43 protein-coding genes and 1 pseudogene (1 of these 44 cut by a window edge) are annotated in these 57,671 nt (G+C 69.8%); 16 read left to right on the top strand and 28 right to left on the bottom strand.

The genetic code is table 11. The features are described from left to right. On the top strand, positions 1–954 hold the 3' portion of the coding sequence (locus tag LZ198_RS16655; RefSeq protein ID WP_253972959.1) for an SCO family protein. Its footprint begins 183 nt before the window's first position; only the last 954 of its 1,137 coding nucleotides appear in the window; the start codon falls outside the window, past its left edge; its stop codon occupies positions 952–954. Further along, positions 941–2,701, top strand: a complete 1,761-nt coding sequence (locus LZ198_RS16650; protein WP_253972958.1) for an ABC transporter substrate-binding protein — start codon at positions 941–943, stop codon at positions 2,699–2,701. Before LZ198_RS16655 ends, LZ198_RS16650 begins: the two co-directional genes overlap by 14 nt. On the opposite strand, the gene LZ198_RS16645 is transcribed toward LZ198_RS16650, so the two are convergent. The 3 genes from LZ198_RS16645 to LZ198_RS16635 form a co-directional block, all read right to left on the bottom strand. After that, positions 2,693–4,099 (bottom strand): sensor histidine kinase, encoded by a 1,407-nt coding sequence (locus tag LZ198_RS16645; RefSeq protein WP_253972957.1) that lies wholly within the window; start codon positions 4,097–4,099, stop codon positions 2,693–2,695. The genes LZ198_RS16650 and LZ198_RS16645 overlap by 9 nt on opposite strands. Continuing rightward, the gene (locus LZ198_RS16640) at positions 4,096–4,782 is read right to left on the bottom strand and encodes a response regulator transcription factor (protein ID WP_253972956.1); all 687 of its coding nucleotides are present in this window, start codon (positions 4,780–4,782) and stop codon (positions 4,096–4,098) included. The genes LZ198_RS16645 and LZ198_RS16640 overlap by 4 nt, the downstream gene beginning before the upstream one ends. A gap of 78 nt (positions 4,783–4,860) precedes the next feature. Further along, positions 4,861–5,835, bottom strand: a complete 975-nt coding sequence (locus tag LZ198_RS16635) for an alpha/beta fold hydrolase (RefSeq protein ID WP_253972955.1) — start codon at positions 5,833–5,835, stop codon at positions 4,861–4,863. A gap of 119 nt (positions 5,836–5,954) precedes the next feature. Between LZ198_RS16635 and LZ198_RS16630 the strand changes: the two genes are divergently transcribed. Continuing rightward, entirely contained in the window at positions 5,955–6,737 is a 783-nt protein-coding gene (locus tag LZ198_RS16630; protein WP_253972954.1) for a phytanoyl-CoA dioxygenase family protein, read from the top strand. An 11-nt stretch (positions 6,738–6,748) separates the two neighbouring features. On the opposite strand, the gene LZ198_RS16625 is transcribed toward LZ198_RS16630, so the two are convergent. After that, positions 6,749–8,728: an ATP-binding protein gene (locus LZ198_RS16625; RefSeq protein ID WP_407667435.1), complete on the bottom strand. Its 1,980-nt coding sequence runs from the start codon at positions 8,726–8,728 to the stop codon at positions 6,749–6,751. 222 nt (positions 8,729–8,950) lie between these two features. Between LZ198_RS16625 and LZ198_RS16620 the strand changes: the two genes are divergently transcribed. Continuing rightward, positions 8,951–9,763 (top strand): WbqC family protein, encoded by an 813-nt coding sequence (locus tag LZ198_RS16620; protein ID WP_253972952.1) that lies wholly within the window; start codon positions 8,951–8,953, stop codon positions 9,761–9,763. Positions 9,764–9,767: 4 nt separating this feature from the next. Here the strand turns inward: LZ198_RS16620 and LZ198_RS16615 are convergent, their stop codons facing one another. Further along, positions 9,768–11,579 carry an ATPase gene (locus tag LZ198_RS16615; protein WP_253972951.1) on the bottom strand — a complete coding sequence of 604 codons (1,812 nt, stop codon included), beginning with the start codon at positions 11,577–11,579 and terminating at the stop codon, positions 9,768–9,770. Between the two features lie 257 nt (positions 11,580–11,836). Here LZ198_RS16615 and LZ198_RS16610 point away from each other — a divergent pair, with 257 nt between their 5' ends. The 3 genes from LZ198_RS16610 to LZ198_RS16600 all read left to right on the top strand — a co-directional run bounded on the left by LZ198_RS16610 (position 11,837) and on the right by LZ198_RS16600 (position 15,991). Next, positions 11,837–13,798 (top strand): hypothetical protein, encoded by a 1,962-nt coding sequence (locus LZ198_RS16610; RefSeq protein WP_253972950.1) that lies wholly within the window; start codon positions 11,837–11,839, stop codon positions 13,796–13,798. A gap of 115 nt (positions 13,799–13,913) precedes the next feature. Then, on the top strand, positions 13,914–15,575 hold the full coding sequence (locus tag LZ198_RS16605; RefSeq protein ID WP_253972949.1) for an acyl-CoA dehydrogenase family protein: 1,662 nt from the start codon (positions 13,914–13,916) through the stop codon (positions 15,573–15,575). A 170-nt stretch (positions 15,576–15,745) separates the two neighbouring features. Continuing rightward, positions 15,746–15,991: a hypothetical protein gene (locus tag LZ198_RS16600; RefSeq protein ID WP_253972948.1), complete on the top strand. Its 246-nt coding sequence runs from the start codon at positions 15,746–15,748 to the stop codon at positions 15,989–15,991. Between the two features lie 106 nt (positions 15,992–16,097). On the opposite strand, the gene LZ198_RS16595 is transcribed toward LZ198_RS16600, so the two are convergent. Further along, complete coding sequence (locus tag LZ198_RS16595) at positions 16,098–18,125, bottom strand: hypothetical protein (RefSeq protein WP_253972947.1); 2,028 nt, start codon at positions 18,123–18,125, stop codon at positions 16,098–16,100. A 155-nt stretch (positions 18,126–18,280) separates the two neighbouring features. Between LZ198_RS16595 and LZ198_RS16590 the strand changes: the two genes are divergently transcribed. Further along, positions 18,281–19,528 (top strand): hypothetical protein, encoded by a 1,248-nt coding sequence (locus tag LZ198_RS16590; protein WP_253972946.1) that lies wholly within the window; start codon positions 18,281–18,283, stop codon positions 19,526–19,528. Positions 19,529–19,555: 27 nt separating this feature from the next. Here the strand turns inward: LZ198_RS16590 and LZ198_RS16585 are convergent, their stop codons facing one another. From LZ198_RS16585 to LZ198_RS16575, 3 genes are all read right to left on the bottom strand, one after another. Beyond that, the gene (locus LZ198_RS16585) at positions 19,556–19,762 is read right to left on the bottom strand and encodes a hypothetical protein (RefSeq protein WP_253972945.1); all 207 of its coding nucleotides are present in this window, start codon (positions 19,760–19,762) and stop codon (positions 19,556–19,558) included. 129 nt (positions 19,763–19,891) lie between these two features. Beyond that, on the bottom strand, positions 19,892–20,725 hold the full coding sequence (locus LZ198_RS16580) for a hypothetical protein (RefSeq protein ID WP_253972944.1): 834 nt from the start codon (positions 20,723–20,725) through the stop codon (positions 19,892–19,894). Continuing rightward, positions 20,722–23,316: an exonuclease/endonuclease/phosphatase family protein gene (locus LZ198_RS16575; RefSeq protein ID WP_253972943.1), complete on the bottom strand. Its 2,595-nt coding sequence runs from the start codon at positions 23,314–23,316 to the stop codon at positions 20,722–20,724. The genes LZ198_RS16580 and LZ198_RS16575 overlap by 4 nt, the downstream gene beginning before the upstream one ends. Before the next feature lie 653 nt (positions 23,317–23,969). Here LZ198_RS16575 and LZ198_RS16570 point away from each other — a divergent pair. The 4 genes and pseudogenes from LZ198_RS16570 to LZ198_RS16555 all read left to right on the top strand — a co-directional run. Beyond that, a pseudogene (locus LZ198_RS16570) lies at positions 23,970–24,251 on the top strand (transposase); the annotation flags it as partial. Positions 24,252–24,441: 190 nt separating this feature from the next. Further along, positions 24,442–25,965 (top strand): pentapeptide repeat-containing protein, encoded by a 1,524-nt coding sequence (locus tag LZ198_RS16565; RefSeq protein WP_253972942.1) that lies wholly within the window; start codon positions 24,442–24,444, stop codon positions 25,963–25,965. A 61-nt stretch (positions 25,966–26,026) separates the two neighbouring features. Then, positions 26,027–28,426 (top strand): ABC transporter permease, encoded by a 2,400-nt coding sequence (locus LZ198_RS16560; protein WP_253972941.1) that lies wholly within the window; start codon positions 26,027–26,029, stop codon positions 28,424–28,426. Between the two features lie 246 nt (positions 28,427–28,672). Continuing rightward, the gene (locus LZ198_RS16555) at positions 28,673–29,146 is read left to right on the top strand and encodes a hypothetical protein (protein WP_253972940.1); all 474 of its coding nucleotides are present in this window, start codon (positions 28,673–28,675) and stop codon (positions 29,144–29,146) included. 7 nt (positions 29,147–29,153) lie between these two features. On the opposite strand, the gene LZ198_RS16550 is transcribed toward LZ198_RS16555, so the two are convergent. Genes LZ198_RS16550 through LZ198_RS16500 form a run of 11 tightly spaced genes read right to left on the bottom strand, consistent with a single transcriptional unit; the run spans position 29,154 to position 40,601 of the window. Next, complete coding sequence (locus LZ198_RS16550; protein ID WP_253972939.1) at positions 29,154–29,525, bottom strand: cytochrome C oxidase subunit IV family protein; 372 nt, start codon at positions 29,523–29,525, stop codon at positions 29,154–29,156. A 14-nt stretch (positions 29,526–29,539) separates the two neighbouring features. Next, a complete protein-coding gene (locus tag LZ198_RS16545) occupies positions 29,540–30,190 on the bottom strand; it encodes a cytochrome c oxidase subunit 3 family protein (RefSeq protein WP_253972938.1) in 651 nt (216 codons plus the stop codon). Continuing rightward, positions 30,180–31,817: a cbb3-type cytochrome c oxidase subunit I gene (locus LZ198_RS16540; RefSeq protein ID WP_407667434.1), complete on the bottom strand. Its 1,638-nt coding sequence runs from the start codon at positions 31,815–31,817 to the stop codon at positions 30,180–30,182. The genes LZ198_RS16545 and LZ198_RS16540 overlap by 11 nt, the downstream gene beginning before the upstream one ends. After that, positions 31,798–32,820: a cytochrome c oxidase subunit II gene (gene coxB, locus LZ198_RS16535; protein ID WP_253972937.1), complete on the bottom strand. Its 1,023-nt coding sequence runs from the start codon at positions 32,818–32,820 to the stop codon at positions 31,798–31,800. Before coxB ends, LZ198_RS16540 begins: the two co-directional genes overlap by 20 nt. Next, positions 32,817–33,176, bottom strand: coding sequence for a hypothetical protein (locus LZ198_RS16530; protein WP_253972936.1), 360 nt, complete (start codon positions 33,174–33,176; stop codon positions 32,817–32,819). The genes coxB and LZ198_RS16530 overlap by 4 nt, the downstream gene beginning before the upstream one ends. After that, a complete protein-coding gene (locus LZ198_RS16525; RefSeq protein WP_253972935.1) occupies positions 33,173–34,378 on the bottom strand; it encodes a hypothetical protein in 1,206 nt (401 codons plus the stop codon). Before LZ198_RS16525 ends, LZ198_RS16530 begins: the two co-directional genes overlap by 4 nt. Next, entirely contained in the window at positions 34,375–35,061 is a 687-nt protein-coding gene (locus LZ198_RS16520) for a c-type cytochrome (protein WP_253972934.1), read from the bottom strand. Before LZ198_RS16520 ends, LZ198_RS16525 begins: the two co-directional genes overlap by 4 nt. After that, on the bottom strand, positions 35,058–35,588 hold the full coding sequence (locus LZ198_RS16515) for a DUF3341 domain-containing protein (RefSeq protein ID WP_253972933.1): 531 nt from the start codon (positions 35,586–35,588) through the stop codon (positions 35,058–35,060). Before LZ198_RS16515 ends, LZ198_RS16520 begins: the two co-directional genes overlap by 4 nt. Beyond that, positions 35,585–37,018 (bottom strand): NrfD/PsrC family molybdoenzyme membrane anchor subunit, encoded by a 1,434-nt coding sequence (gene nrfD, locus LZ198_RS16510; RefSeq protein ID WP_253972932.1) that lies wholly within the window; start codon positions 37,016–37,018, stop codon positions 35,585–35,587. Before nrfD ends, LZ198_RS16515 begins: the two co-directional genes overlap by 4 nt. Beyond that, positions 37,015–39,966: a 4Fe-4S dicluster domain-containing protein gene (locus LZ198_RS16505; protein ID WP_253972931.1), complete on the bottom strand. Its 2,952-nt coding sequence runs from the start codon at positions 39,964–39,966 to the stop codon at positions 37,015–37,017. The genes nrfD and LZ198_RS16505 overlap by 4 nt, the downstream gene beginning before the upstream one ends. After that, positions 39,954–40,601 (bottom strand): cytochrome c3 family protein, encoded by a 648-nt coding sequence (locus tag LZ198_RS16500; protein WP_253972930.1) that lies wholly within the window; start codon positions 40,599–40,601, stop codon positions 39,954–39,956. The genes LZ198_RS16505 and LZ198_RS16500 overlap by 13 nt, the downstream gene beginning before the upstream one ends. Before the next feature lie 310 nt (positions 40,602–40,911). Between LZ198_RS16500 and LZ198_RS16495 the strand changes: the two genes are divergently transcribed. Next, positions 40,912–41,352, top strand: a complete 441-nt coding sequence (locus LZ198_RS16495; RefSeq protein ID WP_253972929.1) for a YciI family protein — start codon at positions 40,912–40,914, stop codon at positions 41,350–41,352. A 125-nt stretch (positions 41,353–41,477) separates the two neighbouring features. Then, entirely contained in the window at positions 41,478–42,968 is a 1,491-nt protein-coding gene (locus tag LZ198_RS16490) for an AGE family epimerase/isomerase (protein ID WP_253972928.1), read from the top strand. 9 nt (positions 42,969–42,977) lie between these two features. Here the strand turns inward: LZ198_RS16490 and LZ198_RS16485 are convergent, their stop codons facing one another. The 3 genes from LZ198_RS16485 to LZ198_RS16475 form a co-directional block, all read right to left on the bottom strand. Next, positions 42,978–45,611, bottom strand: a complete 2,634-nt coding sequence (locus tag LZ198_RS16485) for a hypothetical protein (RefSeq protein WP_253972927.1) — start codon at positions 45,609–45,611, stop codon at positions 42,978–42,980. A 439-nt stretch (positions 45,612–46,050) separates the two neighbouring features. Then, a complete protein-coding gene (locus LZ198_RS16480) occupies positions 46,051–47,028 on the bottom strand; it encodes a hypothetical protein (protein ID WP_253972926.1) in 978 nt (325 codons plus the stop codon). Positions 47,029–47,190: 162 nt separating this feature from the next. Further along, a complete protein-coding gene (locus tag LZ198_RS16475; RefSeq protein WP_253972925.1) occupies positions 47,191–47,340 on the bottom strand; it encodes a hypothetical protein in 150 nt (49 codons plus the stop codon). Between the two features lie 146 nt (positions 47,341–47,486). Between LZ198_RS16475 and LZ198_RS16470 the strand changes: the two genes are divergently transcribed. Next, positions 47,487–47,942 (top strand): hypothetical protein, encoded by a 456-nt coding sequence (locus LZ198_RS16470; protein ID WP_253972924.1) that lies wholly within the window; start codon positions 47,487–47,489, stop codon positions 47,940–47,942. Between the two features lie 10 nt (positions 47,943–47,952). Here the strand turns inward: LZ198_RS16470 and LZ198_RS16465 are convergent, their stop codons facing one another. The 3 genes from LZ198_RS16465 to LZ198_RS16455 form a co-directional block, all read right to left on the bottom strand. Further along, on the bottom strand, positions 47,953–49,152 hold the full coding sequence (locus tag LZ198_RS16465; protein ID WP_253972923.1) for a hypothetical protein: 1,200 nt from the start codon (positions 49,150–49,152) through the stop codon (positions 47,953–47,955). A gap of 258 nt (positions 49,153–49,410) precedes the next feature. Continuing rightward, a complete protein-coding gene (locus tag LZ198_RS16460; protein ID WP_253972922.1) occupies positions 49,411–50,223 on the bottom strand; it encodes an alpha/beta fold hydrolase in 813 nt (270 codons plus the stop codon). Between the two features lie 85 nt (positions 50,224–50,308). Further along, positions 50,309–53,590, bottom strand: coding sequence for a C48 family peptidase (locus LZ198_RS16455; RefSeq protein ID WP_253972921.1), 3,282 nt, complete (start codon positions 53,588–53,590; stop codon positions 50,309–50,311). A 451-nt stretch (positions 53,591–54,041) separates the two neighbouring features. On the opposite strand from LZ198_RS16455, the gene LZ198_RS16450 reads away from it, so the two are divergent. Next, the gene (locus LZ198_RS16450; RefSeq protein WP_253972920.1) at positions 54,042–55,394 is read left to right on the top strand and encodes a hypothetical protein; all 1,353 of its coding nucleotides are present in this window, start codon (positions 54,042–54,044) and stop codon (positions 55,392–55,394) included. 128 nt (positions 55,395–55,522) lie between these two features. Here the strand turns inward: LZ198_RS16450 and LZ198_RS16445 are convergent, their stop codons facing one another. Both LZ198_RS16445 and LZ198_RS16440 read right to left on the bottom strand, forming a co-directional pair. After that, positions 55,523–56,191 (bottom strand): hypothetical protein, encoded by a 669-nt coding sequence (locus LZ198_RS16445; RefSeq protein WP_253972919.1) that lies wholly within the window; start codon positions 56,189–56,191, stop codon positions 55,523–55,525. Between the two features lie 356 nt (positions 56,192–56,547). Further along, positions 56,548–57,270, bottom strand: coding sequence for a hypothetical protein (locus tag LZ198_RS16440; RefSeq protein WP_253972918.1), 723 nt, complete (start codon positions 57,268–57,270; stop codon positions 56,548–56,550). Positions 57,271–57,671 lie beyond the last annotated feature (401 nt).

Here is a 57,671-nt window from a genome sequence, read left to right as displayed (position 1 = left end):
AAGCTGTGGACGGACCTCGTCCGCGGCCACACGGTGGCCATCAACTTCATCTTCACCCGCTGCAAGACCATCTGCTCGCCGATGACGGCGACGATGGCGCGCGTACAGAAGGACCTGGGCGCGAAGAGCGGCGTGCGCTTCATCTCCATCACCCTGGACGTGGCCAACGACACCCCCGACCGCATGGCGAAGTTCGCGGAGCCCTTCAAGCCCGGACCGGACTGGTCCTTCCTCACGGGCGAGCCCGCCCGGGTGAAGGAGGCGCTGGTGGCGCTCGGCGGCTACGTGCCCGACAAGGAGGCCCATCGCCCCACCGTGCTGGTGGGCAACGCCGTGGCGAACCACTGGCAGCGCGTGGACGGGCTCGGCAGCCCCTCCACCATCCTCACCGCCATCCGCGAGGCGCAGGCCGCCTCGAAGGCCCCTTCCGAACTGGGGAGCCTGGAGGGTGACGTGGCGACCCAGGACGCCGCCGCGGCCAAATACTTCACCAACACGGAGCTGGTGGATCAGCACGGCAAGACGCACCGCTTCTACGAGGACCTGGTGCGGGGACGCAAGGTGCTCATCAACTTCGCCTTCACCTCCTGCAAGGGCGCCTGCTCGCCCATCACCAAGCACCTCGCGGAGGTGCAGGCGCAGCTCGGAGAGCGCGTGGGCAAGGACATCACCATGATCACCCTCTCCGTGGACCCCGCCAACGACACGCCCAAGAGCCTGGGCACCTTCACGAAGAAGATGGGCGTCAGGTCCGGCTGGTTCTTCCTCACGGGGGCACGCGAGAACATCACCCTCGTGCTGAAGAAGCTCGGCGGCTACGTGGACGACCCCAACGCCCACAACACCACGCTCCTCATCGGTGACGCGACGACGGGCATGTGGGTGAAGTCTCCGGCGATGGCCCGCGTGGAGAACATCGTCTACGCCGTCGAGCACCTGAATGACCCCAGGTAGCACCGTGCGCACCGCGACGCCGAAGCGAGAGACGGCCGCTCCGGGTCTCCTGCCCCGGTGGGCCTGGAGCGTGCTGTTCGCGATGGTGCTGGGACTCTCCGCCTGCAAGCGGACCGAAGCACCACCCGTGCCGTCCGACCCGGCGGCGGCGCGGCGCGGTCGGAGCCTCTTCCAACGGGGCCTGAGCGTCCGCGACACCCCGCTCCTGGGCTACCTCGCGCCGGAGCGCGTGGAGATGAGCGGCGCGGTGGCGGCGTGCTCCCGTTGCCACGGGCCTTCCGGACGCGGGAGCCGGGAAGGAGGCGTGGAGGTCCCCGACATCACCCCGGGGGCGCTCGGCCACTCGCGGACCCGCGCGGTGGGGGAGCTGGAGGACCGCTCCCGCCCCGCGTACACCCGCGCCACCCTGGTGCGCGCGGTGACGGAAGGCGTGTCCTCCAGCGGCCGCGCGCTGGGCGTCACCATGCCCCGCTACACGCTCACCCCCGTCGAACAGGAGGAGCTGTTCGCGTACCTGGACCAGTTGGGAGAGCACCCCGACCCTGGCGTCTCCTCCACCACGCTCACCGTCGGCGCGGCGTTGCCGCTCACCGGCCGGCTGGGCCCCCTGGGCAAGGACGTCGCCGCCGTCGTGCGCGCGGTGTTCGAGGACGTGAACGCCAGCGGCGGCGTCTTCCGGCGCAAGCTGGCGCTGGTGGTCGAGGACGACGCGGAGCTGCTCGCGCACCCATCCCAGCCGGAGGCCGGACGGACGGACGCCACGGCGCGACTGCTGGACCGAGGCGTGCTCGCGCTCGCCGCCAGCGTCCGTCAGGGCCCCCTCCCCTCCGACGCCTTGCTGAGCCGCGAGGGCGCGCCCCTGGTGCTCCCGCTCGCGCTGCGTGGCGGAACCAGCGCGGAGGACAGCCCCGTGTTCTTCCTCTATCCGGACGAGCCCGCCCTGGCACGGCTCGCCGTGCAGTGGCTGGCCCGTACGCGGGAGACCGAGCTGCGGCGCAACCCGCTGGTGGTCGCGCACGTGGGCCACGACGCCGCGGGCGCGTGGGTGGACGCGGTGCGCGACGAGACCGGGAGGCGGGAGCTCGCCGTGCCCCGCGAGCTGCGCCTCACCGTCGAGGACGCGGCGCCACGGGCGGGGGACACCCGGCCCCCCTCGACGCACCCGGCGCCGGCTCCGCCCCAGCCCGGTGAAGCGCATGCGGCACGAGCCGCATGGGACCTGGAGACCTTCCTCCACCACGCGGCCACGACGGCGCCCCCGGCGGTGTTGTACGCGGGCTCCCCGGAGGGACTGGCCATGCTGCTCCGCGCCCTGGAGGCGAAGGGCCTCGCGGTGCCGGTGCTCGCGCCCGCGAGCCTCGCCATCCCGGAGGTCGTGGGCGCGTCCGCGCACCGCGTCCGGTTCCTCTATCCCGCGGGGTTGGGGCCCCACGCGCCCGACCTGAAGGCGTTCGCGGACTTCATGGAGAAGCATCGGCTGCAGCCGAGCCACATGGGGTTCCAGTTGGGGGCCTATGCCGCGGCGCGCGTGCTCGTCGAAGCGCTCACCCGGACCGGCGCCGAGGTCACCCGCGCGGGGCTCGTCCAGCAGCTCGAGGCCCTGCGGGACTTCGACACCGGCGTCTCCCCTCCCGTCACCTTCGGCGTCAACCGCCGCGTGGGTGTCCAGGGAGGCCAGTTGGCCGCGCTCGACGCCACCACCGGACAGCTCACCGCCGCGTCCGACTGGATTCCACTCTCACCCTGAGCGCTCCGCCGGCTCGGAGGCGGGCACCTCGAGGACGACCTCCGTGCCGGTGCCCTCCGGGCCCGGCGCCACATAGGCCCGACCGCCATGCTGCTCCGCCACCTCGCGGACGATGGCGAGCCCCAGCCCCGTCCCCGGCGTGTGCAGCGTCCCGAGCACCCGGTGGAAGGGCTCGAACACGGCCTCGCGCTCGGGGATGGGGATGCCGGGCCCCGTGTCGGCCACGCGCACCTGATGGCGGCCGCCCTCGCGGGACACGCGCACGACGACCTCGCTGCCCGCGGGCGAGAACTTGAGGGCGTTGGACAGCAGGTTGTCCATGGCCTGCCGGAGGGCGCCCGCGTCGAAGTGCGCCTCCGCGGCCCCGGTCGACTCCAGGCGGATGAGCAGCCCCCGTCGCTCGGCCTCCGCGCGAGCCCCCTCCACCGACTGGGTGACCAGCACCGTGAGGTCGCCCTTCTTCCGGTCCCACGCGCCCCGCCCCGCCACGGCCAGGTCCAGCATGTTGCCCGCGAGCACGGCGAGCCGGTCCACCTCGCCACGCGCCTCCAGCAGGCTCGCGCGCAGCTCCTCCGGGCTCCGGTCCCTCCGCAGCGCCAGGTCCATGCTGGTGCGCATCAGCGTCAACGGCGTGCGCAGCTCGTGCGCCGCGCCCGCGATGAGCCGCTCCTGCGAGGCGCGTGCGCCCCGCAGCCGCTCCGTCGCGTCCGCCAGCACCGCCCGCAACTGGCCAATCTCGTCCGCCTCCGCGTCCTCGACCGGCGCGCGAGAGAAGTCGCCCTCGCGCAGCTGGCCCAGGTGCACGGTGATGGCGCTCAACCGCTTCGCGAGCCGCCGCGCCTGCTGCGTCTGGACCACCAGCAGCGCGCCCCCCAAGAGCGCGGCCAGGGCGAAGGCCATGCGGTGATACGTCAGCACCGACGCGTCCACCTGCCCCAGCGACGCGGCGAGGCGCAGCACGTAGCGCTCCCCATGCGGCGAGCGCACGTTCACCAGCACCTCGCGCCAGCGCCCCCCGCCCGGCAGGTGGTGTGTCATCAGCACGGGCTCACCGCCCGGCTCCCCGGGGACGTGCCGCTCCACGGCCAGCGGGTCGCCCTGCGCGGGGCCGGGTGGATAGCGGACCACGAGCTCGCCGTCCGGGCCGTGCAGGTAGCCGTGCGGCGCGAAGGGCCGGACCTGCTCCACCAGCGGCGACACCGCCATGTGCAAATGGACCTTCTGCCCGGGCCCGTCGAAGAGGCTGACGCTCTCCACCGCGGCCTGCGCGAGCAGCGCGCGATCCAACGAGCGCTCCAGGTCGTAACGGAAGAGCTGCCCCGCCATGGACAGCGCCACGAACGCGGCGAGGGCGGGCACCAGCGCGCCCAGCAACCACAGCCGGCGCGCCAGCGTCACTGGGGCGCGTCCCCGCTCACCGCCAGCTTGTACCCCACGCCCCGCACGGAGCGGATGGAGACGTCCGTCACCTCCAGCCGCTCCAGCTTCGTGCGCAGGTAGCCCACGTAGACGTCCAACACGTTGCCGTTGCCGTCGAAGTCCGGCCCCCACGCCTGGGTGAGGAGGCGCGAGCGCACCTGCGCCTCACCCGGGAAGCGAGCCAGGGCGGAGAAGAGCGCGAACTCGCGCGACGTCAGCGGCTCCTCGCGTCCGCCCCGCCGCAGCACGCGGCGCCGTGGATCCAACACCAGCGCGCCCAGACGCACCGGGCCGTCCTCCGCCTCGCCACGGCGGGCCAGCGCCTCGAGCCGCGCGAGCAGCTCCTCGAAGTCGAAGGGCTTCACGAGGTAGTCGTCCGCGCCCGCCCGCAGGCCGGTGACCTTCTCCGGCGTGGTGCCCCGCGCGGTGAGCATGAGCACGGGCGTGCGGACCCCGCCGGCCCGCCAGTGCTTGAGGAGCGTGACGCCGTCCACGCCGGGCAGCGCCCAGTCGAGGACGATGACGTCATAGCCATCCTGGAGCCCCCGCTCGAGCGCCGCGCCCCCCGTGGCGCAGACGTCGACGGAGTGCCCCTCTTCCGCCAGCCCCCGCTGGAGCAGGCTCACCATCTTCTCCTCGTCCTCGACGAGCAATAGCCTCATGCGCACAGCCCCCCTGCGGGCCGAGCTTTCCATGCCCTTCGCGACCTTGTCAGTGTCAAACAGATGACAAACGCGGACTCAGGGAGGCGCCGAAGGCCGCGCGGTCCGCGCACCCTCGCCCACCCCTTCGAATCCGTGCAGCACCAAGAATGAGCGCACCGCGTCAGCGATCTCCGTGCCCGCCTCCAGCAAGCCCGCATGGCCGGCGTCATCCACCTGGAGCCACTGGGCATGTGGCAGCGCCCGGCGCATGCGCACCATCTCCCCGAGCGGGACGAGGATGTCGTCGCGCGCGGCGATGATGAGGACGGGCACGGCGATCCGGGGCAGCACGTCCCAGGCGTGTCCCTCGGCCAGGCCCCGGAGGGTGAACCAGTAGGCCTGGGGGCTCATCGTCCGCAGCGCGTACAGGAACTCGTCGATGTCGGGCCGGGGCGCGCGGGCGCGCAGGGCCCCCACCGCGCGCGCCATGGGATAGGCGAAGCGGCTGGCCATCACCGCGCGCGCCACGGGCGCGGCCACGGGCAGCGCGGGCGTGGTGAGGCGGAAGACGTTGCGCGCGGTGGACAGCAGGGCCCGGCCCGACAAGGGCGCGCCCTCGCCGGAGCCCGGGGCGCCGGGTGTCCCGGCGATGAGCGTCATCGCGGGCACCAGGTCCGGCCGGCGGCGATACAGCTCCAGCAGCACCCGCACGCCCATGGAGAAGGCGATGTGGTGCGGAGGCCTGCCGTCCCCCTGTGCCATCACCTCCTCCGTGATGCGCTCCAGGTCGTCCACGTGGACGGGGATGCCGTAATGGCCGCTCCGGGAGACCTCGCTGCCGCCGTGGCCCCGGTAGTTCCAGTGCACCACCCGGTGGTCCTGCTCGAGGCTGGCGACGATGTGGCGCCAGAAGTTCTCCGACGTGCCGATGCCGTTGCTCAGGAGCACCGTGGGCCGGGCACGCAGCGTCCCGTCCGCGGACTCCTCCCGCAGGTCTCCGGTGTGCGTATGCCAGGCCACCCGGGTTCCATCCGGGGCGACGACGAAACGCGTGGTGCGACGATAGGGCATGCGACCCTCACCATGAGGCGCACCCGCCGGACGCGCAAGGTGTGCGTTCGGACATTCGGGCCTCCGGGACGAGGTGACGGAGCGCTCCCCGTGACGTGGCGGGCGGGGTATGAGGGGCCATGCTCCGCGAGGAAGCCCGTCACATCGATGTCGCCGCGGTGCTCGCGCATTATGTCGAGCACGGCTATGCCCGCCTGGGCCGGGTCCTGGACGACGCGGGGCTGGAGGCGCTGCGCGAGCGGGCGGATGACCTCATGCTCGGCCGGGTGGTGTATCCCGGCATGTTCTTCCAGCCGGACGCCACCACGGGGCGCTACGAGGACGCGCCGCTGGGGCTCGGGTGGCAGGGGCCCTCGCTCGACTACCGCAAGCTGGAGAAGCTGGAGAAGGACCCACGCTTCCTGGCGTGGATGGAGAACCCGCTGTTCGAGCGCGTCGTGCGCGCGCGCATCCCCGGCGACATCGTGCTCTACCGCGCCATCCTCTTCCACAAGGGCCAGGCGGGAGGCAGCAACCTGCCCTGGCACCAGGACGGGGGCCGGCTGTGGGGCCTCACGCGCGAGCCGGAGCTCCAGTTGTGGACCGCGCTCGACGACGCGCCCATGGACGGCGGTTGCCTGGAGGTCGTCCCCGGCAGCCACTGGGGTGGGCTGGTGACGGAGCTGGGGGGCGTCATCCCCCCGGACGCCGTGGAGGCGGGGGACGCCGAGCGCCGCGCCCTGCCCCTCCCCGCCGTCGCGGGAGAGGTCATCCTGGTCCACAACCACCTGTGGCACCGCTCCGGACGGGGACGCCCCGGGCTGCGTCGCCGGGCCTTCTCCGCCTGCTACATGAGCGCGGACATCCACTGCGTGCGCAAGAAGAAGGCCCCGCGCGTCTTCCCCGCCCTCTTCCGGCGATAAGCCTCGCGGCCTCACCCCACCAGGGGCAGGCGCGGCGGCAACCTGTCCCGCGCGCGGTGGCCCAGCGGCAGCGACACCCGGAAGGTGCTGCCCCGGCCCGGCTCGCTCTCCACCGAAATCTCCCCGCCGAAGCCGGTGACGATGCCGTGGCAGATGGACAGGCCCAGGCCGGTGCCCTCCCCCACGGGCTTCGTGGTGAAGAACGGGTCGAAGATGCGCGCGCGCACCTCCGGCGTCATGCCCACGCCGGTGTCGTGCACCTCGACGAGGACCCGCGCTCCCTCCGGGCGCAGGACGATCCGCACCTCGTTGTGCTCCGGTCGCCCCTCCGGGATGGCGTGCGCGGCGTTGATGAGCAGGTTGAGGAACACCTGGCCGAACCGCCCCTCGCTGCCCTCCACCAGCGGCACGTCCTGGAAGTCGCGGATGATCTGCGCGCGCATCTTCAGCTCGCCGCGCGCCATCGTGATGGCGGACTCCAGCACCGCCTGGAGGTTCACCGCGGTGGCCACGTCCTCGTCGCCCCGCGAGAAGGTCCTCAGGTCCCGGACGATCTGCCGCACCCGGTGCGCGCCATCCACGGCCTCGCGCAGCACCTCCTCCATCTCGGAGATGCGCCCCATCGGCAGCTCGCGGGCCACCGCCTTCAGCTCCACCGCCAGGAAGGACAGGTTGGAGAGCACGAAGGCCAGCGGGTTGTTGATTTCATGCGCCACGCCCGCCGCGAGGGTGCCCACCGCGGCCAGCCGGTCCGACACCACGAGCTGCGCCTGCATCGCCTTGCGGTCGGTGATGTCCAGCGACACGCCACACAGGAGCCGCCGCCCCGTGCGCTCCTGCAGGATGAAGCGGTAGGTGAGCCAGTGGCGCTCCGTCCCGTCCGGCGCCGGAATCATGCCCTCGGTGGCGCTCGGCAGCCCGGTGTCGATCACCGCCTGGTCCTCCCGGCGCACGTGCGCCGCGGAGGTGGTGGGCATCAGCGCCGCGTCGTCGATCCGGGCCACGTCCGCGTCATCCGACAAGCCGAAGAACCGCCGGTAGGGCGTGTTCACCCAGACGCGTCGCCCCTGTGGATCCTTCATGTACGCCACGGCGGGACCGTGGTTCATGAAGGACGCGAACAGCTCCTGGGATTCCTGCAGGGCCGACAGCGCGGCGGTGCGCTCGGCCATCACCGCGTGGCGCGCGTCGACCTCGGCCGCGTTGCCCATGGCCGCGCCCAGCAGCCCCGCCATCAGCTCCAGCGTGCGCACGTCCCGGTCGTCGAACGCGTTGACGTGGCGCGAACCCACGTTGAGCGCCCCCACCGGGCGCGCCTCGCGCCACAGCGGCACGCACACCATGGAGCGCACGCCCACCCGCCGCGCGGCCGCCCCGTTGACGCGCACGTCGACCTCCGTGTCGTCCGTGCGCATGACCTCGCCGCGCAGCAGGCTCTCGCCGGTGAGGGTCCCCACCACGGGCAGGCGGAAGCCCCTGTGCGCGGCCAGGAAGCCCGTGGCCACGCGGTACTCGACGGAGTCGCCGCTCAGCAACGCCACCGCCGCGCCGTCCGCCCCACACAGCCGCCGCGCGCGCTCGCACACCAGGTCCATCACCACGTCCAGGTCGAAGCCCGCGAGCGCCACCTCCGACTGCACCTGGATGATGGCCGCCAGCCGCTCCAGCTCCCCGCGCGCGGTCGCCTCCGAGTGACGCAACTGCTTGCGCGCCGCGCTCCTGCGCTCCAGGAGCACGCGCCGCGCCCGCACCTCCTCCGCGTGGAACGGCGCCAGGAGGAACTCGTCCACCCCCGCCGCCAGCAACGGCGCCAGCGCCGTGTCCGTGCCCGCCTCCGCCAGCCCCAGCACCAACAGCTCCTCGGGGCGCGCGCGGCCTCGCAAGGCGTCCAGCCAGCGGGCATCCCCCCCCAGCGACGCGGCCTCCACGACGAGGACGTCCACCCGCTCGTGCGCCAGCGCCGCGTCCGCCTCCGTGACTCCCGGGACCACGAGGACCTCCTGGCCCTGTCGCCGGAGTTCCTCTGCCACGAGATGACGAAGGTCAGCGCTGAGACACAGATACTTCATCCAACCCCTTCCCACCGGGTGAAGGTCCTGGCCGTCTTCGGGATGTTACAATCTAGCATCCGCGCGGTTCCACCGCGCCGGCCCCGAGTGAGGGGCCACGTCCACCCCCGCGACTCTCGAACGGAGAGAAGCGCCGCGTAGAGAGTGAGCTCGTCCGCCGTGTCCGTGTCGTCGGGTGTCCCGGGAGTCGTGGTCGCCGAGCAGCCGCATTACCTGCCCTGGGTCGACTTCTACGAGCAGGTGGCGCGCGCGGGCACGTTCGTCGTGCTGGACAACGTCCAGTGGCTCCGCAGGGGGTGGCAGCGTCGCACCCGCGTCAGTCTGCCCGCGAACGTGCCCACACCGCCCCCCACCGAACCGGGCTTCCAGTGGCTGTCCATTCCGTTGGAAGACCCACACCGGGACCAGCTCATCTCGGAGCTCGCGGTGGACACGCGCCAGCCGTGGGCACGCCAACACCTGGGCGCGCTGGTGACGCTGTATGGACGCCGGCCCCATTTCGCCACCCAGGTGCTGCCACGGCTGGAGCCCTTCTACGACCAGGCGTCACGCGAGTCGGGGCCGGGCTCGCTCCTGCGCGTGCTGCTCGCCAGCATGGCGCTGTTCCACGAGCCGCTGGGCCTGAAGCCCCACCTCGTGCTGGCCTCCACGCTGGAGCGCCGGGGGGCGGACAAGTCCGCGCGGCTGGTGGAGTACTGCCGCCAGTTGGGCGCGCACACGTACTACTCCGGCCTGGGCTCGTCGCTGTATCTCCAGGTCAGCCTGTTCCGCGACGTGGACGTGCGCGTGCTGTGGCAGCGCTTCCGCCCCCCGGACTACGCCCAGGGGCGCGAGGGGCGCTTCGTGCAGGGGATGTCCATCGTGGACGTGTTGTCCAACGTCCCCGTGGACGAGGTGCGCCGGTGGCTGGAGCCCTCGCCGTGGGGCCCCTTCGCGCCAGGGCCCCGGGCGGGGTGACGACTCAGGCCGCCGAGGCGGCGGTGGGCTCGGCGGGCTTGTCGAAGCGCACGAAGTAGCTGCGCACCGCGGCGTCCAGCAGCGCGGGGTCCAGCCGCGGCTCCTGGCCCAGGTAGTGGGACATGTCGATGACCTGGTCGAGCAGGTCGCGCGGCTGGCAGGCGGCGAACGGCCTGTTGGAGGGCCGGTAGTGCGCGTCGATGAGGTAGTCGACGGCGTTGGCGTTGTAGGCCACGCCGCGCTTGCGACACATCACCTCGAAGATCTGATGGAACTGCTCCTCGTCCGGGCGTCGCACCTCCAGCTTGTAGCGGACGCGGCGCAGGAAGGCGTCGTCCACGAGCGCGCTGGGGTCGAGGTTGGTGGAGAACGCGGCGAACACGTCGAAGGGCACCTGCAGCTTCTTGCCGGTGTGCAGGGTGAGCATGTCGATGTCGCTCTCCAGCGGGACGATCCACCGGTTGAGCAGGTCCTTGGGGGAGACCTTCTGCCGGCCGAAGTCGTCGATGAGGAGCATTCCGTTGCTCGCCTTCATCTGGAACGGCGCCTCGTAGTACTTCACCTCCGGCGAGTAGACGAGGTCGAGCATCTCCAGCGTCAGCTCACCCCCGACGACGACGAGCGGGCGGCGGCAGCGCACCCAGCGCCGGTCGTACGACGGGCTCGAGTCGTCCTCCACCGGCTTGTGGAGGTTGGCGTCGAAGACACGCACCACGAAGTCGTCGATGAGGATGGCGTGGGGGATGAACACGTCCCCCTCGAAGCAGTTCACCATGCCCTGGCAGATGGCCGTCTTGCCGTTGCCCGGCGGGCCGTAGAAGAAGATGGCGCGGCCGGAGTTCATCGCCGGGCCGATGCCGTCGTAGATGTAGTCGCGGATGATGAGGTCGCCGAACTTGTCCTGCATCCGCGCGCGGGTGATGCGGTTGCCGCGCACCGTCTGCCGCTTCACCGCGGCGACGTACTCCTGGAACGGGATGGGCGCCGGGCCGTTGTAGCGGTTGCGGTCGAGGATCTGCCGCAGCACGTCCGTCACGAACGGGGTGAGCTGGTAGATCATCGTCGACTTGCCCACGCCGGACGCGCCGCCGCCGCGGATGTCCACGTACTTCTGGCGACGCAAGCCCTCGATGATGTCGTCGACGACGCTGGTGGGCAGCTGGAGGCGGGACGCCAGGTCCATGCCGCGCATCTCACCGGCGAAGAAGAGGGCCTTGAGGACCAGCTCCTCGACGAACGTCGCGGTGAGGCCGGTTTCATCCAGGGCGCGGGGCTGTGCGGGCCAGAAGCGCTCCAGGTTCGGGTCGAGCGCGCGGCGCGAGCCGGTGGCGCCGGAGACGCCAGCACGGCGCTCGGGACCTCCGTAGGGGGGCTGGGGGTTGGCGCGGCGCTCCGAGCTCGACGGAGGAGGCGCTGCGGCGGCGGCGGGACGGCGCGACTCCTGGCCGCTGACGATGACGGAAGGCAGCGGCCCGGGACCGGCGGCGGGGCGGCGCTCCGGCGCGCCACCGGGGACGGACGGCGGGGGACCGGCGGGGGGCCGCCCGGGCGCGCCAGGACCGGCGGGGCGACGCTCGGTGGGGAACTCGGGACCGTCGGAGTCCGCGGACGCCGACGACCGGGCCGGCGCGCCTGGAGGGGCCGGACGACGCTCGGGCAGCGCTGGAGCGGCGCCGGTGCGGGGGCGAGGGGGCGCGCTGAGCACGGAGCCAGGAGGCTCGGGAACGACCGGCGCCTCCGTGGGGGTCACGCTGCGGCTCGACTCGTCGTTCGAATCGCCCGCCGTCGCGGGGGACGGCCTCCTGAACAGGGTCATTCGGTGCTCGCTCCAGGTTGAAGTCGGGAGCCTACCGCAAATCCTGCACGGTCCACGAGGCAGGTTGGACCCGGTCCACCCGATGACGGACACACCCTCCGTCACGGGACGGTGCCCTCGGGGCGTACGCGCTCCTCGCCGGGCCCGTGGCCACGCCCCGCCCCGGTGGGAGCCCGCGCCTCGAAGACCGGGCGAGTCCTTGTCTGGAAGCGGTCGCCTGGGTTGACTCCCACCGAACCCGCCTATCTCGTGTGCCCATGACGATCCTCCTCGATGACGGCACTGGCCTCCGCGAAATCACGGCCGAAGCAGCGCGCAGGTGGTTCGGCGCGACGGGTGGCGCGCTCCCCGAGCACATCGACGAGACCTGCATCGCCCTGTTCTCTGCCTCCCGCGACAAGGCCTACAGCCGCCACAAGCAGCAGGAGTTCCTGGCGGACATCGAGGGGTTCCACTCCGCGCGCAAGGGCATCAAGATCGCCCTGAAGAACCTGGAGGGCTACGAGGAGCACCTCGACGCCCAGCAGGTGACGGACGACCTGGTCCGCGAGGTGCTCGGAATCGAACGCGGGGGGAAGATCTCGAAGCGGCTGCTGAAGGACGTCCGCGACGCCATCGCGACCACGCTGGGCGAGGAGCGGCTCTACATCGAGGAGTGTCGCGCCTCCCTGAACGACCAGCTCGACTGGCACATGACGGGGCGCGTGGACAAGGGCCAGGTCCTCTCCGAGAAGCGGGAGCGCATCTTCTCGTTCATCCAGTCGGAGCCGGAGGCGTCCAAGGCCAAGGACAAGGCGAAGAACGTCTACTACGAGCCCATCCGCACCCGGCTGATGAGCATGGGGTTCGTCGTGCCGCCCCGAGGCATCGCCATGGGTGGCGTGTTCCCCGAGAAGGACTGGCTCCGGGACATCCCCGAGTCCACGTTCCTGCGGGACGCCAAGGACATCACGGACGGGCTCGTGCAGCGCTATCGCCTGCTCGGCGACGACCCGGACTCACTGACCCGGCTGCTCATCCCCGTGGAGGAGCGCTGGAAGTCCGTGCGCAACGCGCTCTCGTCCGCGGTGGGCTGTCTGTGTGTCTCGTGGACGCGACACAAGGCCTTGGGGAAGACCGTGTACGTCCCCATCCTGGGGCTGTCCGGCGTCGTCGAGCGGGATCCCGCCCCGGCGTTCTTCCAGAAGTACTGCCGACACCTGGCGCTGCCGAGTTGGAAGTCCGACCCCGACATCCCCGACGTCGCCCCGTACCAGGAGAGCGAGCAGCTCAAGACCCAACGGGCGCTGATGGGGAGGGCACAGCAGGGCGCGAGACCGTACCTGCAGCCCAAGAACAAGCCGCAGCCCGACTCGCCGGAAGAGCAGCTCGTGAACACCTACAAGGAGGCTCGGTCCACGACGGAGCGGCTGGTCCGCGAGGAAAGCCAAGCCTATGGCGAGTACAAGAAGGCGAGGCAAATCCAGTACGAGCTCGAGGTCAACTACGAGACGATGCTGGAGCGCACGAACCTCGCGACCCTGGGCTACCACGCCCGCTCGCGACTCGGGCTCCGCACCCCCTCCCGACAGGCCCTCTTCAGCTACGTCTCCTTCCGGGAGAACAAGAAGAGCAAGGACCTGAAGCTCGACGAGCTCCAGCCCGGCGGGCTGGGCGTGGACCTGTGGGTCGCCGGGTGGCACACGCTGAGCTGCGCCGAACCCGCCGCGCTCATGACGGCCTCGTCGTATTTCAACGAGGGCTGCGACGTCCTCATCTGCTTCCCCTACGAGGGATTCAACGAGACGGGCCTCTTCCGCAATCGCCCCAAGGAGACCTGCCCCTGGTGCGCCGCGGTCGAGCTCGGCTTCCGCAGCCTCAGCGAGAACCCGGGGGGCGTGGACCGGAGTGTCGAGACGGGCGCGTGGCTGACGCAGCACACGCTCACGCTCCAGGAGGAGTCCGGGGGCTTCCTGCCCGTGAAGGAGGAGTTCGACGCCTTCGACGACGGCAATCCCATCATGGGGCAGACACACAAGAGCCTCGGCGGCATCGATGCGCCCCTGGTGAAGAACAAGGACCTCAAGGTCCTCGCCTACAGCCCCGCCGTCGAGACGAAGGTCGGCCGACTCCGTTCGATGTATCACCTGCTGGGACTGCTCAACAGCGAGGTCGTGGCCCTGGACCGGCCGCTCTACGGTCACGTGGGAGACGGCACGCTGTGGCACTTCCTGCGGTGAGCCGCTCCCCGGCGCGAGGCGCAGGACCTGCGTCCCGCCGGGGTCCCGGATTTCCGAGGGTTCATGGCCTCACGGAGCAGTGCCCACCCAGCGAGGCCGGTGCTAGCTTCGCTCCATGAGCTTCTTTCAGGAACCGCCGAGGCTGGGAAATCAGTACGACGACGACGCGCTGCTGCAGAGCTACCTGGCGCGGATGCTGCCGGAAGACTTCCGGCGCTCCATCACGGAGGACCTCCGTGACCTGGGCGAGCTGAGCGGGAACTACTTCTATCCGTTCCAGTTGCGCGACCGGCTGAACGAGCCCGAGCTGACCCAGTGGGACCCCTGGGGGCACCGCATCGACCACATCGAGGTCTCCCCCCTGTGGAAGGAGGCCGAGGCCCTGGCGGCGAAGCGCGGGCTCATCGCGACGGCGTACGAGCAGAAGAACGGCGACCTCAGCCGCGTGCACCAGTTCGTGATGAACTACCTCATCCAGGCCTCCCTGGACGTGTACTCCTGTCCCATGGCGATGACGGACGGCGCGGCCCGCTCCCTGCTCTCGCTGGGCAACCAGGCGCTCATCGACCGCGCCCTGCCCCGCCTCACCTCGAGGGACCCGAAGACGGCCTGGACCTCCGGCCAGTGGATGACCGAGCGCACCGGCGGCTCGGACGTGGGGCTGACGCAGACGGTGGCGCGGCAGACCCCGGAGGGCTGGCGCCTGTACGGCACCAAGTGGTTCACCTCCGCCACGACGGCGCAGATGGCGCTCACGCTCGCCCGCCCCGAGGGCAACGGCCCCGGCGGCAAGGGCCTGGCCATCTTCTACGTCGAGACGCGCGACGCGGACGGCCGGCTCAACGGCATCCAGATCAACCGGCTGAAGGACAAGCTGGGCACGCGCAAGGTGCCCACCGCGGAGCTGACGCTGGACGGGACGCTGGCGATGCCGGTGGCGGGCCTGACGGACGGCATCAAGAACATGGCGTGGATGCTCAACGTGACGCGCACGTGGAACGCCATGGGCGCCACGTGGAGCATGCGCCGGGCCATGGCGCTGGCGCGCGACTACGCGAAGCGCCGCGTGCAGTTCGGCGCCCCGCTGTCGGAGAAGCCGCTGCACGTGGACACGCTGGCGGGCCTGGAGGCGGAGTTCCAGGCGGGCTTCCTCCTGGCCTTCCGCGGCGTGGAGCTGCTCGGGAAGCTGGAGACGAAGACGGCCACCGAGCGCGACCTGCTCCTGCAGCGGCTGGTCACCCCGCTGGCGAAGCTGACCACGGGCCGTCAGGTGGTGCACATCACGTCGGAGGTCTCCGAGGCGTTCGGCGGCGCCGGCTACGTGGAGGACACCGGCGTGCCCCGGCTCCAGGCGGACTCGCAGGTGCTGTCCATCTGGGAGGGCACGACGAACGTGCTGTCGCTGGACTCGCTGCGCGCGCTCGCCAAGGAGGGCACGCTGGATTCCTTCTTCCACGAGGTGGAGAGCCGCCTGTCCAACGTCAAGGACGCGGGCCTGCGCCCCTGCGTGCAGACGGCCCACGACGCGCTGGAGCACGCCCGCGCCTGGGTGACGGGGGCCATGTCCAACCCGGCGACCATGGAGGCCGGCGCCCGCCGCTTCTCCCTGACGCTGGGCCGCACGCTGGAGCTGGCGCTGCTGAGCGACCACGCCCAGTGGTGCCTGGACCACGGCCACGGCCCTCGCACCAAGGCCGCCGCCCGCCGCTTCGCCCAGAACGGCGTCGACCTCATCCGCGACACGCTGGACCTCGACGAGTCCCGCCTGTTGAGCTGACCCGCGACGCCTCACGAAACAACGAGGAGTCAACAGCAACTCGGAAACGACTACTCCCCTCCCCGTGTCTTGACTCACATGGGGAGGGAGCGGGACTCCCAGACCCCTGGGATTTCCTGAATCAAGCCGCCAGACTGCGCTCCTCACCCGCTGCATGGACGGAGTCGGTCATGAAGAAGCTGCTGATGGGGCTGGTGGCGCTGGGCGTTCCGGGGCTGCTGTTCGCGGGCAACCTCATGTACACGCCCGAGGCGGAGGCGCTCCCCCGCGGTCGGGAGGCCTGCACGTACACGTACTACGAGGACGAGACGTACTCGACCCCGGTGCTGACGCTGCACTGCTCCTGCGCGAACCCCGACTGTTACGCCACCGAGGACGTCACGCCGTTCTACACGGCGGACTGCTTCGAGTGCTGAGCTGAGCCAGGCCGTCGCGTGGCCTGTCGTGGGCGCGGGGCGACGGTACCCACCGCCGCCCCGCGCCCCTCCCGCGAACCTCAGGCGGGTTCAGCGACGGCCCCCCTCAGTACGCGTAGCACTGCCGCGTGACGCCCGTGGGGAACGCCGGCGACGGCAGGGAGGTCGGGTCGGAGCAGTAGTTCGCGGTGTACGCCACGTTGCAGGCCGTGCCGCCCACGACGTCGCTCCCGGAGAACACGTTGGGGTAGCTGGCCCAGTTGGGGCAGCCCGGCGCGTCACAGACGACGTGGTTGCCGTTGTAGCAGGAGCCCAGCGTGGACTGGTGGCCCGGCGACCCGCGGAACTCGAGGCTGGTGCCGAAGTCCCGGATGGTATTGCCGTAGACCCAACTGTTGAGGGTGTTGTCGACGAGGACGCCGACCTGCCCCTTCACGCCGGACAGCTGGGAGTCGATGGTGTTGAAGCCGACGAAGCCCCAGTTCACCCGGTAGAAGGTGATGCCGATGGGGTTCTTGTAGAAGCGGTTGTCCCGCACGTAGACGTGGTCGATGAAGCCCCGCATCGGGTCGGTGAGCGCGTAGTACTTCTGCGCGTCGTCGAGCATGTGCTGCTGCAGCTCGAGCACGTGGTTGTAGTCGCCGAAGTCGCCGACGTCACGGCCGGTCAACTGCCGGAACGCGCACGGGGGCGCGACGGTGTACTGGCTGCCGTCGGTGAGGAAGCCGAGCGAGAAGCCGGAGACGAAGTTCTCGGTGTGCGTGGTGCTGCTGGTGTACGGCAGGTGCCCGTCCGTGCTCAGCCCGAAGTTGCTGGTGAGGGGCGTGTTGTTCGGCGCGCGCAGGACGACGTTCTTGGAGACGTCGACGTTCCCGCCCACGATGTTGATGCCCACGTTCACGTCGCAGATGGAGTTGTGGTGGACCTGGGAGCGGGCGTTGGGGTTGCCCTGGAACTCGAACGGCTGGTTCGTGCAGTACCGCCGCGCCCCGAACTCGGTGGTGGGGTCGACGCGCATGCAATACATCTGGTTCGGCACGCTCTCCCCTTCTCCGAGCGGAGGCAGGGCCGGGCACTGGCCGGAGGGGATGGAGCCATCCGCGTTGCAGGACGTGGGGCGGCACTCGGCGCTGCCGGGACGGAGGCTCAGCGCCTTGAGGTCCCAGCCGCTGGGGCAGTGGTAGACGATGGGGCTCTCGGGGCCGGTCGACGTGGCGGCCGCGGGCTGGAGGGAGATCTTGATGCCGGGCCGCGTCTCGCAGGAGGGGTCCTCCTTCACGTGGGCCGTGTTCCAGCCGTAGGCGATGCCCGCCCCCAGATGGTCGATGCGCAGGTGGTGGATGTTCACGGCCGGGCCGGTCATGGCCTCCGCGTGGTTGACCTGGACGCCGACGGTCCACCGGCGCGGCATGGTCCCCGTGTTGAACACCGTGGGCGCCGGCGAGGGCGGCTCGTGGCCGTCCAACTCCAGGATGGAGTTGAGGGTGTGGGCGAGCGCCGGACACGTCTCGCCCTGGCTGTAGCCGGCGTTGGTGGTGCCCACGAGCGTGAGGTTGGACACACTGGCGTCGGTGAGCAGCCCCTCCTCCGCGCCCGCGCCGGCGACGAGGATCAACCCGTTGAGCTTCGTGGTGGCGTGGTCGACGTTGATGACCGTGGGCGGGAACAGCGACGTCCCCTCCAGGTGGATGCCCGCCGGGACATGCAGGCCGAAGCCGTTGCCCCAGGGCCAGCTCCACGGAATCTTCGTCGCCTCGGAGATGGTGATGGTGCCGGGGTCCAACACCACCCGCGAATGCCCGTTGGCCTTCGCCCAATCGATGGCGGCCTGATACCAGCGCGGATGGATGGCGCTGCCGTCATCGGTGCAGGTCCGGGCGGTGTCGCCGACGCAGGTCGCGCCGACATTGCCTGGGGCACAGAAGGCGCGCTGGAAGCCCGAGGCATCGTGGACGCGGGCACACATCGTCGGCAGCAGGGACGCCAGGGGCGCGGGGCTCGAACTGGAGACGGACTGCGAGCCGGCGGCGTGTGCGAATCCTGCGCCCAGGAGGATGGACAGGGACAGGGTGCGAACGAGGGGAATGGAGCGGCGCTTCGACGCCCCAGGACGGAACAACGGAGGGGATTGCATGGACGTGCTTCCAATCGAGGGATGAACTCGTGGTCCATCCCGTGGCTGCGGCCCCTGCGGTGGATAGAGTTACCGTGGATTGGCGCGAACGCAAAGCCCCATATTCTCCAGACACGCGCCCCGCCTCCCGAGTGCCCCGCCAAGAATCACCCGCGATGTCCGACCCTTCCCTCCCCCGCGGTCCCGCCAAGGACTTCCAGCCGTCTGACGCCGAACGCCAGTTGGAGGGCCGCGCGGAGGTCCTCGCGGCGGCCCGGCAATCCCTCGCGGAGTGGGAGAAACGGCTGTCGGGCTGGGGATGGCGGCGCGGGCTGACGCGAGGCCCGGAGTCGATATCCACGTTCGTGGCAGGAATGGAGGCGCTGGAGGAGTCCCTGGCGCGGGTGCGGCGACGAGCGACGCTGGATGCGTGGCCCGAGGAGACTCCCGTCCTGCGCCTGGCGCGGGAGGTGGCGGCGCGGCGCGATCGGCTCCGTGCGTTGGCGCGGCGCAGGTTGAGGGCGCTGGGAGTGGCGCCCAGGGATGAGCCGCTCGCGACGGCGCTGACGCGACTGGCGACGGTGGCGGGACAGACCCCACGGTGGGAGCTGCACGCGGGCGAGGTGCTCGTCTTCGAGGCCGAGGCGCGATGGAGCCCTCATGCGGAGGCCGTGCGCGGCGACCCGGGTCGACGCATGTCCTTGTTCGAGCCCAGGGCCCCCTGGCGGAGATGGCTCCCCGGCTCCGGACGGATGCGCCTCACCAGCGAGCGGCTGCTCTGGCGCTCCGCCTTCGCTGAGCCCCGGAGCACGCACCTGGACAGCATGGGCGATGAGGGGCTCCGGCTCGTCCCGGACACGCTCGAGCTTCGCGCGAACGAGGACTGGGGTGTCTTGGTCCGACGGCCCGCCGACGCCTCGAACCTGGCCGCGCTGGTGGAGTTGGTGCGCTGGGCCCCCCTGAGACAGGCACTCCGAGCCGGGAGGCGTTCGGAGCGCCGGGCCCTCTTTCCAGCGAGACTCGGGGGAGTACCAGGGCACTGCATCCTGGGCCCCGAGCAGTTGTGCTTCATCTCCCGTGGGACGGGCCCCCATGCGCTCGGAGCCATCACGGGCGGGGCCATGGAACTCGCGACCTTCGACGTGGATCGACTCGTGGACCTGCTGCGATGGCTCCCGGACGAGGCGTTCGACTCCGCGTTGGACCGCGTGCTGACCGCGACACACGGCAGGCGTTGGAGCCGCTCGGAGGTGTTCCGCGTCGAACGGCCTGTCATGCGAGGGATGACGCTCCTGGACCGGGCACTCCGCTTGGAGTGTGGACACGAGACGCTGTGGGGATATCCCAAGGAGTCACAGGAGGTCGTCGCGGAAGGGCTTCTGCTCGGCTATCCAAGGAGGCCGCGGCGCATCTGGTCTCGCTGAGCCCCATCGCCACGGCGAGGTCGGCGGTCACTTCCGCGCGATGCCGTACCCGCCCAGGGCGACGCCCACCAGGAACGCAGGCCAGAAGAGGACCGCGGCCTTCTCGGTGAAGAAGCCGAAGGACTCGTGGCATCCCGTGGTGTTCATCGCGCAGGCAAGAGGCACGAGGTAGCCGTAGAAGAGAAGCGCGGCCATCGCGACCAGCGCACCGGAGATGATCAGCAGGATCTTCATGGTTCGGGAAACTCCGGATGGCCCCCGCCGACGAGGCGTTCGGGGCCCGAGGAGGATACCCGGGCCTCCCAGCCAGAGTCAGCATGGACGCCCTGCCGCACCAGGGCGGGCGTCCAGCGAGCGGCGACGTCAGGGCGCGGGGGCCGCCGAGGAGTTCACCCAGACATCGTGGAAGTACGCATTCACATACCCCAGCGGACTGGGACTGCCACTCGTGCAGGTGGGCAGGGAATGGGTCACCACCAACTCCTTGTTGGCGATGCCAGGAGCACGGGTGTCCGTGACGGTGTACGCGCCGTACACCTCCGGCTGGCTGTCGCGCTGGAACACGAAGCGGTCGTTCGCCGCGTCCCATTGGACCCTCAGCCGGGCCAGCTCTCCCTGGTGGACCGGTCCCAGGTCCGCCGTGAAGAGCGAGTTTCGCGCCGTGCACGTCGAATCCCTGCACCGCTCGATGAGCGCCTCCACCCGCAGGAGCTGGGAGCCCACCGGGTCCGTGGACCGGGAGACGATGCGGATGGACGCGGTGATGTCATCCTTCGCGCTGCCCCGGCTCGGCGTGGAGGAGTTGAAGAAGTGACCGGACAGCTCCGCCGCCCCCTCGGAGACTCCGATTCCCGGCGCCTCGCACCCCGTGCTCCGGGCGTTGTTCACACGGACCTTCGCCTCGATGGCCGTCACGGCCGACGGCTGGATGAAGTGCAAGCCGTAGCGCCCCGTGCCCGAATTGGCCCGGCTGAGGAGCCGCAGTCGGGTGAAGGCCAGCGCCCGCAACTCCTGCTGCCGGGTCCCGGTCTGCTCGCTGGCCCAGCGCGCCGGGTCGATGCCTCGCACCTTCGTCGCGCGAGGCGGGTCGGACTCCGTGGGGTTGAAGTTGTCGTAGGGCACCATCGGCTCGACGGCGTGGGCCGTCCCACCGAGGAGCAGCACGAGCACCGCGGACTTCAGGGTCATTGCGCTCATGGAATCTCCAGCTCCTTCAGTTGGATGAAGTGCCGCACCCGGGCGTTGTTGCCCGTGTCCTGGTCCGTCCCCTCCGTCTCCAGGGACATGCCGTTCTCGTACCCGTTCAGGAAGCTCCCCATCAGCTCCAGTCCCGTGAGCCAGTCGTTGGCGCTCGACTCCCCCTTCACCCGGCGGACGAGCCCTGACGCCGCGAAGAAGCTGAAGTGGCCGTCCCGGTCATCCACCGCCAGGCTGGCGCCCCCCTCGGGGATGGAGTCGTAGTGGTCGTTGGGGCCGACATCCTCCTCCCAGATGGCGGACGTCATGTTCACCACGCCGGTGAAGTTGGCGGGCAGGTCCGGGAACTGCGTGGGATTGTCCGGCCCGGTGCGCACGCGCCAGTTCGGGTAGATGGTCTGGTCCTCGACGATGTCCAGGAAGGCGTTCTCCCGGAAGAAGCCATTCGCCGTCATGTGCACGCGAGGCGTGAACCAATCCGCGCAGCAGCCGCTCGCCGTCTCCAGATCCGTCACCTGCTTCACCGCGTACTCGATCCGGTGCGGCTTGGTGGGGTTGTACTTCACGAAGTCCTTCACCTTCGTCAAGGCCACGCCCACGTCCACCATCGCGTGGTCCGACAGGCATTGCGAGAACAGGAAGCTGGTGCCCTCGATGACGATGCCGGAGTCGGGGTCGAAGTGGGGCTCGACGCTCGCCGTGGGCTCCTTGAGCAGCGCGTAGGCGGGGAACTCCAGGGTGTCCTCGGCGGGGAACACCAGCACGTAGTCGAGCCGGTTCTTGGAGCCCAGCTCCTGCGCCACCAGGTCCGTGCAATGACTGCTCAGCCACGTCCCGGTCGCCATCGGGTCCGGGCCGGACGAGGTGCGCGCCAGATCACGAGCCTCGGAGAAGAGGCTGTTGGCCTTCTCGAACTCGGTGCGCCGTTGGATGTCCAGGAAGCTGGGGCCCACCATGTCTTGATAGGCGGGGAAGTTGGAGTCGGCCTCGGTGGCCTTGGGCCCGATGGTGTTCAGGTCCCCCAGCAGGAAGGCGGGGCGGTCCAGGCCGCTCGGCCAGGTCCCCAGGGGGAAGATGTCGTTGTCGCCGAGCACATACGGGAAGATGTTCGCATCCAGGGGCCCGCCCCTCCTCACCTGCTGGACATAGGCCTTGATGTCGAAGAACTGGTCCTCACGGGCATCGGTGTCGGACCCAGGCGTGTTGTCTCCCGCGTTGACGTGGGTGCAGAACACGTCGACGAACTCGCCGTAGTCCGTGGCCGTGGAGACCCTGGGCATGCCGGTGTCATCCATCACGAGGACGGGCGCCGTCGCCGCCGGGGTGGCGATGCGCGCCCAGATGACGCCCTTGTCCTGCATGCAGTCGTTGCCGGTGCACATGCTCGAGGGGAAGTGATGCACGCCTCCCTCGAGAATCTGCCGTGAGGAGAGCAGGACGAGCCCCGTGCTCTCCGTGGGCAGCTTGAAGACCTCGTCGTTCAGCTCCGTGACGGCCTGCATGGGGGGCAGCGACTCGGCGGCGCGCAGCTCGTTGACCTTCTCGACGAGCTCTCCACGCTCATACGACATCCAGATCTCGGAGACGCAGACGACCTCCTTCCTGAAGATCTGGGCGGCGACGGTGTCGATCTCCCCGGAGCCTCCGTCGCCGACCCAGAACGTCGCGTCGGGCATCTGCCCCACGTTCCACATCGTGAAGGCGAGCGGGATGGAGAGGGGGTCCTTCAGCTCGAGCGTCTCCCAGGTCCCGGTCAGGGTGTCGGCGGGGGGCTGGTTCTTCGCGTTGTTGAAGGTGCCGCCGCCCACCCGCTGCGTGGCGCCCGCCGTCATCGCGGGGGCGCTCTGGAGGGCGAAGCCCAGCTTCCGGACCGCCGAGGACAACGGCTCGCTGCCGACGATGGGTGGCACGCTGCTGCGCAGCTTCACCGAGAACTCGATGTGCACACGAGCGGGGTCCGCGCCCGGCGTCGTCACCACGGCGGTGGTGGCCCAGGCCTGGTTGGGGGCCGACAGCCCCGTCCAGCCGTTCGCGTTGTTGCCCATCTCCTGCGTCAGCGAGGTGCTCGCGTTGGGGCCGGTGGAGTAGCGGAGCCGGAGGTGACGGTCCTCGGAGCGGGGCCCGCTCGCCCCGGGCACCAGGTCGATGGTGGCGTCGCGCTGGGCATCGAGCCAGACGTCGATGAAACCAGACGCGTCCAGGAAGTTCCCGTTGGCGTCCTTCGGCCGGGGCAGGCGCAGGCCGATGAACAGCGTCTGCGAGAGACAAGGGTTCGTCTGGGCCGAGGGAATCCCGCCGGCCTGGGGCACTCCGAAATTGCACTCCTCCGAGGTGTACTCGGCGTTGTCACTGACGAGCAGGTACAGCTCGCCGTTGGGCCCTCCGTTCACATAGTCCTGCATCGGGAACTTCTTGCCGTCGGCGTACTCCATCGGCGCGACCCAGCCGTCCGTCGTGGGCTGGGTACACGGCGCGCCGGGACGGCAATGGACCTCCGCGTTCTGCGGAGGAAGCCTCGTGACGTGGGGCGCTGCCGCGGCCCAGGTGGGGAGGAGACTGGCGAATGCCAACAGGAATGCACCGCGCTGCATGAGACCTCCGGGTTGTGTCTGGATGAACGACGACGCTCGCGAATCTTCCCGCCGAAAGTGCTCCTGTCTGGCCATGGCCCGTTCGCGATGAAGTCGCGAATGCCCCACCAGACGATGCCCATATGCATTCAGTCTGTTCATTGAATTCAAGACTCAGGACCCCCACACGGTGTCGCACGTGGCCACACCCGCAGCTCAAAGCCATTACCAATGCGGCAAGGGAGGCGTGCCGCAGTAGGGAACATCGATGTCCTGCGCCGCCGCGGTGAGCGGGACCTGGACGAACAACAGGGCGACGAGCCACAGCCAGGTTCGGATTCTCAAGGGTCTTCTCCTGTTTCCGGTCGGCCTCCGACGCCGCCCGGCGGACAGCCCTCGAGCAACCCGAATGCCAGCGCCATCTCGCTTCGTGGCGCCAGCCCTTCGTGCTGACTTTGCATCACCTCGGGCCATGGACGAGGCAATCGCTGCATGCCCCCTGCAGACGTCGCAGGAGTCTCCTGGAACGACGCATGAACGAGTTCGCCGGTTGGACTCCCGAATGCCCATCGATCCATGATGAAGGCGCATTCGAAGGGGGTGACACGCCCTGGGATCTTCGGACCACGTGAAGCTTGAGAAGATGCCGTCTCCGGGCACGACGGAGGCAGGCGGTGAAGAAGAGTCGGTTCAGCGAAGAGCAGCTGGTCGCGATTCTGCGCGAGGCGGAGCGATCGTCCGTGCCAGAGACGGCGAAGAAGCACGGGGTGAGCGAGCCGACGCTCTACGCGTGGCGCAAGCGCTTCGGGGGGATGGACGCCAACGACACGAAGCGGCTGAAGCAGTTGGAGGCGGAGAATGCCCGACTGAAGAAGCTGCTGGCTGAGCGGGACTTGGACATCGAGGTGCTGAAGGAGGTCCAAGCAAAAAGGGTGAGCGCCACCACGCGAAGGCGGCACTTCCCTGGCTTCCTGCCTCTACTCCCCAGCCGCGAGCACGTGCCCGCGGCGCTGCGCGCGCCGCTCGAGGGCCCGCATCCGTCAACGGTGATCGGATTGCATCTTCATCGGAGATGCCGCTTTGAGTCTCGGGCGTTCGGTGGCCAGATGGGTCGGTCGTCGACAACAGCTTCGAGGGGAGGACCTCGTGTCCACGGATACGTTCTATGTGCGGGTGGGAAAGAAGGCGGGACGGGAAGTCACCCTGCACTGCCTGACGGGGTTTGCTGGCGGCCCAAGGGACTTCGGCACAGGCAGGGCCTTCGCCTTGATGCTGCTCCTGGATGCGAAGCGCCGCGCGAGTGACATCGATTATCTGGTGAGGGGGGCACCGAAGGCGGTGGCGAAGAAGCAGGTCGCCTTGGCGAAGAAGGCAGGAAAGGCCGAGTCACCTCTTCATTCGGAGGTGGGCGCTGCCGCGGTCTGGGATGACCGGTGGCACGCCGAACACACGCCGCGCTTCGTGGCGCGCTCGCGCCTCCTCGCGCGACACAACGGGGCCAGCGACGGGTTGCTGTACAAGGCCCGGCGCGAACTGTCTCCGCTCGAGGACAAGGGCATGGGAGCCTTCCTCGACGCCGCGTGGAAGCGTCTTCATCACTTCGACCTCTCGGTGAAGGTGACGGACGAAAGATACCTCCAGCATCTCGTGGAGGGGCACGTCTTCGGGACGACGGCCTTCGAAGCCTGGGACGAAAAGCGGCTACCTCCTCCGAAGAAGGAGCCTGCGAGGAAATCGAAGCCCGTGAAGGAGGCGAAGCCGCCGCGGGTCGCCCGGCGCAAGGGGGACTTCTCCGGTGCGCGCCTGACGCCCTCGTTCTGGGACTCGGCCTCCGTGGACGTGCCGGACGTGAGTGGGTCCTCCTTCCAGCGGGCGAATCTCGTGGGTGCTGGCTACGTGAGCGGCGTGAAGGCGCTGAAGAGTGACTTCACCGAGGCCCGGCTCACGCGCGCGCCACCGTGGAAGGAACCGACGAGCATCCAGGGCTGGAAGCTGAAGGGCTCGTCGTTCCGAGGCGCGAAGCTGTTCCGGGTCGAGTTCGAGGCTTGCGATCTGCGTGACTGCGACTTCACCCAGGCAGACCTCCGCCACGCGAGGTTCCTGTCGTGCAACCTCAAGGGCGCCATCTTCAAGGACGCCAACCTCGCGAACGCCTTGATTCCGCGGGAGCAGGCCGACAAGGCGAAGCTGGAGGGCGCCAGGAACCACCGTCCGCCGCCGGGCGGAAAACCCGGCGCCGCGTGCAGGGCGTTCGACAGGCTGATGACCAAGGCCAAGGGCATCGGGTTCGACGTCCGGTTCGCCTCGCCGAACGCGCGGGGCGAGCAGGTGCGGCTCACCCTGGGACGACAACCGACCGGCCCCAAGCGGATCATGTCCTATCAGCTCACGCTCTGGTGCCTGAGCAACACGCGCCGGGCGACCCCCACGAGCGTCTTCTCTCCGCGCGTGGGATACGATTTCGGGGTCGCGCTGAGACATGTGTCGGACCACCTCGCGGTTCCGTCGGACCGGCGGCTCGACCTCTCGACGTTGACGCTGACGGCGAGGAGCCTGCGCGCCCCCGTGGAGCTCACCGACCTGATGAAGGGCGCCCGTGCCGCGCTTTCCGAGGTCCTGGTCACGTCAGGTGAGCAAGGACGCCACCCGGACGCGGCGTCACGGAGGTAGCCGACAGGTTCGGAGCAGTCGCCCGCAGCATCCTGGCAGGTCACTCCCTCGTGAGCCCCTGATGAACGCCCTCCTCCAAGATTTCCGCCTGGCGCTGCGCCTGCTGCTGCGCGAACGAGTCTTCACGGTGATGGTCGTGACGACCCTCGCGCTGGCCGTGGGCGCCACGACCGCGGTCTTCAGCATCATCTACCAGGTCCTGCTGCAACCGTTGCCCTACCCCGAACCAGACCAGCTGGTCCGTGTCTGGCAGCAGGAACCAGGGAGGGATCGCACCATGGTCTCCTGGCCAGCACTGGCGGCGTGGCGCGAGCGGACCCACACGTTCTCGGGTCTGGAGGGAATGGGCTTCGCGGACTTGACGCTCACGGGAGAGGGAACCGCCGAGCGACTGCATACCGCCCGCGCGACGGCGGGCCTGTTCAACCTGCTTGGAGTAAGACCCATCCTGGGCCATGCGTGGGAGACGGACGCAGAGGTCCCGGGACGAGACGGCGTCATCGTCCTCTCCCATGAGCTATGGCTGCGCCGCTTCGGGGGAGATTCGGCGCTCCTCGGCCGGGCCTTGACGCTCGACGGCCAGCCCCACACGGTCGTGGGTGTCCTCCCCCCCGGCTTCCAGTTCGCGCCCGGTGTGGAGATATGGAAGCCCCTGGCGCGAAAGCCGACGGAGGAGCACGACAACAAGGTCCGCATCCTCCGGGTGGTCGGGCGCATGCGACCTGGGCTCACCTACGACAAGACACTCGCAGACCTGCAGCGAGTCTCCGCCGAGCTGGCCCAGGACTTCCCAGGCGAGAACTTCGGCGTCAGCGTTGCGCCCTGGCATGAGCAGCTCGTAGAGGGAGCGCGCACGCGGCTCTTGCTGCTGGCCGGGGTGGTTGCCCTGGTGCTTCTCGTTGCCTGCGCCAACGTCGCCAATCTGCTGCTCGCCCGCGCCACCACCCGTGAACGAGAGGTGTCGATCCGCGTGGCACTGGGAGCCAATCGCTGGCAGCTCGCGCGTCAGTTCCTCGTGGAGAGCGCGGTTCTCGCATTCGCTGGCGCGGCCACGGGCCTGATGCTGGCATTGTGGGGCATGAAGATGATGCGGACGCTGGTGCCAGAGGGACTGTTGCCGGAGCAGCTCCGGCTCGAGCCGCACGTCCTGACCATTGCCGCGGGCCTGTCACTGACCACCTGCTTCCTGTCGGGATTGATTCCAGCCATCCGGGCCGCGCACAACGACGGACGCATGGCCCTGGGAGGCTTGCGTGGAGGCCGTGGCGCCACAGGAGGCCGTGGCGCGCTGCGCGCCGCGCTGGTGGTGGCCCAGGTCGCCTTGTCGCTCGTGCCGCTCGTGGGGGCCGGGCTGATGCTGCGCACCCTCCATGCATTGCAGGCCGTGCCGCTTGGCTTCCAGCCGCAGGGCGTCACCGTGGCAGAGATGTTCCTGTCGGGAGCGACCTATCAGGACGATGCGAGCCGGCGCCGTGTCCTTTCGGAGTTGCTGACGCGAGTGCGGGCACTGCCGGGGGTCGACGCGGCGGGTCTTACCAGCGCGGTCCCACTCAGCGGGCGCAATGCGTTCACCCCCGTCGTGCTCTGGGGTGAGTCCGTCGATGCAAGGTCGGCGCGCACACCTGTGAACTTCCGCGCTGTGAGCGCCGACTATTTCGCCTCCGTGGGCATGTCCCTGCGCGATGGGCGGGCGTTCGGCCCGGAGGATGTCGAGGGAGCGCCCCCCGTCCTGATCGTCAATGAAGCGTTCGCCAAGCGCTACTTTCCGGGAAGAAGCGCCGTGGGGCAGCAGGTGCGGCTGGATTTCGACGAGCAACCCTTCCGCGAGATCGTCGGAGTCGTGGGAGACATCCATCACGGCAGTCTGACGGAAGCACCCGCCACCGAGGTGTACATGCCCGTGGAGCAGTTCCTGCTCCCCAGGATGTACCTGGCGGTCCGCGCGCGGAGCGGAACCGCGGCACTGGCCCCGGGCTTGCGCGAACAATTGAGCGCGGTGGACCCTGCGCTGCCGCTCGTCCAGGTGCGTCCCCTGGCGGAAGTGGTGCAGCAAAGCTACGGGTGGACGGAGGTGATGGGCAGCCTGTTCACCGCGCTGGCCATGCTGGGCTTGACCCTGGCGGCGGTGGGTCTCTACGGAGTCCTTGCATACTCCGTGAGCCAGCGCACCCGCGAACTCGGCATCCGAGTCGCGCTTGGAGCAACGGACGCCCAGGTCGTGGGGCTCGTGATGGGTCAGGGTATGCGGCTCGCGGGCTTGGGAGTCGTCGCCGGGTTGGTGGGCGCGGCCCTCTTCGCCCGGAGTCTCGGCGGCATGCTCTACGGCGTGCAGACGTTCGACCCAGTCACCTTCGTGACCGTGCCGACGCTGCTCGGTGTGGTGACCCTGCTGGCAAGTTGGGTGCCCGTCCGCCGGGCCCTGCGCATCCCGCCAGACGAGGCGCTGCGGGCCGAAGGTTGAGCCTTCTCTGCCGCGGCAAGGACGATGAATGTCGAACGCGCGTACTCCCCTCGCCCTCGTGGGGGCCTTGCACCCGAGGCGCCCCATCCCCTCCCTTCGCGAGGGGCACAGGGCGTGCTCCCCCCGAGGCGTGTCGCCATCGGCCGAGCCCCTGGGGCCTCTGGAAAGCGCGCCCCGCATGCGGTGGTCATGGCTCGAACGCACACGACCGAAGCCTCTCCGTCGTCCTGGAGCCTTCTTCGTGACGTGTTCCTGCCGGGAGCGTTCGCCGGCCTGATAGGGGCCGTCCTCATGGTGGCGCTCTCGATGCCCCTGGGTGCGCTCTCGCACGGCGACGTCTGGTACGGGGCGCGGCTGGCGGGAGGCCTCTTCTTCCGCGCCGCGCCCGGCGGAGCCTGGGCGGTGGTGCTGGGACTGCTCCTGCACTTTGCCCTGGCCGGAGGACTGGGCACCGCGTTCGCACTGCTGCTACCACGCGGGGGTACGGCGGTGACCGCCCTCTTCCTCGGGCTGCTGATGGCCCTGGGGCTCCAAGCGCTCATGCCCTCGCTGGTGGTGCCCTTCGCTTCCCCACCGCTGGCGAGGGCCTCTCCGAATGGGGCGTTCCTCCTGCTCCACCTGGCGTTCGGCGCGTCGCTCGCGCTCGTCGTTCCCGTCCGGCGGATGCTGACCCTGGTGGCGGGCCCGCGTCGTCACGTGTCCGAGGGCGCGCGCTCCTGACGCGACCTCAGGGGCTCCCCTCTCCGGGGCTGGCCCGGGGAGGCGCCACCTTCGGGACCGTGGACCGCCCCGGCAGGAGCAGCGGCTGGAAGGGACCGGGCGGCATCGTCGGCGCCGCGCGGTCACCTGCCTCGACCAGCACCAGCCCCATGAGGATGGCGACGAAGACGAACGCCGTGGCGATCACCAGGCGGGGCCCACCCTGCCGCTCCGACAGGTGCATGTAGAAGAACGCGATGAGCCCCACCTTCGCCGCGGCGATGACGAGCGCGACCACCAGCCCCAGGGTCCCGGTGTGCAATCGCGACAACGCGAAGGACAACGTCGTGAGCACGAGCAGCCCCAGCCCCACCCCCAGCATCTTCAGCGAGCCCGCCATGCGCGCGCCTCCCCTCAGGCCAGGTACAACAGCGGCCAGAGGAACAACCAGACGATGTCCACCAGGTGCCAGTACATGCCGCCCAGCTCCAGCGGCGTGTGGTACGCGACGCTGAAATGCCCCGACAGCGCGCGCACGGCCAGGGTGGACAGGACGCCCATCCCCACCAGCACGTGGACGGCGTGGACGCCCGTCATCACCCAATACAGGGTGAAGAAGAGGCTCGCGCCGGGCATGGAGAACGCCTCGAAGTCATACCAGGCGCCGGGCAATGCGCCGTCGTGGGCATGCTGCGTGTACTCCGCGCCCTTGATGAACAGGAAGACCACCCCCAGCGCCAACGCCCCCAGCAACAACCCCCCGGCGCGCAGGTCCCGCCCCGCGCGCACCGCAGAGATCGCCAGCGCCACCAGGATGCTGCTCGTCACCAGCACATAGGTGTTGAGGGTCCCCAACCCCACCTCCATGTGCAGGCGCCCCTGATGGAACGCGTCCGGGTACGCGTACCGGTAGAACGCGTAGGCGGTGAAGAGGGCCGTGAAGAGCATCACCTCGGACGCGATGAAGATCCACATGCCCAGGTGCGCGGCGTCCTGGCGCGAGGCCTCGTCACCGAAGTGCCCGGCCTGTGGCACCACGGGTGGCAGGGAGGCCTCAGGCCGCATGGCCCACCTCCGGCTGGAGGTCCGGCCGCGAGTAGTCGTGCGGCCGATAGGGGAACACGGGCGGCTCGTGGAAGTTGGCCTCCGGTGGAGGCGAGTCGCTGTGCCATTCGTAGCCGCGGCTGCCCCAGGGGTTCCTCCCCGCCACCCGGCCATGACGCAGGGACCAGCCCAGGTACGCGGCGATGATGAGGAAGCCGAACCCCAGCAGTGACGCGCCCGCGGTGGACGCCACGTGCAGCGGCTGGAAGTGCTCCGGGTAGTCCGCGTAGCGCCGCGGCATGCCCATGTTCCCCAGCAGGAACTGCGGCAGGAAGGTGGTGATGAAGCCGAAGATGATGAGCACGGCCGTGCCCACGCCCAGCCCCTCCGGGTAGCACCGGCCGAACATCTTCGGGAACCAGTAGTGCAGGCCCGCGAGGAACGCCATCAGCGACGCCCCCACCATGATGAAGTGGAAGTGCGCCACCACGAAGTACGTGTCGTGCCAGTGCAGGTCCGCGGACGTCACGGCCACCGCCACGCCGCTCATGCCACCGAAGAAGAGCAGGAAGATGAAGCCGAGCACGTACGTGAACGGCGTGCACATCCAGATGCTCCCCCGGTACATCGTGCTCGTCCACGTGAAGATCTTCAGCGCCGTGAAGATGGCCACCAGCATGGACAGGATGCTGAACGTCCCCGCCCCCAGCACGGACTGGCCGGACACGAACATGTGATGGCCCCAGGTGAGGAAGCCGACGAAGGCGATGCCCACCGTGCTCCACACCAGCACGCGGTAGCTGATGGGGTTCTTCCGGCAGAAGGCGCTCACCGCCTCGCTGATGACGCCCATGCCGGGGAGGATCATGATGTAGACGGCCGGGTGGCTGTAGAACCAGAACAGGTGTTGGTACAGCAGCGGGTCTCCGCCGCGCGCCGGGTCGAACAGCCCCACCCCCACCACCCGCTCCAACGCGACGAGCAGCAGCACCATGCCCAGCACCGGCGTCGCCAGCACCTGGATGATGGAGGTCCCGTAGATGGCCCACACGAAGAGGGGCAGCCGCATCCACCCCATGCCAGGGGCCCTCATGGTGTGGACGGTGGTGATGAAGTTCAGGCCGGACAGGATGGTGGAGAAGCCCACCACGAACACGCCCATCAGCACGGGCAGCACGTCCGTGCCGGTGGCGGTGCTGTAGGGCGTATAGAAGGTCCAGCCCGTGTCCACGCCGCCCTCGAGGATGGCCCACACCGTCATCACCGCGCCCACCACGAACAGGTAGAAGCTGGCCAGGTTGAGCCGTGGGAAGGCGACGTCCCGGGCGCCGATCATCAGCGGCAGCAGGAAGTTGCCGAACGTCGTGGGGATGGAGGGGATGAGGAACAGCCACACCATGATGACGCCATGGAGGGTGAAGGCGCGGTTGTACGCGAGCCGCCCCATCACCGTCTCCCCTGGCGTGAGCAGCTCCAGCCGCAGCGCGAGCGCGAACATTCCGCCCAGGAGGAAGGTGCACAGCAGCGCCACCAGGAACATCACGCCGATGCGCTTGTGGTCGTGCGTGGTGAGCCACGACCACGCGCCCCGCCGCGCGTTGAGATAGTGCTCGCGCGGCATCGCCGGCTCAGCGACCTCGAAGCTCATACCGGGGCTCCTGCACGGTGGGAGGCACGGGGCGCTCCGGCCGCAACGACTGGATGAACTCGACGAGCGAGGCCACGTCCCCCGCGCTCAGCCGCCCCTGGAACGACGGCATCACCGGCGCGTAGCCCGCGACCACCTTCGCCTGTGGTTCCATCATCGACTCGGTGAGGTAGGCCACGTCCGCCCGGATGGTGCCTCCCGTGTCCAGCGGCTCCTCGCGCAGGTACAGCCCCCTCCAGGTGGGGCCGATGTGCGGCGTGCCGTCCACCGTGTGGCACTGGAAGCAGCCGGCGCGCGTGGCGACGACGCGCCCCTGCTCCACCAGCGGCTCCGCAACACCCGCGCCGGAGGCCACCTGGTCGCCGCCCTGCTGGGTGCGCCACACCTCGAACTCGGCCGGAGACAGGGCCACCACCTCCGCGCGCATGTGTGAGTGGTCGAGCCCGCAGTACTCCGCGCACAGCACCGGGTAGCGCCCCGGGCGCACGGCCTCGAACCAGGTCTCCGTGTAGCGCCCGGGGATGGCGTCCATCTTCAGGCGGAAGGCGGGCACGTAGAAGGAGTGGATGACGTCGCGCGAGGTGATGAGCAGCCGCACCGGGCGCCCCGCCGGCACGTGCAGCACGTCCACCGCGCCCGGGCCCTCCGGATAGGCGAACTTCCACATCCACTGCTTGCCGGTGACGTAGACATCCAGCGCGTCCGGTGGCGCCGAGCGGGACCAGACGTAGTCGCGGTAGCCCAGCGCCCCCCACAGCAGGAAGAACAACAGCGGCACGGAGACGAAGAGCGCCTCCATCCACACGGGCGCGAGGACCTCCGGGGTGAGCGCGTGCGCATGGCGCCGCCGGAAGCGCAGCAGGAAGACGAAGCCCGTGAGGCCGATGGCCGCCCCCACGACGAACGTGGTGAGGATGATGAAGAAGTGGATGCCATCCACGCGCGACGCCAGCGTGGAGCCCTCCTCCGGGAGGAAGAGCATGCGCCGGAGCAGCTCGCTCATGGCCGCGCCCCCTCTTCGGCCAGGATCGCGTCCATGGCCCGCTCCACGGGAACGTGGATGACGCCCGCGTCCCGGTCCACCCAGCCATAGTCCTCCAGCCGCGCGTGCTGCGTGGTCCTCAGCCGCGCCGCCGAGTCCTCCAGCGCGAAGGGGCGTTGCTCGACGACGGACTGCTCCGCGCGGCCCATGCCCGGCGGGCGCCCTGCCTCCTCGTCCGGACGGGTCCACACCTGCCAGAGATGGGCGGCGAGCACGGCGAGGGCAATGAGCACCAGCCAGCCGCCCGCGACCAGCGCGATGCGCCCGCTGGGGAGCTGCCCCGCGTCGGACGGCGGTGGCGTGAACTCGGGGCTCATTGCTCGGGCACCCGCAGCGAGTGGAGCAGGAATGGATCCCTCACGGGCACGGTGTAGCCCCCGCGCGCCAGCCACAGGACGACCGCCACGCTGAGCCCGCCCAACCCGAGCCACGCGGTGACGCTCGTCCAGTGGAAGGACGCCCGTCCCGGGTGGAGCGCGGGCAGCACCAGCCAGTAGACGTCCACCACGCGCATGAGGAGCAGCCACGCGGACACCCAGGCCAGCGAGCGCGGGTGCTCCTTGATGCGCCGCGAGAGCAGCAGGAAGAAGGGCACGGCGAAGTGCCCCAGCGCGAGCAGCACGGCCACCGGGAGCCAGCCACCGTCCAGCCGGGCGCGGTACCACGTCACCTCTTCCGGCAACGACGCGATCCAGATGAGCATGAACTGCGAGAAGCCGCAGTAGGCCCACAGACACAGGAAGGCCAGCAGCAGCGTCCCCAGCCTGCGGAAGTGCCGCGGCCCCATGAGCGCGCCGAACTCCCCGGGCCCGCGCCCCCCCGCCGCCAGGATCGCCACCGTGGCCAGGGCCGCCACCACCCCACCACACCCCACGGAGAGCGCGTACACGGTGGACTGCCACAGCGGCTCCAGCGACATCAGCCAGTCCAGGCAGGCGAAGGACAGGCACAGCACCACGAGCGGCAACGTGCCCGCCGACAGCCGGCGCTGGTGCTGGGTGAGATGGATGCCCCGCTCGCTGATGCCGGCCTCGGCGTCCTGACGCACGGACCAGCGCCACAGGGCCCCGCCCACCACGCCCCAGACGAGGAAGTAGAGGACGGCGCGGGCGAGGAAGAAGGGCACGTTGAGGTACGGGCGCTTGTGCGCGAGCAGGTGCAGCCCGTGCGCGCCCAGGTCCGCCGGCGGGCTCACCCAGGGGAATAGCTGCGGCATGGCGAGCGCCACGGGCACGAAGAAGACGGCGAACAGCGGCCCGCACGCGGCCATGATCTCCAACGGCCTGCGCAGCACCGTGGGCCAGCGGGCCCGGGACGCGTGGAAGGCCGCGAGGATGAGCAGCGCGCCCAGGCAGAGCGACAGCCACCACGCGAACGCGAAGAGGTAGCCATGCGCCGCCTCACGCGGCGCCCCCCATCCCCCCACGAGCGTGGCGAGCAGCGCGAGCACCCCGCCGCCCCCCGCCCCCACCATGGCCCGCCGCCCGCCGTCGTACCGAGGAAGGACCACCCGGCTCATGGCGCACCTCGCGTGCCGCTGGAACGCTGGAGTTGGTCGCGGACGTCTGGCGGCGCGGCGGACAGCGGCGCGAGCTGGCTGTAGGCCAGCACCCGCAGCCAGGCCACCACCATCCAGCGCTCCTCCGGCGGTATCTGCGGCGCGTACGAGGGCATGAGTCCATACCCCTCGGTGATGGCCTGGTAGTAGAAGCCGGGGGGATGCGGCAGCGCCGCCCAGCCGGGGGACGCGGGTTCCAGGGCGCCGGTCCCCGCGTCCGGGAGTCCCTCCTCCACGCCCCTGGGAGGGTGGCGCTCGTGCCCGGGCCCATACAAGGCGGGAGGCGCGCGCAGCCGCATGTTCCGGGCGACGATGCTCCGACCATCCGCGAGCAGGCCGTGGCACGGCGCGCACCAGGTCTCGAACTGGTCGCGGCCTCGCAGCAACACCTCGCGGGTGAGCGGCAGCGGGAAACTCCAGGGGTCGACCAGCCCCCCGTCCGGAATCGCCAGCGGCACGTAGGCCGCCTGGCGCAGGTACCACTCGCGCGGCATCGTGCCCGGCACCGTGGGCCGCATGGCGCGCGCGTCCGCGAAGTTCTCGTCCTCCGAGTAGGGATTGTCGCGCGCCTGCACCTGCATCGGGTCCAGGTCGTTGCACCCGCTCACGACCAGCGCGACCGCCCACAGGCTCCGCGCGCTCATCGCCGCGCCTCGTCCACCAGGGACACCTGGGCCGCGCCCAGCGCGCGAAGGGCCGCGTCCGCCGCGTCGCGCCCGGCGTCGTCCACCACCGTCACCGCCAGCCAGAACCCATCGATGCTGGCGCTGCGGAAGTCCTCCAGGTCGAAGAACGGGTGCGTCACCCGCGGCAGCCCGCAGGCCACGAGCACCCCCAGGAAGAGCGCTCCCGCGGCCGAGAGCACCGCGGACTCGAAGACGATGGGGATGAAGGCTGGCCCCGAGTGCAGTGGCCGGCCGCCCACGTCGAGGGGCCAGTCCACCGCCTGGGTGAACCACTGCACGAGGTACGCGCCACCCGCGCCCCCCACCCCGGCGACGAGCCCCAGCAGCGGCAGCCGCGAGGGAGGCAGCGACAGCACCTCGTCGATGCCCTCCACCGGAAACGGCGTCAGCGCGTCCATCCGCGTGAAGCCGCGCGCGCGCAGCCCTCGCGCCGCCTCCAGCAGCTGCTGGGAGGTGCGGAACTCGCCCAGGAGCCACCGGCTCACGCTCCACCTCCGGGCGCGCGCGCCTCCGCCACCACCTCACGGGCGAAGCGCTCGGAGGACTCCAGTTCGTCCTGGAGCTGCTTCACCTCGCTGATGGGCACCGGAGGCAGCAGCTTGAGGAACAGCAGGAAGCCCAGGCCGAAGAGCCCCACGGTCCCCGACAGCAGCGACAGGTCCACCCACGTGGGCGCGTAGTGCCGCCAGCTGCTGGGCAGGAAGTCCTCGCTGAGCGGCGACACGACGATGACGAAGCGCTCCAGCCACATGCCCACGTTGACGAGCAGCGCGGCGCCCCACAGCACGGCGGGCGACGTGCGCAGCCTGCGGGACCAGAACAACTGCGGCACCAGCACGTTGCAGGTGAACACCGTCCAGAACGCGGGCGCGTACGGGCCGGTGCGCAGGATGCTCATCGCGTGCATCTCGTACGGGTCTCCGCCGTACCAGCCGAAGAAGTGCTCCTGGATGTAGCCGTAGGCCACGAACAGGCCCGCCACGAGCAGCAGTCGCGCGAGCACGTCCAGGTGCGCCTCCGTGATGACGTGGTGGAGGCGCAGCACCCGGCGCGCGGGCAGCAGCAGCGTCATCACCATGGCCAGGCCGGAGAAGATGGCGCCCGCCACGAAGTACGGCGGGAAGATGGTGGTGTGCCAGCCCGGGAGCTGCGCCACCGCGAAGTCGAACGAGACGATGGTGTGGACGGACACCACCAGCGGCGTGGCCAGCCCCGCCATCAACAGATAGCCCGTGCGCCAGTTGCGCCAGTGCCGGGCGCTGCCGCGCCACCCCAGTGACAACAGCCCCCACGCGCGGCGCTTCCACGTCTCCTTCGCGGTGTCGCGCGCGGTGGCCAGGTCCGGCAGCAACCCCATGTACCAGAACAGGGTGGAGACCGTGAGGTACGTGAGGATGGCGACGATGTCCCAGGTGAGCGGCGAGCGGAACTGCGGCCACATGCGCAGCGAGCTGGGATACGGCACCAGGTAGTAGAACTTCCACGGGCGCCCCAGGTGCAGCAGCGGGAAGAGGCCGGCGCAGGCCACGGCGAACAACGTCATCGCCTCCGCCATGCGGTTGACGCTGGAGCGCCACTTCTCGCCGAAGAGCAGGAGGATGGCGGAGATGAGCGTGCCCGCGTGGCCGATGCCGATCCACCACACGAAGTTGATGATGCCGAAGGCCCAGGCCACGGGGATGTTGTTGCCCCACGTCCCCACGCCCACGAACAACGTCACGCAGATGGCCACGACCAGCAGCACGACGAGCGCCGAGCACACCCCCACCAGCGCCCACCACCCCCACCCCGGCGGGCCCAGCACCGGCCGCAGCAACGACTGGCCGATCTGGTCGTTGGAGTAGCGCCCCTCCAGGAGCGTGGCCTCGACCAGCGGGTCCTCGGTCACCGGCGCCTTGGGGGCCACGTCGCTCATGAGAGCGCCTCCGAGGGGTTCTTCAACCTCAGCAGGTGGACCGTGCGCGGTCGCGTCCCCAGATGGTTCAGCAGCGCGTAGTGCCGAGGGTCGCCGTGCAGGCGCGCCACCGCCGAGTCGCGCGCGTCCAGGTCTCCGAAGGTGATGGCGCGCGTGGGACAGGTCTGCGCACACGCGGTGTCCACGTCCCCCGGGCGTATCTCACGCAGCTCCACCCGCGCCCGGATGCGCGCCGCCTCGATGCGCTGCACGCAGTACGTGCACTTCTCCATCACCCCGCGCGAGCGCACCGACACGTCGGGGTTGCGCAGCATGCGCGCCAGCGGGTTCTTCCCCGTGTAGTCCAGGTAGTTGAAGCGACGGACCTTGTAGGGGCAGTTGTTGGAGCAGTACCGCGTGCCGATGCAGCGGTTGTAGACCATCTGGTTGAGGCCCTCGTCCGAGTGGACGGTGGCCGCCACCGGACAGACGTATTCGCAGGGCGCGTACTCGCAATGCACGCACATCACCGGCTGGGTGATGACCCCGGGGTCGTCCTCGTCCCCGAGGAAGTACCGGTCGATGCGCAGCCAGTGCATCTCCCGCCCCTTGCGCACCTGCTCCTTCCCCACCGAGGGGATGCTGTTCTCCGCCTGGCACGCCGCCACGCAGGCGCTGCAGCCGGTGCAACGGTTCAGGTCGATGGCCATCCCCCAGCGGTGAGGCGGCGTCACCGGGTGCGGGACGGGGGGATACAGGTGTTCCCGCGGCGCCTGGAGCCCCTCCAGCAGGGTCCGCGCGTGGGCCTCGAAGGTCTCGCGCGAGGTCTGGAGGGCCAGGGGCCGCTCCTCCATGCGCCAGTGCTCCTGCGTGAGGGCGAAGTCGTGGTGTCCCTCCAGGAGGGTGAGGCTCACGCCCGGAAGGACCCAGGGCGCGTCCTGGAAGCGCAGCTCGTTGGCATCGAAGCCCACGTCCTCCGCCACCGGCCCGCCGCTCGCGCGCCCGTAGCCGAGCGGCAGCGTGACGGTGTCATCCGCCTGTCCCGGCAGCACCAGCACGGGCGCCTCCACCGCGCCGTCCCGCGCCGCCAGCCGGACGCGGGCGCCCCGCGCCAGCCCCAGGCGCGCGGCCGTGGCCGGGCTCACCAGCGCGGCGTTGTCCCACGTCAGCTTGGTGATGGGGTCCGGCAGCTCCTGCAACCAGGGGTTCGCCCCGAAGCGTCCGTCCTGGACCCGGGCGTCGAGGATGAACTGGACCTCGAGGCCGGAGTCCGACGCCGGGGGCAAGGCGCGCACGGCCGCGAGCACGGCGGGCGCGTCCACCCGCGCGGCCACCTCCGGCAATCGCGTGCCGGGAATCACTCCCTCCGCGAGCCAGCCCTCCCAGGCCCGCCCTCCTCCCCCGTCGTGCTCGCGCCACAACGCGCGGAGCCGCTGATAGGACGTTTCCGCCAGCGCGCCGGAGAAGGCCGCCGCGACCTCCAGCGGGGCCACCACCTCCTCGAGCCAGGGCGCGATGAGCGGCTGGAGGATGGTCGCGGTCCCGTCGCTGGCGCGCCCGTCCTCCCAGTGCTCGTAGGCGTGCGTGGAGGGGACGCTCCAGGTGCAGGCGATGGACGTCTCGTCCTCGTGGAGCGTGCAGTACACGCTGTCCTCCACCCGGCCCATCGCCAACGCGAGCGGCACGTCCGCGGGCGCGCGGTAGACGGGGTTCCACGCGGTGATGAGCAGCGTGTCCACCCCGCCACCACGCAGCTCCTCCACGAGCGCGGGCAGCGCCCCCGGGTCCGGCGCCGGCGTCAACGTCGGCGCCACCTTCGCCACGTGTCCGCCTAAAGCGTCATTGAGGAGGTGCGCGAGCGCATGCACCGCCGCGGGCTGCCGGGCGCCGACGACGACCAGCGCCTGGTCCTTCCGCGCCACCAGGTCCGCCGCGACCGCGGCGATCCACCGCCGCTCGGACTCGGTGGTGGACATGGCACCGTCGGCCAGCGTGGCCAGGTCGCTGCGCTTCAGCCGCCGCCCCACCTCCGCGCCGATGTGCCGAGCCACGTGGGGCACACGGGTGGGCCTCGCCCGGAGCCTGTGGTCGCCGAAGGCCCCCGTGACGGACAGGTGGCTCTCCACCACCCACAGCCGGCTCATGTCGGGGAGCGCGCGCGAGGCGCTGAACTCCCGCGCCGCGCGGAGGCTGCCGGGCAACGTGGAGAGGAAGTCGTCGTCCAGCGAGAGCACGGCGCGGGCGGTGTCGAACCGGGGGAGCGTGGTCAGCGGTCGGCCATACGCGATCCGGGCGCCCTCGAGTGACGCGCCGGTGTCGGCGGCACAGAAGGGCACGACCTTCGCGCGAGGGAAGCGCTCCAGGATCCGCCCCCAGGTATGGGCCCAGAGGGGTGACCCCGTGGGGTCCACCAACAGCCGCAGCCCCTCGCCCGCGTCCTTTCGCGCCGCGAGCTGGAGCAGTCGCGCGAAGAGAGCCTCACGACTGGAGGGTTGGCCCCGGTGCCGCACGAGCTTCGCGCGATGCGGGTCATAGAGTCCCACCAGTGATGCCTGCTCCTGCAGGCCCGCCGCCCCCAGGCTCTCGGGATGGGCGACGTTCCCCTCCACCTTCGTGGGCCGCCCCTCGTGGCTGCGCACCACGAGGCCTCGCACGTGGCCCTCCAACGTCAGGCCCGTCGCATAGTGGAGCGGTACGCCGGGCGTCACCTCGGGTGGCTGCCGCGAGTACGGCATCACCTTCTCGGGTGGCTGCCGGAAGCAACCGGCGGTGCTCGCCGCGGCGCCGAACGCGGCCAGCTCCAACAAGGCCCTGCGCGACAGGCCCTCGGGTGGACGCGAGGCACCGGGAGGGAACTCCTCCTCCGGGCCCGGGGCCTCCTGCCGTCGACGCGACTCCAGGCTCCGCCACGCGGGAGGCGAGGCGCTCCTCAGCACCGGCAGCGGAAAGCGCTCCTTCAACGGTGGCATGTGTTGCACTCCGTTCGGGGGGCGACGTGGAGGGCCTGGCGCACCCGTCGGCCCGTCTCCAGGGCATCGACCGGGGGGCGCCACGTCATGTCCGCGACGCGCTCCGGCGGGCGGAGATGGGGCGTGGGATCCCGGTGACACTCCAGGCACCACCCCATGGTGAGCGGCGCCACCTTCTCCACCAGCGCCATCTGGTCCACGCGGCCATGGCAGCTCACGCACCCCACCCCCTTGTGGACGTGGATGGCGTGGTTGAAGAAGACGAAGTGCGGGAGGCGGTGGACGCGGTTCCAGGGGATGGGGCGGTCCTGGAAGTAGCTCTCCCGCACGGGCGCGAGCCGCGGGCTCTCGTTCCAGACCTGGGCGTGACACCCCATGCAGCGGCTGGTCGGAGGTACTCCCGCGTAGGCCCCCTCCCAGGCGCCCTCGTGGCAGTAGCGGCAGCCAATGCCCTCATCCCCACTGTGGTGGCGATGATCGAATTGCACGGGCTGCTCCACCGGCTCGAAGGTCGCGGTCCCCAGCGGGCTGCGGGCCAGCAGCATCAGGACGACGACGCCCAGCACGGGCACCCCGGCCAGCAAGGCCAGTCCGCCACGCAATACCTCGTCGGTCCCTGGAGGGAAGAGGCCCATTCACCCGCCGCTCGGAGTCAGGCCCCCCGACTACAGGAGCCACGAGGATGGGAGGGCGCGACGAGAGAGGGATTGTCGATTAGCCGCCGCGGGGGCGAGGCCCCTGTCGTTCACGCCACAGCGGAACGAGCGAATGGATGGGAGGTGGACGGACGGCCGCGACCCGGGGCCTGCTCTCCCGACCGCTCGCGCAAGCCCTCGGAACCACACGGCTTCCGAAAAATGCGCGAGGCATGTCGATCTGACGACCCGCTACTCGTTGCCTGGATGAAGGGCGGGAACAGACCCGCCCACGAACCAGGAGCCGAACATGCGCGTGATGGTCTTCGTGAAGGCGACCCCCCACTCCGAGACGGGCGCCATGCCCACGGAAGAGATGTTCGCGGAGATGGGCAGGTACAACGAGCAGTTGGTCAAGGCGGGCATCATGCTCGCCGCCGAGGGCCTCCAGCCCAGCAGCAAGGGCAAGCGGGTGGTCTTCCAGGACGGGAAGAAGCCGAGCGTCCTCGACGGCCCCTTCACGGAGACCAAGGAGCTGATCGCCGGCTACTGGCTGTGGCAGGTGCGGTCGATGGAGGAGGCGCTCGAGTGGGCGCGCCGCTGCCCGAACCCGATGCCCGGTCAGGAGGGGGTGATCGAGATCCGCCCGGTCTACGACATGGCGGACCTCGGAGAGACCTTCACCCCCGAGCTCCGCGCTCAGGAAGAGGGGCTCCGCGCGCAGATGGAGCAGCGGCAGAAGGCGACATAGCCCTGGTCGAAGGCGCGCTCCCGAGGCATCGGCTGGGAAGCCCGAACAGGTGGGCGAAGGAAGAAAGGGCTGAGGGTAGGAGGAGAGCGACGTAACATCCGGACTCCGACGAGCCATTCATGCCCATGAGCGCTTCCCGCCCATCCCCGTCCTCGTTGCCGCCAGGTCTCCTGTTGCTGACCGTCCTCCTCCTCGGTGGGGGCGCGGCGGCCCGGCCTCGGAGCGCTCGAGGCGCCTCGGAGGCCCGTGCCCCGGCCCCGGAGTGGTTGGCGCGGCTGCCGAAGGGCGAGCGCTGGCAGGAGCATCTGCGCCAGGAGCTGCTTCCCTTCTGGACGATGCCCTCCGCGCTGGGCGAGCCGTTGGGGGCATTCCCTTCGGTGCGTTGCAATGACGGCTCGCTGCTCGACCGGAGCAATCCCTGCCCGGAGCTTCGGGGCAACGACTGGCTGCTGGCGGATGTCACGTATGTGGTTGCCCTCTCCCGGCAGACGTATGCCTATGGGGTCGCGTTCCATCTGACCGGAGAGCCTCGCTATCTGGCCTTGGCTCGCGCGGGCGTGGACCATCTGCGCCAGCACGCCTTCGACCGCGAACACGGCGGGGCGTTCTCCTGGCGGGACAATGCGGCGGGGGCGTGGGGACCCGACGTCTCCCAACGCAACCCCCAGGAACAGTCCTACGCGCTCCTCGGACTGGCCTTCTACTACTACCTCACGCGGGACGAGGCCGTGCTCCAGGACCTCGTCGCGGGCAAGGAGTACCTCTTCCAGGCGTACGGGCCTCCGCCGCTCCGGCAGTCACCTGGGGGCCAGGGTCCGGTGCGCGTCATGGACACGCTCGACCCGCTCAATACCTTCCTCGTGCTGCTCACCCCGACGCTGCCGCCCCGGCAACGGAAGGCCTGGGAGCGGGACATGCAGGCGTTGTCGCGCCAGCTCGTCGACGGGTTCTATTCGCCTTCGGAGAACCTCTTCTTCCGCGACCTGCTGCCGCCAGAGGAGCGCAAGGTGGGGAACTCGGAGGCGGATTTCGGGCACACCATCAAGGCGCTGTGGATGCTCCGCATGGTGGGCCAGCTCACGAAGGAGCCGAAGCTGGTGCGCTTCGCGGAGACGCACGGGCCCCAGGTGTTGCGGAGAGCCTTCGATTCGGACACGGGCGCATGGACATCCCGTCCGTTGCCGGATGGGAGCCTGGACAAGACGAGGGACTGGTTCATCCACGCGGAGCTGGACCAGTTCGCGGCGTCGCTGGCGCTGACGACGCCGTCGGCGGGCCAGTACCTGCCAGCCACGGTGGACTTCTGGATGCGCCGCTTCGTGGACCCGGCGCACGGCGAGGTGTGGACCTTCCTGGATGGCGCCACGCACCAGCCGTTGCCGGTCCTCCCCAAGCAGTGGCCCTGGAAGAACGGGTATCACTCCTTCGAGCACGCGCTGGTGGGCTACATCACGGCGCGACAGCTCCATGGCGAGCCGGTGGTGCTCCACTACGCCTTCCAGCCCGCGGAGTCCGCTCCGCGGGCCGTGCGTCCCTACTTCTACTCGGGCGAGGTCCAGCACGTGCAGCCCGTGGCGCCGTCGGTCTATCGCGTCACCTTCCGCGCCGTTCGCTGATGGACGGGGTCAGGGCTGGAGCGCCTGTCGGAGCGCGTCGATGAACCCTGGCTTGGGGGCATCGACGCGCCTGTTCTTGTAGTCCTCCAGCTCCTGTCCCCACTCCTTCTGCGTCTTGAAGCCCTCGCCCCGGTCGTACAGGAAGCCGCGCAGGTCGCTGTAGTCATACTTGCCTCCCTGCTTGAGCTTCTCCATCGCCGTGACCACCTGGTCTCCCGAGACGCTGTGGCTCAGCATCAGCGACACGAACCGCTGCGTCATGTCCTTCGTCACCTCGGACTGGACGAGGTCGGGGGCCAGCTTCACCAGCTCCTGGAGCTTGGCGGGCGACATGCCGAGCGCGTCCCGGAGGAGCTTCAACTGCTCGGGGCTGGAGTCGACGAGCGCCGAACCGACCTGGTCGTCGATGCCGGCGGCCTGGAGGTACTTCTTCTGGTCCTTCTCGAGCTGGTCTCCCTTCCACCAGTTGCTGACGGCCTCTCCTCCCGCCGTCACCACCGCGCCCGCGCCGTTGATGAGCAGTCCGGCGGGAGCGGAGAGGGGGAAGACCTCCGCCGCGCTCCCCAGCGCGCTCAGCGTGTCGCCCATGAGCGCGATGGCCTGGCCAGGGTCCTTGGAGTCCTTCAGGTCCTCGACACGGATGCTCGCGGACAGGAAGCTCGCCGCGACGCCCAGCCCGGGGGCGAGGCGAGTCAGCTTCGCGGTGCGCACGAGGTCGTCCGAGGACGTCACACCGAAGCGCGCGAGCTTCCCTTGATTGGCGAGCGAGCCTGAGACGGCCGAGTACAGCTCCAGCGAGTCCCTGCCGACTCCGAAGGTCTCCTTGAGCGCCTTCTGGTACTCGCCGTCGCGCTGCTCCTTGGCCGCGAAGGCAGCACCGAAAATGACACCCGCTCCGCTGAAGCCAGCGGCCAGTGCGCCCGTGGTTTCGGGTCCGACGGGAGACAGATCTCCCGCAGCCTCGGGGACCCCGGGAGCGGACAGTTGCTTGAGTCGCTCGAGCGCGGTCCAAGGCTGCTTTGAATTCTCGACGTGCTTGAGTGCCTCCATGCCCTCGACGAAGCGGTCCTTGCCGCCCACCACGTCGTAGAGCGGCTTGTACTTCTCCAACTGGTCGGTGAACTTCTCCAGGGCGTCCTTGGGGTCCTTGGTGTTGGCGACCTCCTGGGCGGCCATGTGCGGCAGGGCCTTCTTGATGAGCTCGTTGTAAAACTCAGGCGACTTGGAGAAGGCCTGCGAGGCCTTCGCATCCGTCGTGAGCGCCAGCGCCGCCTCCATCGCGACCTTGGCCTCGGAGCTGTCCGCCAGCTTCGTCAGCGCATCCTGAAGGGTCTTCGCGTCCTCGGGTCTGGTGATGGCCGCGTTGGTCAGCGCGGAAGGATTGTTCTTGATCGTGTCGCTGAGTGCCTTGAGGGCCTTCTCCTTGGCCGCGTAGACCTCCTGGTTCTTCGGGTCGTCCTGGAAGGCCTTGATGTAGGCCGCGCGCTGCTCGTCGGAGAGCGACGGGCCGAGCTTGGCCAGGTGCGCGGCGAGTTCGGTGTCCTTCTTCTTGGCGTTGTCGGCGGCCTCGTTGTACTTCTTCGTGGCCTCGCTCACGCTGGACATGACCGAGTCGGTCTGGGGCGCGCGATCCACGTTGGAGAGGCCGAGTGTGTCGACGGCGCCCTTCCATTGCGGCGTGAGGTTGCGCAGGGACTGGAGGTCCGCGTCGTTGAGCGTCCCCGCCTCGTATGACGTCTTCAGCGCGTCCAGGAAGTTCTTCTTCTCCTCGGGCGTGCGGTTCGCCTGGGCATCGTTGAAGTGCTCCATTCCCACGTGGGCGAGGATGGACTCGGAGCCGCCCTCCTTGAGTCGCTCCATGAAACGGGCTTGATAGTCCTTGTCCCCCTTGTAGTGCTCGAGGGTCTCGGCGACGTAGGGCCCCCAGCCCGCTGCGGTGCCCTTCTCCTTGAGGCGCTGGTAGTCCTCGTCGGCCTTGCGCACGGAGTCCGGGTTGAGGGGGCGCTTGGTGTCCGCCACCATCATCTTCTGGAGTTCGGGGGGCACCTTTGCCTTCTCGAGGGCGGCGGCGCGCTCTGGCGAGCCAGGCCTGGTGTCGAGGATGGATTTGACCTGGTTGGCCGAGAGGCTTCCGGCCTCCCGGTAGTGAGGCTGGGCCTTCTTGAAGGCCTCCATCGACTCGTAGGACTTGTGGGTCGTGGGGTCGAGGATCTTGTCGCCCTGGCGAATGACGACGTGGCCGGACTGGCCCTCCACGCCTGGGCGGGTGTCCTCGAGGAAGACGGCCTGGGAGCGTGCGCGCAGAGCGGGCGTTGCCTTGTCCACCCAGTCCGCGGCGACATCCAGGCAGTTCTGCTTGTTGTCGTGGACGTCCTCGGTGAGCAGCGAGGAGGCCTGGGTGTCGACGCCGAGGCGCTTGTCGAACTCCGTCTGGCGGCCCTGGCCCTCGAAGCAGGTGGTGGCCTTGCTGGCGGCCTGCTGGGCCGCTGCGGCCCGCTGGGCCTCCGCGGCCATGCGTGCGGCCTCCGCCGCGGCCCTGGCCGCAGCCTCCGCCGCGCGACGCGCCTCCTCGGCGGCCCGACGTGCCGCCGCTTCCGTGTCACTGACACTGTTGTTGCGATTGCTCGCGGGGCCGACGCTCATGAATGCGCTCCTGGGGATTGGGACGGTGTCCGCTCCCTGGAGCAAGGTTCGAGCCCACGGCCAAAGGTGCGAACAGACAAGGATTTCGCATCCGGGCCTGTAGGCCGCGGCCTACAACTCACGGCGGATATGATGGCCGCGCACTGCAAGGGCGGAAGGCCGTGTGGCTACTTCGCCTTCTGCTGTCGATCCACCTCGACGCGAAGCTCGTCCTCCTGCATGGGCGGCTCAGGGTTGAACTCGGCGCCAGAGTCCTCGACATGGAAGACGAGGCGAAGCTCAAGCACGCCTTCCTCCCCCGGCATCGGGTTCGGGCAGCGGCGCGCCCACTCCATCACCTCCTCCATCGAGTGCCCCTGCCACAGCCAGTAGCCGGCGAGAGGCGGTCCTTCGAGCTCTACCCATGGCCGCCTCCCATTCAAATGGCGAGAAAGCCGAGTCAGAGCATCTCGAACAGCAGGCCGAGCAGCTCGAACTCGACCTTGTAGAGCGCCTTCAGGAAGGTCCCGAGGACCGACGGCTCCACGTTCACCACGTCGACGGCGAGCAGGATCTTCTCCGGCAGGATGGTCAGCGCCATCCCCAGTTGGACCATGGAGGGAGGCAGGACCTGCCAGTTGACGATGGCCTGCGAGACGACGATGGGCGTCGTCCCGCTCGGCTGCCCCGAAGCGGGCCCCGCGCCCGCGAGCAGATACATCGTCTGGCCATAGACATACACGCCCGTCGCGAACGCCCCCCGCCCCGCGGTCCCATCCCGATTCTGGGTGGTGATCCGGAACGACATCATCGAAGGGGTATTGCCCTCGAGCAGCATGGTCCACAGCTGGTGGGTCTGGGAGGGATTGGAAGGGTCTGGGAGGCCATTCGTCGACCCCGGAGACAACTGCCGGTTGAGCCCGGCGGGTTGCAGGAACGCGTCGCCCGGCTTGATGACGGGGTCCGACCAGGAGAAGGGCTGGACCAGGCTGCGGTTGAGGCCCGCCGGCACGCCAATCATCAAGAGCACGTCGCCGGGATGCTCGGCGGGCACCGGGAGCGTGGAGACCATGCCACTGCCGCCGGGGAACGTGCTCGCGAAATAGGACTGGGCGAACGTCGGCGTCATCAACAGCGCGCAGTAGATCGTGGCGCTCTGCTGCACGGACAGCGAGAAGGTCCCGTCGCTCCCCACCGACGCCAGCCACGACGTGTTGCCGAGGATCTGCGTCTTCGACTCCAGCGCGAACAGCGCCACCTGATACTGCTGGGGGTTCGCGATACCGACGACCTTGCCCGTCACCGTGCTGGCGGTCGACATCGCCCCCCAGAGGCTGAACGGCAGGTTGTCGAAGACGATGGTGGGCTCCTGCGTGCTGTAGGGCGAGCCGTTCGCGATGCCGTTGATGTTCAGGATGGTCTGGACCGACTGGGACATGCCTGCTCCGGGGTGCGCCAGGTTGACGCGCCCGACCCAGCAAGTCCTGTGCCCTGTCGCGGCGACCCGACGCGCCCCTGATACATTCCTCGGGCTGCGTCCAGTCAGGACGAAACCGCGTCTGCCCGCACGCAGCGCGGGCATTGAATCATGAGACATCGCTCACTGGACGCGTTTGACGTACACGTCCGGGCCACACGCACGAAGGCGCGCGAGCGCGGCCTCGGCCTCCTCGCGCGAGGGCACGAAGCGGGCCACCCCCCACTTCCCCCGGGTGAGTCGCGGGAAGTCCTGGGTGTCGACCGTGAGCAACCTCGCCCCGACGCCCGAGCGTCGGTGCCTGGAACGGGAAGGCTGGAGCATGGACGACGGAGCCTCGCAGGAGAGGGTCCGCGCGGTGCAGCGGTTCCACCAAGGGGCTTGTATCGCAGAGGAGCGACGGGCTTGAGTGCAAGCCCATGAACCGCCTCCTTCCAGCAGGGCTCTGCCTCCTCCTCGCCTCGGGCTGCGGCGGCATCAAACAGATGATGGGTGAGGAGGAGTACCTGCGCCAGCAGCTCTACGACTACGCCTATGACGTCCCGCTGGACGCGCTCTGGACCGCGGGGCTCGCGCTGGCGGCGGAGGTCAAGGAGGAGTCACGCCCGGAGGACGGGAGCCGGACCGCCATCGTCCTCGTGGCGAGGACGCACCTGGGGGAGCGGGTCCTCCGGCGTCTGGTGATGCGAGGCTGGGAGGACGAGGGACGCAGCTACCTGCGGTTCTTCGAACCATGGAGCGCCGCTGTCCCGGTGCCGGACGACATCGGCATTCGCGACGTGGAGACGGAGCTGGCCCTCGTCACCCGGTTCCACCCGGAGGACGCCGAGCGGCTCCGCGCGGGCGGGCGGCGGGCGGGCCAGCAGGCCCGGTAGGCCGCGGCGCTCACTCCGTCGAGACGACGAGCACCTGGACACGTCGAGGGGCGATGTCCACCTCCCGAACCTGCTCTTCGCCACCTCGCAGGATGCGCACGGCGTGTCGGCCGGCGGGAAGCGTGATGCGCGCCACCTGGAACTCCGCGGGGAGGCTGAGCCAGCTCTGCTCCGACACCAGGTAGTACGCGATGGCCGCACGGAACCACAGGAAGCCCCCCAGCGGCGGCAGCACCAGGAAGACCCCGAGCGTGCCCATGCGCGACCACAGGTTCGCGCGCCGGATGGTGTCCAGGGCCACGCCATGGTCGGCGCGGCGCAGCAGGATGTTCTCCAGCGAGGTGACGGTCTCCGTCTTCCAGGTGCCGTCCGCCACCTCCACGACGGCCCTGCCTCGCATCCAGGGCCTGGGGCAGACGGACTGGATCTGGTTCTTCGTATCGAAGCCTCGCTGCGCCATGCAGCGCTCCGGAACCCTCCCGGCCTCCACGATGACCACCAACTCGCCTTCCCGCTCCGTCAGCGCAGGTGCCACCGAGGCAGGCAGGGCGCGCTCCAGCTCCGCGAGCTCCGGGCGCCCGAGCCGCCTCGCCTCCGCCACGAGCCAGGGGCCCAGGTGGTGCATGCGGGAGGGGGCGCCCGGCGGGGCCGCCTGCGTGATTCGCCAGGCGGCGAGGTAGTCGATGAACGCGGAGTCCTCGTTTCCCGCCACCTCGTGCGCGAGCCCGCTCACGTACAACCCGATGGCGCTCTGGACGAGGTAGGGGCGCAGCTCCTCATCGATGGGGAAGATGAGCAGGTGCCGCTCCATGTCCACGTGGTGGCGCTCCTCGAGGTGCCGCTGCAGGTTCAGCGCGCTCGACAGCCGCGCCTCGACGGCCGCCTCGTCCGCCCGACCCAGTTGGAGGTAGTTGAGCGCGTTGAGCGTGTGCAGCGTCTGTCGCTCCAGCACCCCCATCCGCCAGGGGATGTTCCCCGACACCTCCTCGGTCAACCGGACCACCTCGTGCTCATCCGCGAGCTCCGCGGCTTGCTCCAGGGCCCGGGTGCTCGCCCTCCAGTCCCCGGCACGATGCAGGAGCGCGCCCCGGTCCACCGCGACGAGCAGCGGATCCATCCCCTCCTGCGCCGCGACGGCGTCCAGCTCCTTCATCGCCTCGTCGTACCGCCCCACCTCCGCCAGGTCGCGCATCTGGGCCGTGCGCTGCACGTAGGTCGGACTACACCCGGAGGAGACGACCCACAGGAGGAGCCCCATCCCGACGAGCGAGGCGGCGCGAGCCGTTGCACGGCGCGATGGCGGAGCGAGGCCGGACACGAGGAATCCCATGCTTCGACAGTAGACCCGGTGAGGCCCTGCCCGGTCATCTCCGAAGCGGGCCCCCCAGGGAAGAACGAGGGCCGGAGCCGCGCGTCGCGGCCCGTTCCCGCCACTGGGATACTGTCGCACATCGGAGGCGCCGCGGGCTCACCGGCTGGCGCGGCCGATGAGGGTCACGATGGAGTCCAGGACGAGTGGCTCTCCGTCGTTCATGACCTTGTGTGAGCTCCCCTTGGCGAGGACGTAGGTGCGGTTCGGGTTGGAGCCGACGAACTTCTGGTGCGCCTCCCGCCAGACGGCCGCGCTCTCCGGGCTGTTCTGTCCCGCCTCCGCGACGACGTCGATGATGGGCAGGGACACTGGCAGGGCGACGTGGTCGATGCGCTCGACGGTCACCGGCAGCGCTTCCGCCCAGGGGATGGCGACCTTCGCCAGCGCAGGCGCCTGGCGTCTGATCTCCTCGTACTGGCTCCGCATGGTGACCAGGTTCTTCTCCAGCTCCCCCTGCCCCCAGACGCCCGGCACGACCGCGTCGAGCAGCACCAGGCCCTTGACCTCCTGGCGCTTCTCCGCGAGGACGAGACCGATGGCGCCACCATACGAGTGGCCCACGACCACGAGCGGCCCCTGGATGCCACACCGCTCCAGCGCCGCGCCCAGGATTCCAGCATCGTTGTCGAGGCTGTAGACCGCCGTGGGGCTGAGCGTGCTCTTGCCGAGTCCCGCCCTGTCGTAGACGAAGGTCTGGAAGCCCTTCTCCCGGACCTGCTTCTCGAGGGAGGTCCAGACGGTGGAGTCGTTCCCGAAGCCAGACTCGAAGACCACGGTGGGGCTGCCCGTGCCCTGCTTGCGCGCCCAGATCCGGTGACCCTCGATGTCGAGGAGGGCGCCGTCGCAGGCGGCTTCGGCGGCCGTGGTGCGTGGCGTGGACGCGCATGCACTCAGCAGGACAACACTCATCACGGCGATTGTGATTGGTCTCGGCATGGCGCGCCTGTCGTGTTCGAGGGGAGGGAGTTCGGAGGCCGGCGGGAGCATACCCCGCTCAGAAGCCGCCCAGCGCCTCCGCGACGAGCGAGTGGTGGATGTTGCCGCGCAGGGTGGTGTTGTTGAACGCCGCCCGCTGGAGGGACTGGAGGGCGGCGACGGGGTCGGCGGTGCGCGTCAGCAGCTCGATGGCGCCGCAGACATAGGCGCCGCACTCGTAACCACCGGGCTGCCGGGGGCCCCTGACGCGCTCGATGGTGAGCCCGCCACCGCCGAAGCAGCGGCGCAGCCGCGTCTGGAGTCCCTCGGAGACGACCAGGGGCTGGAGGGGGTCATAGAGGTAGACGACACCTGGCTGGCTCTGGGGGTAGCGCACCCCCACCACCCAGTGGTTTCCCCCCACGTTGAGCACCTGCACCTCGACGCTCGCGAGTCCCCCGCTGCGCACCTGCTGGAGCCCATGGGGCGGCGTCCACACGTCGTTGCCCACCAGCGCCCCCACCGGCACGTCATAGCGGCGGTGGACGGTCGCGCGCTCCTCCTCCACGAGCGCGAGGAACGCATCGATGAGCCGGTCGTCGAAGTAGTCCGTCAGGTCATGGGTGAGCATGTCCTGGTGGTCGGCGGTCAACTGGAAGCCTCCCACCTGCCGCCAGCTCGGCGCGGGAGGGGCAAAGGTCGTGCTGCCCAAGGAGGGGGACGGCGAACTCCCGGAGGTGGGCCGGAGGTGGGCGGTGGCGGACAACATGGCGTTCAAGACGTAGTAGTACCGCGTCATGTCGCTCGTATCGGAGTCCCCGGTGCCTTCCGGGAGGGAGCGCAGCGTCCGGTAGCACTCACCGAGCGAGCTCGCCTGGTCGATGGGCAGCAGGAGCGAGAGCGCCAGCGCCAGCTTCAGGGGCCGGTCGAGGTCCGGGGTGCTCGTCTTCGAGAGGGGCTCCTTGGAAGAGGTCCCGAGCTCGGACTCGATGACCTTGCGTTGCTCCCGGGCCTCGGCCTGGAGCAGCGCGAACGCCGCGGTGGGATTCACCAGCGCGCGATGCGAGCCCGTGTCGCGCGCGGCGTGGAAGATCCCCCCGAGGTCGAAGCGCTCGATGAGCTTCGGGATGGAGCCCGGGTCCTCCACCGGCAACGGGCGCGGCTGCTTCCGAGCATTCAGGAAGAAGGGCTGCTGGCTCGACTGCGCGATGCCGAGGTCGTGGAAGCGCTGCATCGCGGGGTACTGGGCGTCACGCTTGACGACGCGCTCCTTCTTGACGCCAGACGTGCCGTCGTCCCGGTCGGGAGGCTTGCCATAGGCCTCGCGCGCGCGGTCCCGGTTGTAGACGAGCTCAGGCCCCAGCGTCTGCTTGAAGGGATGGACGCGCTGGGTCTCGAGCAGGTCCTCCTTCTTCATGATGACCGACTTCATGTTCACCAGCTTGCGGTTGCCGGAGGCCACCACGCCGGCGAACGTCATCTCGGAGATGGCGCACCGGCCGCACGTCTCCTTGCCCCACCCCGTACCACTGTGGTCATGGAAGGGCACGCGGTGATCGCCCTCGAAGGGCACGCTCAGCTCCATGTCCGCCATGCGGTAGTGGAGCTGGGCGGCGGCCATCACCGCGGAGGGCTCCGCGCATTGAATCGAGTTCCAGCTCTCGATGTTGTGGATGTGCTGATGCAGCTCGTCCTCGCCCACCCAGTCCTTGTCGATGAAGCCCATGTAGCTGAGCATGGCCTGCTTGGCCGGCGTCTTGAGCCCCAGCGCCTTGCGCTGGCCGAAGAAGTCGAAGAGGCGGAAGAAGCGGTCCATCAATCGCTTGCCGCCGCGCCCCAGGTGCTCCTCGGGGAGCACCCGCTCTCCGCTGATGGGCGGCACGCCCAGCCGCTTCATGTACTGGTCCACCGTGAAGTCCGTCCGGGTCCCTCCGGAGATGCCGAAGAAGGGGACGTAGATGAAGTGCTGCTGATCCTGGCTCGGCTCCTCGGCGAACATGATGCAGATGCAGCCATCCTTGTCGGGGATGAGGACGCGGCGCACCAGGTCCTCCTCCAGGAACTCGTACTTCCGGATGAGCATGTTGGCGTGCCGGATGAGGAACTCGTAGCGGGAGGACTCGCTCTCCGAGCGGCTGACGACACAGTATTCGTGTGAGGGGAAGACGCCGCCCATGGGGAACGGATGGGGAAGCAGCAGGCACCCGGCGAGCTCCATCCTCGCGCGGACCTCCGGGCGGTCCGGCGGGAGCTTGCTCTGGATGGACTCGAGCTTCCCGCCATGGGTCTCGATGAGCTTCTCGACCTGGGCGTGCAGCTTGTCCCGCTCCAGGGGCAGCCGGCGCTCGAACTCCGCTCGCGCGGCCCGCAGCTCCTCTCCCACGCGCTTCTTCTGCGCCTGGGTCCCGCTGGCCCACATCCTGCGGTCCTTGCTGTTCCCTCCCGTGCGGTGGTTGAGCGTCTGGCGGCGCTCTCGCTCCAGCGCCTGGAGGCGCGCGTGGAACTTCTCCTCCTCCTTCTTCCACGTCGACTTCAGCGTCAGGTATGACGCGGCATCCTTGGCGATGGTGTCCCAGCTCGCGCAGACGCGGTCCAGCGCATCGAGCTTGTAGGCCAGCATCTCCATCGCATCGCCGATCTCCCCCACCTGGGACAGGCGATGCGAGTCCCGCGTGAAGGGCTCCTCGCGAGCGCCGCCCAGCAGCTCACGCCAGTTGTCCGGGCGGCGGTCCGGCCGCCGGCCGTAGTCGACCTCCATGTCGTCGTGCGACCAGACCGTGCCGACCCAGACGTCGCTGTCCACCGCGCGGCGCATCGCCTGTGGACGCGGCGGAGTGATCCGGACGCGCAGGACGTCTCCGGGGCTGAGGTTGTCCTGGCGCTTGCGCAACTCCTTGAGGGGGAGGTTGCGTGGATCGTTCCAGACCTCGTCCAGCCTCGACTCCCGCCGATCCTCGTTGGGCTCGACTCTCTCGATGAGGCTGGACAGGTGCTCTCCCCTGGGCGGCTTGCGCAGCGCGTACGGGTCCCTCCGGAGCTTCTCCTCCTCCTGCCTGGCCTCCTTCTCACTCAGGGGGCGCGTGCCGACGACATGGAGTTGCTCCTCTGCCTCGGGACGGGAGAGCTCGCCCGTCCGCCTCCGTCGTGGAGCCATCCCCTCCCGCTCCTGGCTCTCCAGCTCACGCCGCAGCGCGAGCAGCCCCCGGAGGTAGTCGCAGTCCGCCTCGATCTGGTAGTCGACGTAGAGGGCGCGCATCAGGGGAACGGCGCTCTGGCTCGCGGCGCGGGCACGCTGCAGGACCTGCTCCGGCCGGTTGTGTTCCGCCAAGAAGCGCTTGAAGCGTTCGGACTGCGTGACCATGGGTGTACTCGGTCTTCCGGAGTCCCGTCATGACTCCGGACCAAGGGGGCCGGAGCCCACGGCTCCGGTGCGCCGGAGCGGGGGCTCGGACGCGAACGAGGGACCCTCGATTGCGATGGCCGTGCCACGCCCGCACGCGGCTCCCGAGGCGCAATGTGGGGCATGACCCGCTCGACCGCTCGAATCCCGCGTGGGGATGGAACGCGGGCGCGTCCCGTTCGAACGCGGGCGCGAGCTGACAGGTCAATCCCGCCTCGGAGCATCGACCATGCACACATCGAGTGAACTCCACGAAGCGCATGCACGGATGTAGCGCGGGGGGTCACAGCGGGGACGGCATCGTGGCGCTCGCCGCTACCCTCGCGCGCCCGTCGCCCTGGACTCCGAGTGGAGCCCGCATGGCACCCGCGCTGCACATGCGGCGCGCGCCGCATCCACCCGAGGAGCCAAGATGTTCCCCATCCTGAAGTCTCGATCTCCGCTGCTCACCGTGCTGGCTGGAACCCTCACCTTGGGAACCGCGAGCCTCGCGGACGCCCCCGCGCCCGTGCCGACGAAGGCCAGCTCGCGCATCCACCCCGCGAACCTGGCGGGCCTCAACCGTGAGCGGGAGCAGGAGGCCATCGCCTTCAACCTCCCGCCGACCAATCCCCCCGCGTGTCCGGGCGTCATCGACAACGGCACGGTGCGCCTGGGCGTGGCGAGCGCGGGGCACCTGACCGTGGCCTGCGCCACGAGCACCGTGTCCAGCGGCATGAACGGCACGACGGACGTGGGGCTGCGCTATCTGCCCACGAACGCGGAGGCCGCGACGCCCGGGACGCCCTGCGAGGGCTGGGGCGTGGCGAGCGCGGACCTGGGCATCACCGGCCACACCTCCGCGGGCTGTGGCGCCGCCAACATCACCGTGGAGAACTTCAGCGCGACGACGACGACGGCGCTGTCGGTGGTACGCGTGGGCACGACGTTCCGCGTCACCCACCGCTACGTCCCGTCGCCCGCGACGCCGTTCCTCTACCAGGTGGACGTGCTCATCGAGAACATCGGCACCGCGAACGTGGCGGACCTGCGCTACACGCGCGGCATCGACTACGACGTGCTGCCCAACACCTTCTCGGAGTACGTCAGCTTCGCGGGCGCCACGGCCCCCACCGTCCTGCGCGTGAGCAACGACGGCTTCGCCTCGCTCGACCCGCTGGCCGTCCACCCGACGCTCCCCGTGGGGACGCCCACGTTCACGGACCTGGGCCCTGGCGACCTGGGCTCGCACTTCGACTTCCAGTTGGGCGCGCTGGCCGCGGGCCGCGTGCGAGCCTTCCGCCTGTACTACGGCGCCGCCAACACCCAGCCGGTGGCCCTGAACGCGCTGGCCGCGGTGGGCGCGAGCACCTACTCGCTGGGTCAGGGCGACTGGAACGGCACCGGCAACCCGCTGGCCGCCACCGGCGCGCCCGCAGGGACCTTCGGCGCGCTCACCGGGCAGCCCACGACGTTCATGTTCGGCTACCTGCCGCCGCAGCCCGTCACCGGCTGCACGGTGGAGTGCCGCAGCTTCAACCCGAATGAGGTCTACACGGTGGACATGCTGGGGACGCAGGACATCTGCTTCGCCAACGGCACCAGCTACATCGTCCCGGTGGGCGTCCTCTACCGCTACGGACAGCGCCTCGAGTTCAACTGCGGCAACTACGGCGCGGCCTTCGGCAACCTCTGCAACGTCATCTCCGGCCACGACACCTGCAACGCGGCCGTGTACGACGCCATCTGCAGCAGCCCCAACTACGCGATGGCCTGCCTCCCGTGACGTAACGCCCCGGACCGGGCCGGCGGAGCACCTCCGCCGGCTCCGGCCCACCGTTCAGGGGGGCGGGAGCCGCGCTGAAGGAGCGCTGCCGACCGCCCCCGTGGGCGCCCTGCCCTGCCGAATCAGGCCTACAGCGGCAGGGTGACTTCGAGGACCGTGCCCTCGGACGAGACGGCGCGCGCCGCGCACAGCCGCACCTCGCCCGCGCGCTCATCCAGGAGAAAACCGTCGGGCCGGAACCTGTAACCCGGCAGCAGGTGCACCTCCTGGAACGACTCCATCTTCGAGACAGCCTCCTGGAGCAGCGCCTTCGCCTTCGCGCGGGGAACCACCTCGGACAGCTTCACCCTCCGCCCGTCCCGACGTGAATACGTCGCGCACTCGAGCGTGTTGTTCGCATGGGCGCCCCCCGAGAACTCCGTCTCCCCCAGGTACACGGAGACATGGCGCTCATCCACGCTCACGAGCTTCACCGCGCGCTGGAGCGCCCCTGGAGCGGCGAGGATCCTCCGCTCATCCGCGTTCAAGGACAGCGGGATGATGTCCCGCCCCGTGCCCAGGTCCTTCAGTCCGTCCACGCAGAAGGAGCCACCACATCGGGCGGTGACCACCAACTCGCCCCGTCGTTCGCGCTCACCGTTCGGAGGCTCCGAGCGCTCTCGCACCATCGCCGAGCTGGGAAACAAGGAGGGCGGGGTCTCCACCACCTGATCCAGCGAGCGCTCGCGGACGTCCTCCGGCTCGGCCGCGTCGGTGGTTGTATCGATGCCGCGACCTGCGTCGCCAGCGGAGTCCACGGAGGGCACGTCGCTCCCCGCGTCAGCCGCAGGGCCGCCCCCCGCATCCGTCGGCCCCGAGGCGGGCATCTCGGGTGGTGGCGTGGCCGTGCTCGGCGCGGGAACCTCCCCCCTGGGACTCCTGCACGCCAGGGGGGCGAGCCCCAGACACACCACCGTGAAACAGAAGCTCCACCACCGGGGTCGACAGGTTCTCGTCATCCATCCTTCTCGTTCCGCGCGGATTCCATCCATCCTCGAGCCAGTGGCTCGGGCCGAAGGCCGTCATATCGCAGCGGAACCAGGAGGGCAGCCCGACGGAGGGGATGTTCGAGGAGCCTCGATGCGTCCATCCCCTCCCCCACGCGGCCGGTGGGCTACTCGGCCTCGGGGGCGTAGAACGCCGCCGGGCCAGCGAGCCACACGCGGGTGCCCGCCGTGCGCTCCAGCAACTCGTCCGCCAGCTTGACCCAGTCATCGTGGATGCCCACGACCTTCAGGCTGGAGGGGACGTAGCCCACGTACTGTCGAGGGCCCACGGCCACGATGGTCGCGGCCGGTACCCGGTGAGAATCCGCCCCGAGCACGCCGTAGACGGCCCAGGCACCCCAGGAGCGGCTCAACGCGCTGTAGCGCAGCGGCGCGCAGCTCGTCTGGGCGATGAGCTGGGCATCCGTCTCGCTCTCCGCGGAGCAGACCTGGATGCTGTCACCGAGCTTCACGTCCTCGAGCGGACAGGTGCGCTGGACGGAGTAGCGGCAGAGACCGATGGGCTCGGGCGCGCCGCGCTGGCTCCAGTAGGCCTGCACGAAGGCCGCCGAGCCGCGAGGGTCCTCCCACGGGATGGACTCACCCATGCCCTGGAGCCAGACCCAGGGCACGGCGCTGCGCTGCGCGAGCTCCTCGGCCAGTCGCTCCTTCTCCGACGTGGGCCCGACGGGCTCCTTGCTGAAGGGGAGATACCCCACGAAGTCCCCCCAGGGCCGTGTGGACAGGACGCCGGCGCCCTCGAACGAGACCCCTTCCCCCGTCGAGCCCCCGGGACGCCCCGCGACGCCGCCATTCTGCTCCAGGCTTTCGGCGGCAAGGCTGCAGAGCATCGAGCAAGAGTCCTCGGCGTTCTTGATCGCGCTAGGTTGGTCGACGTTGGAGCATCCATCGACGGTTTCGATGTTGGTGGTGACCGGATCCGGGCAGTAGCACTTCATCGGGTACCTGAACGCACAGAAGGGCTCGAACCCCGGAGGTCCATAGCGCCCTCGATATCCATAGCCGATGACCCCCGACATATGGGCCTGGGCGGGGGGACTCCAGGCGATACCGCCCAGAGCGGCGAGGAGCGCGAGCAACGAGGCTTTCGGTGTGAAGCGAACCAGGCACGATTGCAGAGACATACGGAACCTCCATCCATGACTTGAACAAAACCCAGACAGTCCACGACGGGCCTCGGGACGCCCTCCTCGTGACACATTCGTGACGACTCACGGACTGGAGAGGATTC

The organism is Myxococcus dinghuensis, assembly GCF_024198235.1.
Taxonomy (GTDB): domain Bacteria; phylum Myxococcota; class Myxococcia; order Myxococcales; family Myxococcaceae; genus Myxococcus; species Myxococcus dinghuensis.
The sequence above is the reverse complement of the archived record's forward strand: the minus strand, read 5'-3'. Positions and strand labels throughout refer to the sequence as shown.

Excerpts from the sequence above, each read along its gene's own strand:
- LZ198_RS16520 (WP_253972934.1), bottom strand. The coding sequence starts at position 35,061 with ATGAGCGCGCGGAGCCTGTGGGCGGTCGCGCTGGTCGTGAGCGGGTGC.
- LZ198_RS16560 (WP_253972941.1), top strand. The coding sequence starts at position 26,027 with ATGAACGCCCTCCTCCAAGATTTCCGCCTGGCGCTGCGCCTGCTGCTG.
- LZ198_RS16580 (WP_253972944.1), bottom strand. The coding sequence starts at position 20,725 with ATGAGCGCAATGACCCTGAAGTCCGCGGTGCTCGTGCTGCTCCTCGGT.
- LZ198_RS16630 (WP_253972954.1), top strand. The coding sequence starts at position 5,955 with ATGCTCCGCGAGGAAGCCCGTCACATCGATGTCGCCGCGGTGCTCGCG.
- LZ198_RS16640 (WP_253972956.1), bottom strand. The coding sequence starts at position 4,782 with ATGAGGCTATTGCTCGTCGAGGACGAGGAGAAGATGGTGAGCCTGCTC.
- LZ198_RS16595 (WP_253972947.1), bottom strand. The coding sequence starts at position 18,125 with ATGCAATCCCCTCCGTTGTTCCGTCCTGGGGCGTCGAAGCGCCGCTCC.
- LZ198_RS16455 (WP_253972921.1), bottom strand. The coding sequence starts at position 53,590 with ATGGTCACGCAGTCCGAACGCTTCAAGCGCTTCTTGGCGGAACACAAC.
- LZ198_RS16650 (WP_253972958.1), top strand. The coding sequence starts at position 941 with ATGACCCCAGGTAGCACCGTGCGCACCGCGACGCCGAAGCGAGAGACG.
- LZ198_RS16615 (WP_253972951.1), bottom strand. The coding sequence starts at position 11,579 with ATGACCCTGTTCAGGAGGCCGTCCCCCGCGACGGCGGGCGATTCGAAC.
- LZ198_RS16605 (WP_253972949.1), top strand. The coding sequence starts at position 13,914 with ATGAGCTTCTTTCAGGAACCGCCGAGGCTGGGAAATCAGTACGACGAC.
- nrfD (WP_253972932.1), bottom strand. The coding sequence starts at position 37,018 with ATGAGCGACGTGGCCCCCAAGGCGCCGGTGACCGAGGACCCGCTGGTC.
- LZ198_RS16470 (WP_253972924.1), top strand. The coding sequence starts at position 47,487 with ATGAACCGCCTCCTTCCAGCAGGGCTCTGCCTCCTCCTCGCCTCGGGC.
- LZ198_RS16525 (WP_253972935.1), bottom strand. The coding sequence starts at position 34,378 with ATGAGCCGGGTGGTCCTTCCTCGGTACGACGGCGGGCGGCGGGCCATG.
- LZ198_RS16575 (WP_253972943.1), bottom strand. The coding sequence starts at position 23,316 with ATGCAGCGCGGTGCATTCCTGTTGGCATTCGCCAGTCTCCTCCCCACC.
- LZ198_RS16540 (WP_407667434.1), bottom strand. The coding sequence starts at position 31,817 with ATGAGCTTCGAGGTCGCTGAGCCGGCGATGCCGCGCGAGCACTATCTC.
- LZ198_RS16585 (WP_253972945.1), bottom strand. The coding sequence starts at position 19,762 with ATGAAGATCCTGCTGATCATCTCCGGTGCGCTGGTCGCGATGGCCGCG.
- LZ198_RS16590 (WP_253972946.1), top strand. The coding sequence starts at position 18,281 with ATGTCCGACCCTTCCCTCCCCCGCGGTCCCGCCAAGGACTTCCAGCCG.
- LZ198_RS16460 (WP_253972922.1), bottom strand. The coding sequence starts at position 50,223 with ATGAGTGTTGTCCTGCTGAGTGCATGCGCGTCCACGCCACGCACCACG.
- LZ198_RS16485 (WP_253972927.1), bottom strand. The coding sequence starts at position 45,611 with ATGAGCGTCGGCCCCGCGAGCAATCGCAACAACAGTGTCAGTGACACG.
- LZ198_RS16545 (WP_253972938.1), bottom strand. The coding sequence starts at position 30,190 with ATGCGGCCTGAGGCCTCCCTGCCACCCGTGGTGCCACAGGCCGGGCAC.
- LZ198_RS16505 (WP_253972931.1), bottom strand. The coding sequence starts at position 39,966 with ATGCCACCGTTGAAGGAGCGCTTTCCGCTGCCGGTGCTGAGGAGCGCC.
- LZ198_RS16530 (WP_253972936.1), bottom strand. The coding sequence starts at position 33,176 with ATGAGCCCCGAGTTCACGCCACCGCCGTCCGACGCGGGGCAGCTCCCC.
- LZ198_RS16495 (WP_253972929.1), top strand. The coding sequence starts at position 40,912 with ATGCGCGTGATGGTCTTCGTGAAGGCGACCCCCCACTCCGAGACGGGC.
- LZ198_RS16450 (WP_253972920.1), top strand. The coding sequence starts at position 54,042 with ATGTTCCCCATCCTGAAGTCTCGATCTCCGCTGCTCACCGTGCTGGCT.
- coxB (WP_253972937.1), bottom strand. The coding sequence starts at position 32,820 with ATGAGCGAGCTGCTCCGGCGCATGCTCTTCCTCCCGGAGGAGGGCTCC.
- LZ198_RS16600 (WP_253972948.1), top strand. The coding sequence starts at position 15,746 with ATGAAGAAGCTGCTGATGGGGCTGGTGGCGCTGGGCGTTCCGGGGCTG.
- LZ198_RS16550 (WP_253972939.1), bottom strand. The coding sequence starts at position 29,525 with ATGGCGGGCTCGCTGAAGATGCTGGGGGTGGGGCTGGGGCTGCTCGTG.
- LZ198_RS16610 (WP_253972950.1), top strand. The coding sequence starts at position 11,837 with ATGACGATCCTCCTCGATGACGGCACTGGCCTCCGCGAAATCACGGCC.
- LZ198_RS16500 (WP_253972930.1), bottom strand. The coding sequence starts at position 40,601 with ATGGGCCTCTTCCCTCCAGGGACCGACGAGGTATTGCGTGGCGGACTG.
- LZ198_RS16440 (WP_253972918.1), bottom strand. The coding sequence starts at position 57,270 with ATGCTCTGCAGCCTTGCCGCCGAAAGCCTGGAGCAGAATGGCGGCGTC.
- LZ198_RS16480 (WP_253972926.1), bottom strand. The coding sequence starts at position 47,028 with ATGTCCCAGTCGGTCCAGACCATCCTGAACATCAACGGCATCGCGAAC.
- LZ198_RS16490 (WP_253972928.1), top strand. The coding sequence starts at position 41,478 with ATGAGCGCTTCCCGCCCATCCCCGTCCTCGTTGCCGCCAGGTCTCCTG.
- LZ198_RS16635 (WP_253972955.1), bottom strand. The coding sequence starts at position 5,835 with ATGCCCTATCGTCGCACCACGCGTTTCGTCGTCGCCCCGGATGGAACC.